The organism is Streptomyces sp. NPDC090083, from assembly GCF_044747445.1.
In the GTDB taxonomy this organism is placed as follows: domain Bacteria; phylum Actinomycetota; class Actinomycetes; order Streptomycetales; family Streptomycetaceae; genus Streptomyces.
The window spans coordinates 1-55609 of sequence record NZ_JBIVED010000015.1 but is presented as its reverse complement, the minus strand read 5'-3'; the positions used below and the strand labels follow the sequence as shown (position 1 = coordinate 55609).

Here is a 55609-nt window from a genome sequence, read left to right as displayed (position 1 = left end):
CGTCGACGACGAACGCCCCTCGCTGGAGGAGCTGCTCTATCTGCTGAACGCCGACCCACGCATCGGCAGCGCGGAGGGCGCGGGCGACGCGACCGAGGCGCTGCGCCGCATCAACAGAGCCCTGGAATCGGGCCCGGACGGCCCCGAGGCGATCGACGTCGTCTTCCTCGACATCCAGATGCCGGGCCTCGACGGCCTCGACATGGCACGGCTGCTCACCGGTTTCGCCAAGCCGCCGCTCGTCGTGTTCGTCACCGCGCACGAGGACTTCGCCGTACAGGCCTTCGACCTCAAGGCGGTCGACTACGTCCTCAAGCCCGTCCGCAAGGAACGGCTCGCGGAGGCGGTGCGCCGGGCGGCCGAACTCGGCGGCGCGGCACCGCGGATACCCGTGCACGAACCCGACCCCGACCACATCGCCGTCGAACTCGGCGGTGTCACACGGTTCGTGGCCGTCGGCGACATCACCCACGTCGAGGCCCAGGGCGACTACGCCCGCCTGCACACCGACCGGGGCAGCCACCTCGTGCGCATACCGGTCTCCACCCTGGAGGACCGCTGGCGCTCCCGCGGCTTCGTCCGCATCCACCGCCGCCATCTCGTCGCCCTGCGCCACATCGGCGAACTCCGCCTGGACGCGGGCACGGTGAGCGTGCTCGTCGGCGGCGAGGAACTCCAGGTAAGCCGCCGCCACACCCGCGAACTGCGGGACCTGCTGATGCGGAGGTCCTGACGATGCCTCAGGACCCCACCGAACGCAGGGTGGTCGTCAGCGCCCCACCGCGCCGCACCCGCCGCGCCTCCGGCTACTCCCGCCCCCGCACCGAGATCGACGAACAGACCACCCTCGGCCACACCTACGTCCGCTCCCTCATGCGCACCCAACTCCGCGCCGCCCTCACGGTGTTCGCGGTCCTCGTCCTGCTGGTCGGCCCGCTGCCCCTGGTCTTCGCGGCGACCCCGGACTCCCACCGCCTCGAATGGCTCGTCCTCGGCTTCTGCCTCTACGCCCCGCTCGTCCTGCTCGCCCTCTGGTACGTGCGCCGCGCCGAACGCAACGAACGCGACTTCGTCCGCCTCGTCGAGGACCGATGAACTCCAGCTATGCCGTACCGGCGGTCGCCCTCGTCGTGGTGGTCACGGTCCTCGTCGGCGCGTTCGGCCTGCGCATCTCCCGCACCACCTCCGACTTCTACGTCGCCTCCCGCACCGTCGGCCCCCGCCTCAACGCCGCCGCCATCAGCGGCGAATACCTCTCCGCGGCCTCCTTCCTGGGCATCGCGGGACTCGTCCTGGTGCAGGGCCCCGACATGCTCTGGTACCCCGTCGGCTACACGGCCGGCTACCTCGTCCTGCTCCTCTTCGTCGCGGCCCCGCTCCGCCGCTCCGGCGCCTACACCCTCCCCGACTTCGCCGAGGCCCGGCTCGCCTCGCACGCCGTCCGACGCCTCGCGGGTGCCTTCGTCGTCGGCGTCGGCTGGCTCTACCTCCTGCCCCAACTCCAGGGCGCCGGACTCACGTTGACCGTGCTGACCGGCGCGCCGGACTCGCTCGGCGGGCTGATCGTGGCGGTCGTCGTGGTCGCCACCGTCGCGGCCGGCGGCATGCGCAGCATCACCTTCGTACAGGCCTTCCAGTACTGGCTGAAGCTCACCGCGCTGCTCGTCCCCGCCCTCTTCCTGGTCCTCGCCTGGCAGAGTGAAGGGGCACCCCGGCACGCCTTCGAGGAACCGGCGACCTTCCGCGAACAACGGACGGTCCGGGTCGACGAGACACTCGACCTGGGACTCGACCACCCCCTCACGGTCACCGTGAACGGCACGGTCGACGGCCGCCACCACACCGCGGCGACACTCCGGCTCCCCGCCGGCACCCACCACATCGAGCGCGGCACCCGGCTCGTCTTCCCCCAGGGCGCCACCGTCCCCGTCGCCGACCGCGGCACCAACGGCGGCATGTCGACCTCGCTCGCCGCCAGCCGAGAGGAACGCCCGCTGTACGCGACCTACGGCCTCATCCTCGCCACCTTCCTCGGCACCATGGGCCTGCCGCACGTCGTCGTCCGCTTCTACACCAGCCCGCACGGTGTCGCCGCCCGCCGCACCACGGTCGCCGTCCTCGGCCTGATCGGCGCCTTCTACCTCCTCCCACCCGTCTACGGCGCCCTCGGCCGCCTGTACACCCCCGAACTGACCATCACCGGCGACGCCGACGCGGCCGTCCTCCTGCTGCCCGACCGCATGATCGGCGGCGTCGGCGGCGACCTGCTCGGCGCACTGGTCGCGGGCGGGGCCTTCGCCGCGTTCCTGTCCACCGCGTCCGGGCTGACCATGGCCGTCGCGGGGGTTCTCACCCAGGACGTCCTTCCGTCGCGCGGGGTACGGCACTTCAGGCTCGGCACGGTCCTCGCCATGGCCGTGCCGCTGGCCGCGAGCGTGCTCGTCGGCGGGCTGCCGGTCGCCGACGCCGTGGGGCTCGCGTTCGCCGTGTCGGCGTCCTCCTTCTGCCCGCTGCTGGTCCTCGGCATCTGGTGGACGCGGCTCACCCCGCCTGGCGCGGCGGCCGGGATGCTGGTGGGCGGCGGATCGGCGTTCGTCGCCGTGGCCGCGACCATGGCCGGCTTCCCCGGCACCGGCCCCCTGCACGCCCTGCTCGCCTGGCCCGCGCTCTGGTCGGTGCCGCTGGGGTTCCTCACCATGGTGCTGGTGTCCCTGGCGACGCCGGGCCGGGTGCCCACGGGAACGGCGGCGATCCTGGCACGGTTCCATCTGCCGGAGGAACTGCGGGCGGAGGTGAAGGCGTGACACCACCCACGCACGGCCGTGCCGCCACCGTGAACGGACCGCCCAACTCCTTTACCGAGGAGGCCGTATGAGCGGATTCCTGGCCGGCCTCTGCGTCGCCGTGCTCCCGCTGCTCGCCGCCGGCTTCTGGCTCGGCCGTCGCACCGCACGCCCCGAGAACCTCGGCGGCCTCGGCACCCCCGTCGAGCACGCCACCTTCCAGACCCTGCACACCGCGTCCCTCGCCGCACCCCCGCTCCGCGCGGGACTCACCGGGGAGACGGCCCGCCGCTCGGCCCGCCGACTGCGCACCCTCCTCGGCACGGACGCCCTGTGCCTCACCGACCAGCAGCAGGTCCTCGCCTGGGACGGTGTCGGCGACCATCACCGGGCCGAGGTCATGGAACGCCTCGCGGGCGCCCTGGAGACCGGCCGGGGCGAGGCGTTCCGGCTCACCTGCGCCGCCCCCGACTGCCCGCTGCGCTGGGCCGTGGTCGCCCCGCTCACCGTCGACGACCGCGTCCACGGCGCGCTGGTCGCCTGCGCACCCCGCGAGTCGGCCGTCCTGGTCCGCGCCGCCGGGGAGGTCGCCCGCTGGGTCTCCGTCCAGCTGGAGCTGGCGGACCTGGACCAGTCCCGCACCCGGCTGATCGAGGCCGAGATCAAGGCACTTCGGGCCCAGATATCCCCGCACTTCATCTTCAACTCGCTCGCCGTGATCGCGTCCTTCGTCCGCACCGACCCCGAGCGCGCCCGTGAACTGCTTCTGGAATTCGCCGACTTCACCCGCTACTCGTTCCGCAGGCACGGCGACTTCACCACCCTCGCCGACGAACTCCACGCCATCGACCACTACTTGGCGCTCGTCCGGGCCCGCTTCGGCGAACGCCTCTCCGTCACCTTGCAGATCGCCCCCGAGGTGCTGCCGGTCACGCTCCCGTTCCTCTGCCTGCAGCCCCTTGTCGAGAACGCCGTCAAACACGGCCTGGAGGGCAAGGCCGACAAGAGCCGGATCAGCATCACCGCGCAGGACGCGGGTGCCGAGGCACTCGTCGTCATCGAGGACGACGGCACCGGCATGGACCCCGACCTGCTCCGCCGCATCCTCGCGGGCGAGGTCAGCCCGTCCGGCGGCATCGGCCTCTCCAACGTCGACGACCGGCTCCGCCAGGTCTACGGCGACGACTACGGCCTCGTCATCGAGACCGCCGTGGGAGCGGGCATGAAGATCACCGCCCGGCTGCCCAAGTACCAGCCGGGCGTGCACTCGGCGAGCAGGCCGAGCGAGGCGTAGCGGGCCTCAGGCGCTGCGTGTGGCGACCATCCCCAGGGTGATCAGCCCGAGCACGACCCAGCCGAACCACAGCCAGCCGTTACTCCCGAGCGCCACCGTGTAGGCCGTCACCACCACCAGACCGGCGACGGTGATCACCCCCATGGTCTTCGTGGAACCGGGCATCGCACCACCCTCCTCATGGCTTGTCCCCCTCCATGGTGCCCCCGTTCTGCCTCCGAACGGAGCACACGACGAAATGTGTGCCCGACTTCCACGGTCCCCGACTCGTCCAGGAGGCCGCTTCGTAGACCGAGGGATCGAAGCCGTGGTCGGCCGGCGGGACGTCCCGCGCACAGGCCGCGTCCGACTCCGTACGCGCCTGGGCGAGCGTGACGTCCGCGCCCAACCGGGTGAACCCGAGCACCAGCTGATCATGCTTCCCGGCGCAGGAGACCAGGCTCGCGGCCCGGTCGGAGGGCACGTCCAGACAGTCCCGCTTCTGCATCGTCGACGTGTCCGCGAACGCCGACCCGAGGGCACGCCGACCGCCGATCGGCCCGTAGACCGGCCCGTGCGCGCCCAGCACCAGACACGCGGTGCGATGCCCGGCGGCCGCGAAACCGGCGTCGGTCGGTACGACCGCGAAGCCCCGCACGTCCGCGAGCCTCTCCCGCACCTCCCGCGTCCGCTCCGCGCACCGGCCGGCCCCGGCGCGCCGCGCCTCGCCCGCGGACGCGGTGGAGACCGACGCCATCACCTGCCCGTCGGGCACGGAGTTCCGGCAGGTGGGATCGACGGCGAGCCGGGGCGTGCCCGTGAACCGCTTCCCGCCGGGCCAGTCGGCGGTCACACAGTCGCCGTCCTTGAGCGGCGCGGAGAGCCCGACGCCCGTGCCGTACGGCGAGGTGCCGTCGCCCGCGTCCGGGCCGTCGCCGGGCGACTGGCGGGCCATCGCGTACCAGACCCCGCCCAGGGCGAGGGCGAGCCCGAGCAGACCGGCGAGGACGGCCCGGAGAAGCCGCGGACGCGGGCGCCGACGCCGGCCGCCGGGGGAGTGCGGGGGAGACGGGGGAAACGGGGGCCCCGCCGCGAACGGCACGTGCGGCCCCTCCCAGGGCGACGGCGAACCCAGGTCGGTGCACGTCCTGGAGTACGCCCCCACCCCCGGGTCCGTCCGCGGCGTCAGGATCGACGCCAGGGCCTCCTCGGCCTCCGCCGCCGGAATCCGTCGTAGCGGATCCTTCTCCAGCATCGCGTGGAGCACCGGGGCCAGAGCGCCCGCGCGGACCGGGGGCAGGGGGTCCTCCGTGACCACTGCGGTGATCTCCGCGAGGGGGGTGTCGCGGACGAAGGGGCCGTGGCCCTCGACGGCGTGGTAGAGCGTGCAGCCCAGCGAGAACAGGTCGGCGGCGGCGGTCGGCGGCCCGCCCGTGGCCCGCTCCGGCGCGAGATAACCCGCCGTACCGACGAGCACGGACGTCAGCGTGTACCGCGTCTCCCCGGCGTCCGGCTGCACCGAGATCCCGTAGTCGGTGAGCAGGACGCGGGCGTACGGCGAGCCGGTGCGGTCCGGCGCCAGCAGGATGTTCGCCGGTTTCACGTCCCGGTGCATCACGCCCCGCCGGTGCCCCGCGGTCAGCGCGTCGAGCACGGCGAGGCCGACGCGGGCGCACTCCGCCGGGGCGAGCGAACCGTGCCGGCCGATCAGGTCGCGCAGGTCCACGGCGTCGGCCACGTACTCCATGACGATCCACGGCAGCCCCTCGTGCTCCAGCACGTCATGGACGGTCACCACATGGGGGTGACCGCGCAACCCGGCCGCGTTCCGCGCCTCGGCCCGGGCCCGCGCGACCCTGGCCTCGCGTTCGGCGTCGGCGTGGGACGGGTTGCTGAACACGATCTCCTTGAGCGCGACGTCACAGGCCAGCCGCTGGTCATGTGCGAGCCACACATGTCCCATCCCGCCACTGCCCAGCCGCCTCAGCAGCAGATAACGTCCGGCGACGACCCGGCCCACGCCCGAGGCCGGCGATCCGTGTGGCATTCGGTGTCCCTCCTTCCCGCTTCCCGGCCCGCGTCACGTCTCGACGGTGGCGGGTGGGCCGGCTGTGCCGGGTGTGGCGGTCAGCGGGGCGCTGCTGGTGATCGGTGCGCTCGTCGTCGGTGGTGGCTCGCTCCCGGGCGAGGACGCGGACGGCGATGTCGACGCGGTGGACGGCGGTGCCGTGGATGTCGGCGGCCCCAGCGTCGGGCCGGACGAGGTCGCCGGATCGGTGGGACTCGTGGAACCGGTCGGAGTGGTCGAAGAGGTCGAAGCGGTCGGGTCCGGGGGAGTGGACGTCACCGCTCCGTCCGTCGTCCCGGCCACGCTCACCGTCACGTACTCCCCGAACCGCAGCCCGGTCCCGGCCGGCGGGTCGCTCGCGATGACCCGGGCGTCGTCGGACGGCGGCGCGCTCCCGTCGTACCCGACCGCCAGGCCACCGCTCACCAGCAGCTGCCGCGCCTCCCCGAAGGTCCGCCCCGCGAGCTCGGGTACGGCGTGCCGCGTCCGGGTGTCGAAGTCCGCGTCACTGCGCCCCGCCGTCCCCACCGGACGCCGGATACCGCGGCCGGGGTCGCCGACGTCGACGAGGACGAGCCGCTCCATCGTCGTGGGCGCCGGACGCACGGCCACGACCGAGGACGCCCGATATCCGCTCCACTTCTTGTTGCCGTCCGCGAACCTGACGGAAATACGGTCCGCGTCTCCCTTGAAAGGCCGCAGTGGATTTCCGCACGAACATTTGGCGGCCGGTTCGCCCCGCGCGTCGACGAGAATCGCGATCCCCGACTGGAGAAGGGAGTCGTAGGGCGTGGCCTTTCCCTTTTTGTAGTCGTGATTCCGTACGAGAGTGTCGTGACGCAGGACCACGGGTGTGAGCCGGTCCAGATAGCCCGGTATCCGATCCGGGCCGATGCCCAGCACGCCCGACCAGGCAACGGCCTTGCGACGGTTGGCGGGATCGGTCAGGAACCTCTTGAGCCGCGCCACGTCACAGACGGTCGGCTTCCTGGTGCCTCCGTAGAGACCTGGTGTGTCGCCCTGCTGGAGGCTGCCCCGCACCGGCGCCGAACGCACCGAGGCGTCCTGCCCCAGCCCCTGCTTCTCGTCGAAGAAGGGCGCGAGCGACGGAACTCCGGCGGCGGCCGCCTGCACGGCCAACGCGTGCACGCCCCCGCCGCAGCCGGCCAGTCCACTCACGGCCAGGAAACAGACCAGCGGTGCGGCGATCCCGCGGAGCACCGCGATTCCCCGACGCCGGCACCTTTGCACACCCACGCGAAATGCCACGACCGCTCCCCCCGGTGGCGGTTCCCCCATCGCGTTTTATGCTACTGAAGAAAATTCCCGGTCAGCTGCCGCGTGTGTTCAGTGAGGCCAAATAGGCGTTGTAGGCCTCGAGTTCCTTGTCGCCGTCCCGGTCGGCGGCCCGGTCCTGACGCTTCGCCTGCCGCTGCTCGGAGCCGTACCACTGGAACAGCAGGGCGATCAGCACCAGCACGGACGGGATCTCGCTGAACGCCCAGGCGATGCCGCCGGCCGCGTTCTGGTCGGAGAGGGCGTCGATGCCGAGCGAGGCGGGCGGGTGCTTGAACGTCGTGACCATCGGCTCGGACGCCATCATCAACGCGATGCCGAAGAACGCGTGGAACGGCATCCCGGCGAACAGCTCCAGCATCCGCATCAGATAGCCGGGCCGGCTGGGCCCCGGGTCGACGCCCATGATCGGCCAGAAGAACACCACACCCACGGCGAGGAAGTGCACCATCATCGCGATGTGCCCGGTCTTGGAGCCCATCAGGAAGTCGAAGATCGGCGTGAAGTACAGCGCGTAGAGGCTGGCGATGAACAGCGGGATCGTGAACGCGGGATGCGTGATGATCTTCATGTACCGGCTGTGCAGGAACATCAGCAGCAGCTCACGCGGCCCCTTGCGGCCCCTGGCCGCCGGCGGCAGCGCCCGCAGCGCGAGCGTCACCGGGGCGCCGAGCAGCAGCAGGATCGGCGACAGCATGCTGATGACCATGTGCTGCACCATGTGCACGCTGAACATGACCATGCCGTAGTCGTTGAGCTTGGTGCACATGACCAGTCCGACGGTCAGCACCCCGACGACGTACGAGATCGTCCGCCCCACGGGCCACGAGTCGCCGCGCCGTGCCAGCCGCACGACCCCCCAGCCGTACAGCCCGAGCCCGACGAGACAGGCGGTCAGGAAGAACGGGTCGGCCGACCACGCGAGCCCCCGTCCCAACGTGAACGGCGGCAGATCCATCGTCATGCCGTGCCCGCCGTGATCCATCGGACGGCTCCTGATTCGTGGGGGTTGTGCAAGTCTGTCCGCACACAGACTAGAACTGCCCCCGGTCACGATCATGACCGGGGGCAGCTTCGCTCACCTGCGGGCTACAGGACGCACTCCGCCTCTTCGTAGCGGTCGGCGGGCACGGTCTTCAGCGTCTCCACCGCGTCCGCCAGCGACACCATCACGATGTCCGTCCCCCGCAGCGCGGTCATCTTCCCGAACTCCCCGCGATGCGCGGCCTCCACCGCGTGCCACCCGAACCGGGTCGCCAGCACGCGGTCGTACGCGGTCGGCGTGCCCCCGCGCTGCACATGCCCGAGGATCACCGGCCGGGCCTCCTTGCCGAGCCGGTCCTCCAGTTCGAGGGACAGCTGCCGGGCGATCCCCGCGAAGCGCTCGTGGCCGTAGACGTCCTTCTTGCCCTCGTCGAAGTCCATGGACCCCTCACGGGGCTTGGCGCCCTCCGCGGCGACGACGATCGCGAACCGCTTGCCCGCCTCGAAGCGTTCGCCGACGCGGGCGGCCAACTCCTCGATGTCGAAGGGCCGTTCGGGTACGACGATGGCGTGCGCGCCGGCCGCCATGCCGGAGTGGAGGGCGATCCAGCCGGTGTGGCGGCCCATGACCTCCACGACCAGGACACGCTGGTGGGACTCGGCGGTGGTCTTGAGCCGGTCGAGCGCCTCGGTCGCGACACCTACGGCGGTGTCGAAGCCGAAGGTGACGTCCGTGACCGCGATGTCGTTGTCGATGGTCTTGGGGACGCCGACGATCGGGAGCCCGGCGTCGTACATCAGCTTGGCCGCCTTGAGCGTGCCCTCGCCGCCGATCGGGATGATCGCGTCGAGGCCGAGCTCCTCGACATGGCCCCGGGCCCGCTCCACGCCGTCCCGCAGATGGGAGGGCTGGACCCGGGAGGAGCCGAGGATGGTGCCGCCGCGAGCAAGGATGCCGCTCACCGCGTCGAGGTCGAGCTTGAGGTAGTCGCACTCCAGGAGGCCCTTCCAGCCGTCCCGGAAGCCGATGACCTCGTCGCCGTGGTCCACGACGGCGCGGTGCACGACGGACCGGATGACGGCGTTCAGGCCGGGGCAGTCGCCGCCGGACGTGAGCACACCAATGCGCATAGCCCGAAAGAACCTTCTCAACGTGGGCGGGACCGGACCACGTCGTCCGGCACGATCCCCGCCACCCTAACGGCAGGAGGGGGCGGGACCGTAGCGTGCGTCCGCCTGCTGGACGACCCCGCTCACCTGCGCGGACCAGCCGTCAGACGGGCTGGTTGCCCACACCCGAAGACCAGGTGTACGCGACGCTTACGCGGGTTGCTGAGCTGCCGCGATGCGCTCGTTGCGGAGCGCCTCGTACCAGCGGTCGTCGATCGGCGGCAGCGCGTTCACATCGAGGGCCAGCTTCAGCAGCAGGTCCGCGATCAGCGGATTGCGGGCGAGCACCGGACCGTGCATGTACGTACCGAACACCGTGTCGTTGTACGCGCCCTCGGTGCCGTCGCCCGTGCCGTTGCCCTTGCCGAGCCGCACCTGCGCGAACGGGCGGGCGGTCGGGCCGAGATGCGTGACGCCCTGGTGGTTCTCGAAGCCGGTCAGCGGGGGCAGGCCCAGGCGCGCGTCGATGTCGCCGAGGACGTCACCGACGCACCGCTCGCCCTCGCCGCGCGTCGACACCACGTCGAGCAGGCCGAGGCCGGGCTCGCGCTGGCCGAGGTCGTTGATGAACTCGTGGCCGAGGATCTGGTAGCCGGCGCACACCGAGAAGACGATCGCGCCGTTGCCGACCGCGCGGTGCAGACCGCCGTCGCGGCGCAGGCGCTCCGCCGCGAGCCGCTGCGGACGGTCCTCTCCGCCGCCGATCAGGTAGATGTCGCCCGAGGTCGGGATGGGCTGGTCGCTGCGCACGTCGAGCCGGGCCACGTCGAGGCCGCGCTGGCGGGCCCGGCGCTCCACGACCAGGGCGTTGCCCTGGTCGCCGTAGGTGCTCAGCAGGTCGGGGTAGATCCACACCAGACGGAGCTGGTTGTCGCTCATGGTCATTCGTCCTCTGGGGGTTCTCGGGTCTCAGTTGCCGACGCGACGGCGCAGGTCCTGGAACGCGGTGTAGTTCGCGATGACCTCGATGCGGCCGGGCGGGGCCATCTGGACGGCCTGGTCGAGGTTGTCGCAGACCTGGAAGTGCTGGTTGGCCACTTCCAGACGGACCGCGAGGTCCAGCTTGCGGTCGCCCACGACGAAGATGGGGTGGCCGGTCAGTCGGGTGTAGTCGACGTCCCACAGCCACGAGGTGTCGGTGCCGTCGGCGCCGCGCGCGTTCACCGAGAGGATCACCGGGGTCGGCGGCGGATCGATCAGGCTGAACGTCTCGAGCCAGCCCGCCGGGTTCTTCGCCAGCAGCAGGCGCAGGTCGCGCTGCATGAACTGGACGACGTCGTAGCGCCCGGCGACGGCCTGCACCCGGTACATCCGCTCCAGGGCGACCTGCGGCGGCACCCCGAACACGGCGGCGACGGCGGCCGAGGACGCGGCGTTGGCCTTGTTGGCGCGGCCGGGCAGCTGGAGGTGGATGGGCCAGGCGGAGCCGTGCGGGTCGAGGACGTGGTCCCCGGAGAGTGCCCAACTCGGCGTCGGCCGCCGGAATCCGCACTCGCCGCAGAACCAGTCGTCACCGGGACGCTGCATCACGCCACCGCAGGACGGGCAGGACCAGGCGTCGTCCTTCCACATCTGCCCGGCGGCGACCCAGATCACGTTCGGGGAGGAGGAAGCGGCCCACACGACCAGCGGGTCGTCGGCGTTGGCGACGATGACGGCCTTGGAACCCGACAGCCCCTCACGCCAGTTCTCCGCGAGCATGCGGGTCTCGGCCGCGCGGTCGAGCTGGTCGCGGGAGAGGTTGAGCAGGGCGATGCACTTGGGGTCGGTGTCGCGGGCGACGCCGGCGAGGTACTTCTCGTCGACCTCGATGACCCCGAACTTGGCCTCCGAGCCGCCGGCCAGCGCCGAGGTGATGCCGGCGGGCATGTTGGCGCCCAGCGCGTTCGAGACGACGGGTCCCGCGGCCCCGAGGGCCTCGGCGATGAGCCGGGTCGTGGTCGTCTTGCCGTTGGTCGCCGAGACGAGCGTCACATCCAGGCTCTGCGCGAGCCTGGCGAGCAGGTCGGGGTCGAGTTTGAGTGCCACTCGGCCGCCGATCACCGATCCGCTGCCCCGCCCCGCGGCACGAGATGCCGCCGCGACCGCCTTGCCCGCCGTCACGGCCAGCTTGGCCCGCGGCGTGAGCGGGTCCGAGTTGCCTGCCATCAGTTCTCGATCCTCCTTGCGTACGCGCCGCGCCTCTGCCTCCGGCAACGTGGTGTGGACCTCAGCCTATCGAGATCCTTATCGGTGCCTGAACCGCGGCACCGCGAACGCCTCGCGGCGGGCGTGCGCCGTAGAGAACCGTACCCTTGCGCCCATGCGATACGGCTCCATCCCGGGCGCCCGCGGGCGAGTCCGTCCCCTCACCCTGCTCGGCGACCCCCTGCTCCATACCCCGTGCGAGGACGTAACAGACTTCGGGCCGGAACTCGCCCGTCTCGTGGAGGACTTGTTCGCCACGATGTACGCGGCCCGGGGCGTCGGCCTCGCCGCGAACCAAGTGGGCGTCCCTTTGCGGGTGTTCGTATACGACTGCCCCGACGACGAGGAGGTCCGCCACCTCGGCCACGTGGTGAACCCGCGTCTCGTGGAGGCGGACGGCCTGGTGCTGCGCGGCCCCGAGGGCTGCCTCTCCCTGCCGGGCCTGGAGGCGGGGACGGAGCGCTACGACCACGCGGTCGTCGAGGGTTTCACGGCGTCCGGCGACCCGATCACCGTGGAGGGCACGGGCTGGTTCGCCCGCTGTCTCCAGCACGAACAGGACCACCTGGAGGGCCGGGTGTACGCCGACCGCGTAACGGGCCGCCGCCACGCGCGCCTGATGCGACAGGCACGCCGAGCCTCCTGGAACCGGCGGGGCGAGGTCCCGTAGGGGTGCGGGGCCGTACCGGCTAGAACCCCGGCCCGCCGACCCTGTCCCCGGCCGCGGCCAGCCGTCCCCACAGCAGATCGGCCAGACTGCGTACCAACTCGGCCCGGGAGCAAGGCCGTTCGCCCAGCCACCAGTCCCCGGCCGCGTGCATCATCCCGACGATCCCGTGCCCCCACACCCGGGCCAGCTGCTGGCTGTTGGGTCCGAGGTCCACCCGCTCCTCGATGACCTGGGCCAGCTCCTCGCCCATGCGCCGCAGCAGCGGAACGGAGTGGTTGCCGGTGTCGAACCCCTGGTCCGCGGTCTGCCCGCCCTCGACGGGGTGCATCAGGAACCGGTACACCTGGGGAAGCGCCTCGATGGCGGCGAGGTACGTGTCGAGCGTCGCCTCGACTCGCTCCCGGCGCTCGGCCGGGGCGTCCAGCGCCGCCCGCAGGGAGGACAGCAGGGCATCCGTATGCCGCTTGGCGAGGGCCGCGTACAGTCCACCCTTGTCCCCGAAGTGCCGGTACAGAATCGGCTTCGTGATACCCGCTTCCGCGGCGATCGCGTTCATAGAGGCCTGCGGACCATCGCGCAGCACCACTCTGTCCGCGGCCTCCAGCAACTCGCGCCGTCGGCGGTCGGCGGACCGCTGCTGATCGGTCCGCTGCGTGGTGTCCATGAGCTCTCCCCACCCGTGCTGAATCGGTGACGCCTGCGCAAAGTAACACCCAACGGCCCCAACACCTCGAACGGGCTGCCGACCGGTCATCGGGAGTTGACTTTTCCTACCCGCCGGTAACAGACTTCGGTTACCGCAAGTAACATGCTAGTGCGCCGCTGGAGGAGTCATGGCCGAGTTCACCATGGAACTCAACGACGAACAGAAGGAGGTGCGGGACTGGCTGCACGGCTTCGCCGCCGACGTCATCCGCCCCGCCGCCGCCGAATGGGACGAGCGTGAGGAGACTCCCTGGCCGGTCATCCAGGAGGCCGCGAAGGTCGGCATCTACTCCCTGGACTTCTACGCCCAGCAGTACTTCGACCCCACCGGCCTCGGCATCCCGATGGCCATGGAGGAACTGTTCTGGGGCGACGCGGGCATCGCCCTCTCCATCGTCGGCACCGGCCTCGCGGCCGTCGGCGTCCTCGCCAACGGCACCGAGGAGCAGATCGGCACCTGGATCCCGCAGATGTACGGCGACGCCAACGACGTGAAGGTCGCCGCCTTCTGCTCCTCCGAGCCCGACGCCGGTTCCGACGTCGCCTCCATGCGCACGCGTGCCGTGTACGACGAGGCCAAGGACGAGTGGGTGCTCAACGGCACCAAGACCTGGGCGACCAACGGTGGTATCGCCAACGTCCACGTCGTCGTCGCGGTCGTCGACGCGGACCTCGGCTCCAAGGGCCACGCCTCCTTCATCGTCCCGGCCGGCACGCCCGGTCTGTCCCAGGGGCAGAAGTTCAAGAAGCACGGCATCCGCGCCTCGCACACCGCCGAGGTCGTCCTGGAGAACGTGCGCGTCCCCGGTTCCTGCCTGCTCGGCGGCAAGGAGAAGCTGGACGAGCGGATCGCCCGCGCCCATGAGCGCGCGAAGGCCGGCGGCGGCGAGCGGGTGAAGAACGCGGCGATGGCGACGTTCGAGGCGTCGCGCCCCGCGGTCGGCGCGATGGCGGTGGGCACGGCCCGCGCCGCGTACGAGGTCGCCCTCGACTACGCGAAGACCCGCGAGCAGTTCGGCCGCCCCATCATCGACAACCAGGGCGTGGCCTTCCAGCTCGCCGACATGCGGACGTCCATCGACGCGGCGCGGCTGCTCGTGTGGCGGGCGTCCTGGATGGCCGTCAACGGCAAGCAGTTCACGGCGGCCGAGGGCTCGATGTCGAAGCTGTTCGCGAGCGAGACGGCGAAGAAGGTGACGGGCCAGGCCATTCAGATCCTGGGCGGCAACGGCTACACCCGTGAGTACCCGGTCGAGCGGATGCACCGGGACGCGGCGATCTACACGATCTTCGAGGGCACGAGCGAGATCCAGCGGCTGGTGATCGCGCGCACGCTGGCGGGCATGCCGATCCGTTGAGTCTCGGGTGCCGGCCCGGTGGGACCGTTCGCGCAGTTCCCCGCGACCCTTGAACGCGGCCCGCGTTTCAGGGGCGCGGGGAACCGCGCGACCAGCCCCCACCGGCAGTCAGACGAACGACTACCGGTGTTTCAAGGGCGTCAGCTGCTCGATGTCGTAACGGCCCCGCAACTCCTCGATGGCCGCGTGATCCGGCGGCCCCCCGCTCCCGAGGATCTCCAACAGCTCCTCGAAATACCGCTCGTGGTCCGGCGGCGGAGACGCCTGGAAGAACATCTTCGCCGACGTCTCCGTCGGGTTGGAGAACGCGTGCGGACAACCGGGCGGTACGACGATCACCGTCCCCGGCGTCGCCCGCACCACCCGGGAACCCGAACCGGACTCCCAGCGCTGCCAGTTGTCGGGGGTCCGGATCCGCGGCTCGAAGGCGAGGACGTCCAGCTCGCCCTCGAGCACGTAGAACAACTCCTCGCTGCGGGTGTGCACATGGGCCCCGACATCGAACCCCGGCGGCACCACCACCTCGAAGGTCGACGCGGTCCGCGAGTGCGAGCCGGTCACCTTGAACGTCACGTGCTGCGCCGGTGTCTGCACGACCCGGCCGTGACCGGGCGGCACCAGCAGCCCCTCCGTGGCCGTCACAGGCGCCTCACCACGTCACGGGCAGTGCCTCGGGCCCGCGGATCAACGCGCCCTTCTTGAACGGGACCTGATCGGCCGGTACCGCCAGCCGCAGCCCCGGCAGCCGGTCCAGCAGGGCGTCCACCAGCAGCTCGGACTCCAGCCGGGCCAGCATGTTGCCGGGGCAGAAGTGCGGGCCGAAGCCGAAGGAGACGTGCGGGTTCGGGCTGCGCGTGAAGTCGATCCTCTCGGGGTCCGGGAACACGTCCGGGTCCCGGTTCGCGGCCAGGTACGACACGTACACCGGGTCGCCCGCCCGCATCCGCACACCGCGGATCTCCACGTCCTCCATGGCGATCCGGGACAGCCCGACCGCGTTGCGGTGCGGGATGTAGCGCAGCAGCTCGTCGATGGCCTGCGGCCTCGACTCCGGTTCGGCACGCAGCCGTTCGACGAGATCCGGGCGGGTCAGCAGCAGGTAGAACATCTGCCCGCTGTTGTTGGTGACCGCCTCGCCGCCGATCTGCAGCAGCACCGCGAGCCCGACCGCCTCCTCCAGCGTGATCTCCTCCCGGCCCACGGCGGCACCGAGCAGCGAGGCCACGTCCTCGCCGTCGCTGCCCTCCCGCAGCCCGATGAGATCGCCGAAGTACGCGCCCATCTCCCGCTTCGCCTGCTCGCTGACCTCGGCGCCGTGCGAGGAGGACAGGATGAGCTGGGTCCAGGTGTGCATGCCGTGCCGGTCGGCGGCCGGCACACCCATCAACTCGCAGATCACCGCGATGGGGAAAGGGCTCAGCACGGTCTCGGTGAGGTCGGCGGGCGGCCCGTGCTCCAGCAGCTCGTCGATCAACTCGTCCAGCAGCAGCCGGGACTGCTCCCGCACCCGCTCCACCCCGCGCGTCGTGAACGCCGGGGCGACCGAGCGCCGCAGCCGCGTGTGGTCCGGCGGGTCGAGGAAGCCGACCGCGCCGCGTGCCGGGACGAAGTGCGGGGCGAGCCGGGTCACCGGCTGGTCCATCACCGCCTCGCGGCTGAACCGGGGGTCGTTGGTGACCATCCGCACGTCGTCGTGCCGGGTGACCAGCCAGGCCCAGCCCTCGCCGTTGGGCAGCTTGATCCGGTTGACCGGACCCTCCCGCATCAGCTGGGTGAGGACCGGGTCGAAGTCCACCCCGGTCAGGTCGAGGGCCGGCCAGGGCCGGACGGGGGGCGGGGTCTCGGTGAGCGTCTCTTCAGTCATGCCGTACTCAAGCCGTCTCTCGGTCGTCGCGGTGCCAGCGGCCCAGGGCCATCTCGGCGGTGATACCGGGTCCGAACCCGGCGAGCAGGCCGCGCGCCGCGTGCTCGGCGCCGCCCTCGTCGAAGAGCCGGCGCAGCGCGTCAAGGACGACGGCGCTGGCGATGTTGCCGTACTCGGTGAGGGTCGCCCGGCTGAACCGGAACGCGTGCGGGTCGACCTGGAGGAACTTGCTCAGGTCGTCGAGTATTCGGGGCCCGCCCGCGTGGACTATGTAGAAGTCCAGGTCGGCCGCGTCCCAGCCGTGCAGTCCCGCGAGGTCCTGGAGCGCTGGTGCGAGGGGCTCCATGGTGGCCGGCACCCGCTTGTCCAGCAGGAAGTGGAACCCGGTGGCCCGGACGTCGTACATGATCCACTCTTCGGTCTTGGGGATCAGGTACGACCCGTTGCGCTCCAGCTGGATGCCCGTGCCGCCGCGCCCGCGCACGACCGCGGCGGCGATGCCGTCGCCGAACAGGCCGTTGGAGAGCAGGGAGCCGATGCCGAGGTCGGTCGGCTGGTAGCACAGCGAGCAGAACTCGCAGGCGACGATGAGCGCGTTGGCGTCCGGGTACGCCGTGCAGAAGTCGTGCGCCCGGTTGATGGCCGCGCCGCCGGCCGCGCAGCCGAGCTGGGCGATCGGGATCTGCCGGGTGGTGGACTCGAAGGCCATCTCGTTGATCAGCCAGGCCGTGAGCGAGGGCATCATGAAGCCCGTGCACGAGACGTAGATGATCACGTCGATGTCGGTGGTGAGGAGCTCCGCCTCGTCGAGCGCGCGCTGCACGACCGCGGGGACGCGGGCCTTCGCCTCGGCGGTGTAGATCTTGTTGCGGTCCTCGAACCCCGGGTGCTTCAGGGTCTCCTCGATGGGCTGCACGATGTGCCGGGTGCGCACGCCGGTGTTCTCGATCAGCCGGAGGGCCAGCGGCAGGTTGGGGTGGTCCGCGTGACGGGAGCGCGCCAGCTCCAGCGTCTCCTCCATCGTGATCACGTGCTCGGGAACCGACACCGAGGGCTTGCACAAAGTCGCCATGAACCGTCCCTGCTTTCGCCTTCCGGAAGGCCTTCGCCCGCCGGTCAGAAGGTGGTTCACCTCAGAGGGTGGTGCACCCACGATCACCCGTGAGGGCGGCGATCTCGCGGTGGACTACTCCAATTCAGGGACACGGCGATAAAGACCGGATCAGTGGTTCCTGTGAAAGCCGAGGGCAGGGCGGCTTGTCCGCGAGGGCCGGGTGCCACCCCCTGAGGGGCGCGGGGACCGCGCGATGAGCCACCACGCACCCGCACGCGCCGAACTACGAGCCGCCCCCACTGCTGTGCGCGATGCACGCGACGTCGATCCGGTCCGCCAGCTTCGCGAGCTCGATGGTCAACGCGGCGACCGTGTCCTCGTCGAGGCCGCCCTCCCCGGCCTCGACGAGGTGCAGCCACCGGCCGCCGACGGTACGCAGGAGCTTGCTGACATCGGCGGCAGCCACCTGAAGGGTTCCGCGGTCGTCGACGATCAGAGGCAGAGTCACTTCGCGGTTCACACAGGGGATCGTAGCCGCGGAACGCTCACGCTCCGTGCCATACCGTGGTGATGTTGCAGAACTCGCGGATTCCGTGGCCCGACAGTTCCCGCCCGTACCCGGACCGTTTCACCCCGCCGAACGGGAACGCCGGATGCGACGCGGTCATCCCGTTGAAGAAGACCCCGCCGGCCTCCAGGTCCCGTACGAACCGCTCGGTCTCCGCCTCGTCCCGCGTCCACACGTTGGAACTCAGCCCGAACGGCGTGTCGTTGGCGAGGAGGACGGCCTCGTCGAGGTCGGCGACCCGGTACAGGGTGGCGACGGGGCCGAACGTCTCCTCGCGGTGGACGCGCATCTCGCGGGTGATGTCGGTGAGGACGGTCGGCGGGTAGAACCAGCCGGGTCCGTCCGGCCGGGCACCGCCGCACAGCACGGTCGCGCCGCTCTCCACGGCGTCGTCGACGAGCTCCTCCAGATCGCCGCGGCCCGCCTCGCTCGCGACCGGTCCGACCTCGGTCCCCTCCTCCAGCGGGTCACCGACCGTGAGCGCCTTCATGCCGGCCACGAACCGTTCGGCGAAATCGTCGAAGACGTCCGCGTGCACGATGAACCGCTTCGCGGCGATGCACGACTGCCCGTTGTTCTGCACGCGCGCGGTCACCGCGGTCCGCGCCGCCCGCTCGATGTCGGCGGACGGCATGACGATGTACGGGTCGCTGCCGCCCAGCTCCAGCACCGTCTTCTTCACCATGTCCCCGGCGACGGACGCGACGGCGCGCCCCGCGGGCTCGCTGCCGGTGAGGGTGGCCGCCCTGACCCGTTCGTCGCGCAGGATCTCCTCGACCGCGCCGGAGCCGACCAGCAGGGTCTGGAAGGCGCCCTCGGGGAAGCCCGCGCGGTGGAACAGGTCCTCCAGGTAGAGGGCGGTCTGCGGGACGTTCGACGCGTGCTTGAGCAGCCCGACGTTGCCCGCCATCAGCGCGGGCGCGGCGAAGCGGATCACCTGCCACAGCGGGAAGTTCCACGGCATGACGGCGAGGACGGGACCCAGCGGGCGGTAGCGGACCAGGGCGCGTGCGCCGCCCGAGTCCTCGACGTCGGCCGCGGCGGGCTGCTCGTCGGCGAGGAGTTCCTCGGCGTGGTCGGCGTACCAGCGCATCGACTTCGCGCACTTGGCCGCCTCCGCGCGGGCCTGCTTGACCGGCTTGCCCATCTCCGTGGTCATGATCCGGCCGATGTCCCGCTGGTCCTCGTCGAGCAGGTCGGCGGCCCGGTGCATGAGCCGGGCGCGCTCGGCGAAGGCGGACGTCCGGTAGGTGCGGAAGGTGGCCTCGGCGAGCTGGAGCCGGCGCTCGATCTCCTCGGCACCCATGGCCTCGTACGTCTTGAGCGTCTCGCCGTTGGCCGGGTTGACCGTCGCGATGGGCATGGCTGACCTCCTGGAGCGGGCTGTGCTTCGACCTTCCCGCGCGGTGCGGGGGACCGCAACGCGTACGCGGCCCGTCAGCCCGAGTGCTCGGCCAGCCGGTCGAGAAACGTGGCCTGTGCCGTGACGACGACCTCCCGCGCCCGTTCGAGACTCAGCCACTCCACGCGGTCCAGCTCGGGGAACTCCTGGATCCGCCCCGACTTCGGCGGCCACTCCATCCGGAAGGTGCCCGGCACCATCGCCGCGGGGTCGAGGTCCGCCTCGATCGCCCACGCGGTGACGAGCTTGCCGTTGGCCTGCCGCACCTCGCCCAGCTCGATCGGCTCGCCCTCGGGCGGCGCGATCCCCAGCTCCTCCCGGAACTCGCGCCGGGCCGCGTCCCAGGCGGGCTCGTCGGGCTGGTACTCGCCCTTGGGCACGCTCCACGCACCCGCGTCCCGGTGCCCCGAGAGCGGGCCGCCCATATGGCCGAGCAACACCTCAAGCCCCCGGTCGGTGTGCCGGAACAACAACAGCCCGGCGCTCCGTTTCCCCCACGCGTCCCCGCTCACGGCTTCACCTCCGGATGCGCCGCCAGCAACGTCTCCACCGAGTCCGCCTCCTCCGCCCGCTTGTCCTCCCGGTACCGCACGACCCGCGCGAACCGTAGCGTGACGCCGGCCGGGTACCGGCTCGACCGCTGCAGACCGTCGTACGCGATCTCCACGACGAGTTCGGGCCGTACGGTCACCACATGGCCGTCGCTCGCCACGGCCAGCTCCTGGAGCCGCTCGGTCTGCCAGGCCAGCAGGGCGTCGGTCAGGCCCTTGAAGGTCTTGCCCAGCATCGCGAAGGAACCGTCCGGACTCCGGGCGCCCAGATGGAGGTTGGAGAGTCTGCCGGTACGGCGGCCGTGGCCCCACTCGGCGGCCAGGACGACCAGGTCCAGGGTGTGGACGGGCTTCACCTTCAGCCAGGAGGCGCCCCGGCGGCCCGCGTGGTACGGGGCGTCGAGCCCTTTCACCACGACCCCCTCGTGACCGCGCTCCAAGGTCTCGGCCAAGAAGGCCTCCGCCGCGGGGATGTCCTGCGGGCCGGACACGAGAGTGCGGCGGACCCGCATCGGCTCGGGCACCAACCGGGCCAGTTCCGCGTGCCGTTGGGCGAACGGGAGGTCCAGCAGGTCGCGGCCGTCGACGGACAGCGCGTCGAAGAACACGGGGGAGACCGGGACCGTCTCGGCGGCCGTGGCCACGTCCACCCGGGAGCCGACCCGGCCGGCCGTCTCCTGGAACGAACGGGGCCGCCCGTCCGCGTCGAAGGAGATCACCTCGCCGTCCAGGATGAACCGCTCACCCCTCAACTCCAGTGCGGCAGACGTCAGTTCGGGCAGCCGCTCGGTGATGTCGTCGAGGGTGCGGGTGTAGATCCGTACGGCCTCGCCGTCGCGGTGGACCTGGACGCGGATGCCGTCGAGCTTCTCCTCGACCGCGCAGTCGCCCAGCTTGCCGACCGCCTCGGCGACGGAGGTGGCGCTGTGCGCGAGCATCGGCAGGACCGGGCGGCCCACGGTCAGCCGGAAACGGCCGAGGGAGGCGGGCCCCTCGGCGAGCAGGGCCTCGGCCACCGCCGGGAGCGAACCGGCCAGCATCACGGCCCGCCGAACGTCCGCCGCCGGCACGTCGGTCGCCTGGGCCAGGCCCTCCACGGCGACCGCGTCGAGCGCCCCCTGCCGGACCTCACCGGTGATGAGCCCGAAGAGGAAGCGCTGTTCGCCGGCGGTGGCCGCGCCCATCAACTCGCCCACCAGACGGGCGCGTTCAGCCTGCGAACCGGCGCCCGACACGGTGCTCAGAGCGGTGAGCCGGGCGTCCGTCTCGCGCACGGTGAGGGTGGGTTCGGCGGCCGGTTCGACCTCCTGGCCCAGCACCTTCCAGCCGATGCCGAGCCGCCCCTGCGGGAGCCGGCCCGCCAGATAGGGGATGACGATCGGGACGTCGTCGGCCTCCGCGTCCCGGAAGAGCTCCGCGAGCAGAGCGATCTTCCGGGACCGCGCCGAGGTGGCGGCGACCTCCTGGGACACCTGCGCGAGCCGGGTCAGCAGCATGCAGCCATCGTGCAACGGAGGCGGCCGGTCCACACCCGGACGGCCGCGATGCCCGTACGGACGCGGGCCCGCCCCGGGTGCGCGCGGTCGCACGTGCACGCCCGTGGTCGTGTCTATGTGCCTACGGTCGCGTCGAGGTCGGCCATCAGCAGGTCGCCGTTGATCGTGGCGCCCGCCCGGTACCCGGCGGAGGCCGCGTTCACGACCTGCTCCGCGAAGCCCATCGCGTTGCCCACCGCCCAGGCGCCGGGCACGGTCGTCAGGCCCGTCGCGTCGACCACCGGGTACGCGCCGAACGGGGTCTCCTGCAGCTCGGCGCCCAGCTTCTCCAACAGGCCGGTCCGCGGGACCGCCCGGGGCGCGACGAACACCGCCTCGCGGGGGTGGGTGGTGCCTCCCTCGGCGGAGGTGCCCCCGGCGACCCGCACGCCGGTGAGGCGGTCGTCCTCGACGACCAGTTCGGTGACCGTGCCGGGCACCACGGCGACCCCGGCGGCGGCCAGCCGGCGCAGGTCGTCGTCGGTCAGCTCGGACTCGGCGACCGTGTGCAGGAACAGGGTCACGTCCTTCGACCACTGCGAGACCATCAGCGCCTGGTGCACGCTCAGCGGAGTCGTCGCGAGCACCCCGAACGCCTGGTCCCGGACCTCCCAGCCATGGCAGTACGGGCAGTGGATCACGTCCCGCCCGAAGCGCTCGGCGACCCCGGGGACGTCCGGCAGCTCGTCCTTGAGCCCGGTGGCGACGACGATCCGCCGCGCGTGCACGGTCTTCCCGCCGGCCAGCACCACGGCGAAGTCGTCGCCCTTCGTGACGTCCACCACCGAGTCGCGGACCAGGTCGACGCCGTAGCGCGCGATCTCCTCGCGGCCCAGGGCCAGGAACTCGGCCGGGGACATGCCATCCCGGGTCAGATAGCCCTGCATGTGCGCGGCGGGCGTGTTGCGCGGTTCGCCCGCGTCGACGACCAGCGTGCGGCGCCGGGACCGGCCCAGCACCAGGGCGGCGGAGAGCCCGGCCGCGCCGCCGCCGATGACGACCACTTCGTAGGTCCCGGTGTGTGTCTCGGTCATGGTGACCACCTCCACCCCCGAAGGTCGCGCGCTCCTGCCGTATTGACAAACGTGTTTGCCGAAACTGCAATGTCGGTCATGAACGACGACACGGACGAGGTACTCGCGGAGGTCGGACCGAGGCTGCGCCGCATCCGCAAGGAGAAGGGCGCGACCCTCGCCGGCCTGTCGGAGACGACCGGCATCTCGGTCAGCACGCTCTCCCGGCTGGAGTCCGGGCTGCGCAGGCCGAGCCTGGAACTGCTCCTCCCGATCGCGCGCGCCCACCAGGTCCCCCTGGACGAACTGGTCGGAGCCCCGGCGGTCCGCGACCCCCGCGTGCGCGCCGAACCGATCGTCCGGGGCGGTCGCACCCACTGGCCGCTGACCCGCCAGCCCGGCGGCCTCCAGGCGTACAAGGTCCTGGAGCCGCAGCGGAAGGACGAGCCCGACCTGCGGACGCACGAGGGCTACGAGTGGCTGTACGTGATGTCCGGACGGCTGAGGCTGAGGCTGGGCGAGCACGACGTGATCCTGGGCCCGGGCGAGGCCGCCGAGTTCGACACCCGGGTTCCCCACTGGTTCGGCTCGACGGGCGAGGGCCCGGTGGAGTTCCTGAGCCTGTTCGGCCCGCAGGGGGAGCGGATGCACGTCAGGGCGCGACCGAAGAGGGAGCAGTGACGTACGCCGCCCCCTGTTCCCCATCGGCAAGCGACCGCTTAGTATGCAGCTGACCCCGGTCAGACAGAGCAGTCCCGTGGAGGCCCCGCATGCAGGCATGGCAAGTGCACGAGAACGGCGAGCCGAGTGAGGCGATGCGCCTGGCGGAGGTGGCACGACCCACGCCGGGCGAGGGCCAGGTCCTGCTGAAGGTACGCGCCGCGAACCTCAACTTCCCGGACGTCCTGATGTGCCGGGGCCAGTACCAGGTCAGGCCGCCCCTCCCGTTCACCCCCGGCGTGGAGATCTGCGCCGAGACCGAGGACGGCCGCCGCGTGATCGCCAACCCCGTGCTGCCCCACGGCGGCCTGGCGGAGTACGCCGTCGCGGACGCCGCGGGCCTGCTGCCCGCCCCCGAGTCGCTGGACGACGCCGAGGTCGCCGCGCTCCATGTCGGTTACCAGACGGGCTGGTTCGCCCTGCACCGCCGCGCCCGCCTGGAGGCCGGCGAGACCCTCCTCGTGCATGCCGCGGCCGGCGGTGTCGGCAGCGCGGCCGTACAGCTCGGCAAGGCGGCCGGTGCCACGGTCATCGGTGTCGTCGGCGGCGCCGACAAGGCCGCCGTGGCACGGGAGTTGGGCTGCGACGTCGTGATCGACCGGCGTACCCAGGACGTCGTCGCGGCCGTCAAGGAGGCCACCGGCGGGCGCGGGGCCGACGTGATCTACGACCCGGTCGGCGGAGACGCCTACACGCAGTCCACGAAGGTCGTCGCCTTCGAGGGCCGGATCGTCGTCGTCGGCTTCGCGAGCGGCACGATCCCCAGCCCCGCGCTCAACCACGCCCTCGTGAAGAACTACTCGATCCTGGGCCTCCACTGGGGCCTGTACGCCACCAAGAACCCGAAGCTGATCCTCGACTGCCACGAGCAGCTCACCGAACTCGCCGCCCGAGGTGTCGTCAAGCCCCTGGTGAGCGAGCGGGTGCCGCTGAGCGGTGGCGCCGCCGCCCTGCAGCGGCTCGCCGACGGCGTCACCACCGGCCGGGTCGTCGTCCTGCCGTCGCTGGACGCGGCACAGGCCGTCGCGCTGGAGAACGGAGCCGCCGCATGAGCGAAGAGACCACCGGAGCGGCCGCGGCCGAACTGCGCCGCCGCACCCAGGAGTTGCTGGCCGCGCACCCGCCGCTGGAGACGGACGGGCAGGACTTCCTCAAGGCCCGCTTCGACGCGGGTCTGGCCTGGGTGCACTACCCCGAGGGACTCGGCGGACTCGGCGCCCCGCGCGCCCTCCAGGCCGTCGTGGACGCCGAGTTGGAGGCGGCCGGGGCTCCCGACAACGACCCGCGCCGGATCGGCATCGGCCTCGGCATGGCCGCGCCGACCATCCTCCGCTTCGGCACCGACGAGCAGAAGAGCCGCTTCCTCAGGCCGCTGTGGATCGGTGACGAGGTCTGGTGCCAGCTCTTCAGCGAGCCGGGCGCCGGGTCGGACCTGGCCGCGCTCGGGACGCGCGCGGTGCGTGAGAGCGGGGGAGACTGGATCGTCAACGGGCAGAAGGTGTGGACGTCGAGCGCGCACCTCGCCCGCTGGGCCATCCTCATCGCGCGGACCGACCCGGACGTGCCCAAGCACGCGGGCATCACCTACTTCATCTGCGACATGACCGACCCGGGCGTCGAGGTCAGGCCGCTGCGCCAGATCACCGGCGAGGCCGAGTTCAACGAGGTCTTCCTCACCGACGTCCGCATCCCCGACGCCCATCGCCTCGGCGAGGTCGGCGACGGCTGGCGGGTCGCGCAGACCACGCTGATGAACGAACGCGTCTCCATCGGCGGCATGCGCATCCCGCGCGAGGGCGGCATGATCGGCCCGATCAGCCGGACCTGGCGCGAGCGACCGGAGCTGCGGACCCTCGACCTCCACCAGCGCCTCCTCAAGCTGTGGGTCGAGGCCGAGGTGGCCCGCCTCTCCGGCGAACGGCTGCGCCAGCAACTCGTCGCCGGCCAGCCCGGCCACGAGGGCTCCGGCATGAAACTCTCCTTCGCCCGCCTCAACCAGGAGATCAGCGGCCTGGAGGTCGAACTCCGCGGCGAGGAAGGCCTGTTGTACGACGACTGGACCATGCGCCGGCCAGAACTGGTGGACTTCACCGGCCGCGACGCCGGCTACCGCTACCTCCGCTCCAAGGGCAACAGCATCGAGGGCGGGACCAGCGAGGTCCTGCTGAACATCGTCGCCGAGCGCGTCCTGGGCCTCCCGGCCGAGCCGCGCACCGACAAGGACGTCGCCTGGAAGGACCTCGCCCGATGACGGATCTGCTGTACTCGGAGGAGGAAGAGGCGCTGCGCGCCGCCGTCCGGGACCTGCTCACCGACCACTGCGACGCGGCGAGCGTGATCGCCCGCACCGAGTCGGACGCCCCGCACGACCTGTCCCTGTGGAAGTCCCTCGCCGACGGCATGGGCCTCGCCGGTCTCCTGGTGCCCGAGGCGAAGGGCGGCCAGGGCGCCACCCACCGCGAAGTCGCCGTCGTCCTGGAGGAGTTGGGCCGCGCGGTCGCCCCCGTCCCGTACCTCACGAGCGCGGTCGTCGCCACCGAGGCCCTTCTCGCGTCCGACGCGGACGACCTCCTCGCCGAGCTCGCCTCGGGCCGGAGGATCGGGGTCCTCGTCGTCTCCCTGAGCGTCGCGCCCGGCGGCGCCCACAAGACGGTACGGCTCGAAAACGGCTCCCTGCATGGTGAGTTGACCGGCATCGCGGACGCGGCCGCCGCCGACGTCCTGCTGGTGCCGGGCGACGACGGCGGGCTGTACGCCGTCGACGCTGGCGCCGTGACCGTCGTACCGCAGGTGTCCCTCGACCTGACCCGGCCGCTGGCCCGCGTCGTGTTCGACGGAGCCGCCGGACGCCGGATCGGGGACGCCGGACCCGCCGTACGGCGTGCGCTGCGGGCCGGGGCCGGGCTGCTCGCGTCCGAACAACTCGGCCTCGCCGACCGGACGTTGACGGAGACCGTGGGGTACCTGAAGGAGCGCAAGCAGTTCAACCGGCCGGTCGGCGGGTTCCAGGCGCTCAAGCACCGGCTGGCGCAGCTGTGGCTGGAGGTGGTCAGCCTGCGGGCCGCCGCGCGCCATGCGGCCGACGCGCTCGCGACCGGCGAGGACACCGATGTGGCGGTCGCCGTCGCACAGGCCTACGCGGCCGCCGTCGCCGTCCACGCGGCCGAGGAGGCCGTCCAGTTGCACGGCGGCATCGGCATGACCTGGGAGCACCCGGCCCACCTCTGCCTGAAGCGGGCCAAGGCCGACTCGATCGCCTACGGCACCGCGGGCGCCCACCGCGAGGCACTGGCGGAACTGGTCGATCTGCGCGCCCCCTGACCGCCGGTCGTCCCCGCGGTGAAGCCCGTCCCACCTGGGGCGGGCTTTTCCGCGCGCTCCCGCCGAAGGAGTGAACAAGCGAGGGCGGTCCGGCCAACTCCTGGCATGTACAGGTTCGTTGGAGTGCTCACGGCCTCATACTCCCTGTGGTTCTGACCCGCCCCACACGGAGGAACACCATGGCCCTCATCACCCGCCGCAGAGCGCTCACCGGGCTCGGCGCCACCCTCGCGGCCGTCCTCGCCCCGCCAGCGGGCAGCGCGTTCGCCGGCGAACAAGGCCACCGCCCGCGGCCGTTGTGGCGCGCCCACGCCCACAACGACTACGAGCACCCCCGCCCCCTCTTCGACGCCCTCGACCACCGCTTCGGCAGCGTCGAGGCCGACATCTTCCTCGTCGGCGACCAACTCCTCATCGGTCACGACGCGTCCGAACTCGACCCGAGCCGCACCCTCGAATCCCTGTACCTCGAACCACTCTCCGCCCTTGTGAAGGCCAACCACGGCTCCGTGTACCGGGGTTGGCACAAGTCGCTGCAACTCCTGATCGACATCAAGACCGAGGGCTCCTCGACGTACCTCGAACTCGACCGCCATCTCCAGCGCTACCAGCACCTGTTCACCACCTACGCCCACGGACGCGTCCACCCCGGCGCCGTCACCAATGTCATCTCCGGCGACCGCGCCGCCCGGATCCCGATGGAGGCGCAGACCGTGCGCCGCGCCTTCTACGACGGCCGGCTCGCCGACCTCGGCGGCCCGGCGCCCGCCTCCTTCATCTCGCTCATCAGCGACGACTGGCAGGCCAACTTCACCTGGCTCGGCACCGGCACCTTCCCCGACGCCGAGCGGCAGAAGCTGCGCTCCGTCGTCCGGCAGGCGCACGCGCACGGGCAGACCGTACGGTTCTGGAACACCCCCGACGCGGCGGGCCCCGCCCGTGACGCGCTGTGGGCCGAACTGTTCACCGCCGGTGTGGACTTCCTCAACACCGACGACCTGGCCGGCCTGGAAGCGTTCCTGGACGCGCGCCGCACGGCGTGAGACCACACGGACGGTCACCACACGTTCGGGGGACACGTCGGTAGCCCGGATGAACCCTCCGCTACGCCACACTTGCGGCCGAACGCCGTGAAACAGACATGGCGGCGTGGCGGAGGAGGGTGACGATGGCCATTTCCATCTCTGTGGTGCTGCTGCTCCTGATCCTTGCGGTGATCTTCACGCGCAGCGGCGGGCTGAAGCTCTCCCACGCGCTGGTCTGCGCGCTGCTCGGATTCTTCATGGCGAGCACCAGCATGGCGCCCACGATCCACAGCGGCCTGACGGCCACCGCGGACCTGGTGAGCGGCCTGCGACCGTGAGCCCGGCCGATCGGTCGGACGGTCAGTCGGCCGGCCGGTCGGTCAATCGGTCGGACGGTCAGTTGGTCGGCCGGCCGGTCAGTTGGTCGAGAAGACCCCGACACCGTTCGGTACGGGGCGTTCGGCGCCGCCGCTGGGGTGGTTCCGGACCGTGACGGCCGGCGCGCCGGCCGCGCGGGCGACCAGGGTCGTCGAGCCGCCGCCGTCCAGACTGAAGGCGTCCACCGAGCCCAACTTTCGCATCTGGGCGGCGACTTCGGCGATCGTGAGGCCGCTGCGGTAGGCGACCGCGCCGTCCGTCGCGAACAGCACCAGACGGTGACCGCCGTCGGCGATGCCCACGGCGGTGCGCACGGCCGAGGTCCTGTCGTCGAGACCGGCCAGCGGCTGACCGTGCCGCAGCACCGGGTAGCCGCCGATGGCGAAGCGGTACGGCACCCGGGACCGCGACGCCACGAGCCGGTGCCACACCTGGACCCGCTCACCCTTGAACAGCTTCCGCAACCGCTGCGCCCCCGCCTCACGGCCGACCAGGACGGTGGTGCCCGCGGCGATGGCACCCCGGCCGGGAGTGTTGGAGACCGACACGACTCGGCCGCCGCGAACCGCGACCTCATAGGTGTCCGTACTACAGCCGGCGGCCCGGTCCGTGTCCGAGCCGCAGGTGGCGCGCATCCGGGAGACAGTGCCCCACTGCGAGGTGAACGCGCCGACGGAGTTCTCCGGCAGCGCGTACTGGTTGAACCCGCCGAGCGCCAGCCCTCCGTGCGGGGTGCGGACCGCCCCGTTCAGGGCGAGGCTGTCCAGCCGGGCGACCCGGTCGACGCCCACACCGAGCACCTCCCGGGTGTTCGTGCCGGGCGGCAGAGCGGGCCCGAAGCGCTGGCCGTCCGGCACCGCCCCCTTCAGCGCGACACCACCGGCGATCGCCGGTCCGTCGGTGGCGCCGGTGGCCTCGACGCCCGGGTGCTGGGTCTCGGTGATGTCGAAGAAGTCACCGTTGACGCCCGCGACGGCGTGGGCCGAGTCGGCGAGCCGGGACACGGGCTCCCGGGCCCCGACCGCTCCCGGGTACAGCAGGTTGACGCGCACATGGGCGTTGCGCAGGTCGACGGCGACCACATGCGCGTGGGTCACACCCTTGGCCGCCGTGATGTCGAACTGCTCGTAGGTGACACCCGGCGCGAGCCGCGTCACCCCCGGCGCGGCGACGGCCGGCGCCGCCCCGACCAGGGCCGCACCGGCCAGCGTGCCGCATGCCGTGAGATACGCGAGTACGGATCTGCCTGCTCTCGAACGTGCTCGACGGTGCGTCACGGAATCCCCTGATGTCTCGTCAACTCTCTCTGGTCTCAGGGGAAGTGCAGCAGATCGTGGTGACCGGTGGGGCTCCTAGGCGCCGACTACACGGGAACGGGTGAGAAAACGCACCCCCTCGGGTGCCTCCAGCGAGAAACCGCTGCCGCGCCCTGCTACGACGTCCACGATCAGCCGGGTGTGGCTCCACGCCTCGTACTGGCTGCGCGACATCCAGAAGCTCACCGGCTCCGGCACGCCGTCGACCTCCAGCTCGGCGAGCAGCACGTCCGAACCGCCGGTGCGGAACTCGCCCTCCGGGTAGCACATGGGCGCGCTGCCGTCGCAGCAGCCGCCGGACTGGTGGAACATCAACGGGCCGTGCGTCGAATGGAGTTGGCGCAGCAGGTCGGCCGCGGCGGGGGTGAGTTCGACGCGCGGGGTGGTCTCGTCCATGTCAGCCGTCCCAGGGAGCCGGTGGGGTGGTCCAGGTGCCCCAGCGCATCACACCCAAGGTTGCGAGAGGGTTGCGCGCCGCCCGGCCGGACGGGGAGAACGGCGGTGGGCCCGTCGCCGCGAGCGCGACAGCCGAGGGTGGGCGCTCCGCGACCGGGCCGGAGGCCGTCGTACGGGAACTCCCGCCGCCGCCGTCTCTCACCCGGCGGTGATCGGGCCGCACATCAGGTTGCCGGGTTCGGTGGGGTCGTCGCTGATCCAGAACTGGGCCCAGAGCGCGGCGAACTCGGGACGGCTGAGGTAGCCGTCGGCGTCCTGGTCGAGGCGGTCGAAGACGCCGTCGGTCTCCACGGGCCGCCCGTGCCAGGTGTCGACGAGGCGCTGGTGCTCGTCGCGCGAGATGCGTCCGTCGGCGTTCTCGTCGACCGCGTCGAAGATGGTGTCGGCGGTCGCGGTGACGGCGTCGGGGATGGTCGGCAGGTGGTCCACCATGGCGAGGATGTCGTCCAGGTCGATCCGGCCGTCCCGGTCCGTGTCCACCGTCTCCGACAGATGCCGCCACCAGCCCTTCAGTACGCCGTCCACGCGGGCCGCCAGTTCCGAGCCCTCCCTCCGCACGCGCGGCAACCGGCCCCAGCGGTCCGCCAGGGCCACGAAGTCCGCCTCCTCCAGATAGCCGTTGCCGTCCGCGTCGAACGCCTCGAACATGGCCCGGAGCTTGGTCCGCTGGAACTCGCTGGACATCACGTGTCTCCTCGCTCGCAGTACTGCGGTGCTGAGGACATGCTTTCCGCGCCCGGCCGCCCCGCAACGGCGCGCACGCTCACTACGGCGGGCGGCCGAGCGTCCGCGCGCCCGGTCGATGCGCTGGGCGCCGGTCATGGGTCGCGGGTCGCACGGGAGCCCAGGTGCCCGGGGCGGACGGGTGCCCGGGGCGAACGGCGGCTCGCGGCGGACGGAAGGCGGAGGGCCGTACCCCGCGACCTTCACGCCCGCCGCGAGCCGCCGCCGATTTCGTACCCTTGCGGCATGCGCATGCGCCCCACCCTGAGCTGGACCCCGACGACGGACCTGCTGCCGGGCACCACCGATCTGGAGCCGGTCGTCGACGCGCTGAGCGCCGGCGGTGTGCTGGTGCTCAGCGGGGCGGGCATCTCCACGGAGTCGGGCATCCCCGACTACCGGGGCGAGGGCGGGAGCCTGAGCCGGCACACCCCGATGACCTACCAGGACTTCACCGCGAGCGCGGACGCCCGGCGCCGCTACTGGGCGCGCAGCCACCTCGGCTGGCGCACCTTCGGGCGGGCCCGCCCGAACGCGGGACACCTCGCGGTGGCCGCCTTCGCCCGGGACGCCCGTGTCTCGGGTGTGATCACCCAGAACGTCGACGGCCTGCACCAGGCCGCCGGCAGCGAGGGCGTCGTGGAGCTCCACGGCAGCCTGGACCGGGTCGTGTGCCTCTCCTGCCGTGCCATGAGCCCGCGCCGTGAACTCGCCCGGCGCCTGGAGGCCGAGAACCCGGGCTTTGACCCGGTCGCCGCCGGGATCAACCCGGACGGCGACGCGGACCTCACCGACGCGCAGGTCGGGGACTTCCGGGTGGTGCCGTGCGCCGTCTGCGGGGGCGTCCTCAAGCCGGACGTGGTGTTCTTCGGCGAGGCGGTTCCGCCGCGGCGCGTCGAGGACTGCCGGCAGCTGGTCCGGGAGTCGGCCGCGCTGCTGGTCCTCGGCTCCTCGCTGACGGTGATGTCCGGCCTGCGGTTCGTCCGCCAGGCGTCGCAGGAGGGCAAGCCGGTCCTGATCGTCAACCGCGACCCCACCCGCGGCGACCCGCACGCCGTCACCCGGATCGCCCTGCCGCTGGGCACGGCCCTGACCGCCGTCGCCGAGCGGCTGGGGATCCCGGTCGGTGGGGCGGCGGACTGAGGCGGGCGGGACGGTGGGGGTGAGGCTGCGGCCCGCCCCCGGAAGGCGCGTTCCACGTCTTCCCCGCTGACGTGACCGGTCAGGCGGTGCGGTACAGCTCCGTGAGGAGTTCCACCGCGGACTGGGTGCGGGGGTGGGGGTCGTCCCGCCACCAGGCCAGCCGTACGGCGATCGGCTCGGCGTCGAGGACCGGGAGGTAGGCGACGCCGGGGCGCGGGTACTGGTGGGCGGTGGACTCGGCCGTCATGCCGATGCACCGGCCGCCGGCGATCACGGTGAGCCAGTCGTCCACGTCATGGGTGTCCTCGGTCGCCGGACGGGAACCGGGCGGCCACAGTTCCGGCGTGGTCGTCCCGGTGCGCCGGTCGACCAGCAGGGTGCGGGAGGCCAGGTCGGCGAGCCGGACGGGGTCGTCGCCGGTGGCGAGCACGTCGTCCGTGGAGACGGCCGCCATCCGCCGTTCCAGGCCGACGATGGCCGTGTCGAACCGGCGGTCGTCCAGGTCCCGGCGTACCACCGCCAGGTCGCAGGCGCCCTCCGCGAGGCCGGCGGTGGCGGAGTTGAGACGGACCAGACGCAGGTCGGTGGCCGGATGCGCCGTCGTCCAACGGCGCTGGAAGGCGGAGGTGTGCCGGCCCAGCGCCGACCAGGCGTAGCCGACCCGCAGGGTGCTGTGTCCCGAGGTGGCCTCCTGGACGAGGTCCGCCGCCTCCGCGAGCACCCGTCTGGCGTGCGCGACCACCCGCAGCCCGGTGGCGGTCGGTGTCACCTCGCGCGAGGTGCGGCGCAACAGCCGTACGCCCAGAGTGCGTTCGAGTGCTGCCAGGGTCCGGGAGACGGCCGCCTGGGAGACACCGAGGGCGATGGCCGCGTCGGTGAAGGTGCCCTCGTCGACGATGGCGACCAGGCAGCGCAGGTGCCGTAGCTCCAGATCCATGACTGAAGTGTATGGATCGTGCCGTGGATGCATTTTGCGCAGCGGTCCGGCCGTCGCACGATCGGTACATGCGAGCCGCCGCCCTCCCCGCCTCCGCTCCCGTGCCGCGCCGTTCCGCCGTCTGCTCGTCCACCGAGCCGTCCCGCGGCCGACTGGCCGGTGTGGCCACGATGGTCGGGAGCGGGCTGTCGAACCAGACCGGAGCTGCGATCGGCTCGCTGGCTTTCCCGGTGCTCGGGCCGGTCGGGGTCGTCGCGGTCCGGCAGTACGTCGCCGCCGCTGTCCTGATGTCCGTGGGACGGCCGAGGCTGCGCAGCCTCACCTGGTGGCAGTGGCGACCGGTGCTGGCGCTGGCCCTGGTGTTCGGCACCATGAACCTCTCCCTCTACACCGCCATCGACCGCGTCGGACTCGGTCTCGCGGTGACCCTGGAGTTCCTCGGTCCGCTCACCATCGCGCTGTGCGGGGCGCGCCGCCGGATCGACGCGGTGTGCGCCGTGGCCGCCGCCGCGGGCGCGGTCACGCTGATGCGCCCGCAGCCGTCCACCGACTACGTCGGCCTCGGGCTCGGGATGCTCGCCGCGTGCTGCTGGGCCTCGTACATCCTGCTCAACCGGACCGTGGGCCAACGGGTTCCCGGCGCGCAGGGATCCGCGGCGGCGGCCCTCGTCTCCGCCGTCACCTTCCTGCCCGTCGGGGTGGCCGTGGCCCTCGCCCACCCCCCGACCGCCGGTGCCGTGGGCTGCGCGGTCGCGGCCGGCGTACTCTCCTCGGCGGTCCCTTATCTCGCCGACCTGTTCACCCTGCGCCGGGTGCCCGCCCAGGCGTTCGGCCTCTTCATGAGCGTCAACCCGCTGCTGGCCGCGCTGGTCGGCTGGATCGGGCTCGGCGAGGGACTGGGCGGACTGGAGTGGGCGGCGATCGGGACCGTCGTGGGGGCCAACGCGGTGAGCATGCTGACCCGGAGCTGAACCGGGCGCTGCCCAGCGGGCGTTGGCCCACGGACGGGGAACGGGCGGGAGAGGAGAGGGAGACGGGAGGGGAATGCGCTGGGTCAGACGACTCCCTGGGCCGCCATGGCCGCCGCCACCCGCAGGAAGCCCGCCACGTTCGAACCGAGCACGTAGTCCTCGGCGTTCCCGCCGTACGTCTCGGCCGTGGCCCGGCACTCGGCGTGGATGCCGCGCATCACGGTCGCCAGCTTCGCCTCGGTGTCGGCGAAGGACCAGGTCGTACGGGAGGCGTTCTGCTGCATCTCCAGTGCCGAGGTGGCCACACCGCCCGCGTTCGCCGCCTTGCCGGGGCCGAAGAGGACCCCGGCCTCCCGGAACACCTCCACCGCCTCCGGCGTGCACGGCATGTTCGCGCCCTCGGCGACGGCCAGGACCCCGTGCTTGACCAGCGCGACGGCGTCGTCGCGGCGCACCTCGTTCTGGGTGGCGCAGGGCAGGGCGACCTCGCACGGGACGTCGTACACCGTGCCCCGGGACGAGAAACGGGCGGTCGGCCGGGCCTCGGCGTAGGCCTGGATCCGCTCCCGGCGGACCTCCTTGACCTCCTTGAGGAGCGCCAGGTCGATGCCGTCCTCGTCGACCAGATAGCCGGAGGAGTCGGAGCAGGCGACGACCGTGCCGCCGAGCGCGTGCACCTTCTCGATGGCGTAGACGGCGACGTTGCCCGAACCGGACACCACCACGCGCCGCCCGTCGAACGAGTGGCCCCGGCCGGCGAGCATCTCCTCCGCGAAGTACACCGTGCCGTAACCGGTCGCCTCCGTACGGACGTTGGAGCCGCCCCAGCCGACGGGCTTGCCGGTGAGGACGCCTGACTCGTAGCGGTTGGTGATCCGCTTGTACTGGCCGAACAGGAAGCCGATCTCGCGGGCGCCGACGCCGATGTCACCGGCCGGCACGTCGGTGTGCTCGCCGAGGTGGCGGTACAGCTCGGTCATGAACGACTGGCAGAACCGCATCACTTCGCCGTCGGAGCGGCCCTTGGGGTCGAAGTCCGAGCCGCCCTTGCCGCCGCCGATGGCCATCCCGGTCAGGGCGTTCTTGAAGATCTGCTCGAAACCGAGGAACTTGACGATGCCCAGGTTCACCGACGGGTGGAAGCGCAGCCCGCCCTTGTACGGGCCCAGCGCGCTGTTGAACTCCACCCGGAAGCCCCGGTTCACCCGGACCCGGCCCGCGTCGTCCACCCACGGCACCCGGAACATCAGCTGCCGCTCCGGCTCCACGAGCCGCTCCAGGATGCCGGAACCGGCGTACTCCGGATGGCGTTCGAGCACGGGCCGCAACGAGGTCAGCACCTCGGTGGCCGCCTGGTGGAACTCCGCCTCTCCGGGGCCGCGCCTGCGGACCTCCTGGTACACGTCCTCGATGTACGCGCTGACATCCATCGCTCTGTCTCGCTCTCCCTGAGGACCCCGGACGACCGGGACCCGACTGCCGGGCGGGTGACTTGCGGCCACCCGCCAGTAGTACGCGATCAGGGCCATCAGAAGCTCAATGAGAGGGTCGGCCGGAAACGCGAACTCCTTCAGCGGGCCGAACTCCCCGACGCGTTACCTGCCTTCGGCGCCGGTCTGCACCCACAGCGGCACGCGGTGGCCCGTGACCAGGGCACAGGCCGCCGCCACTCTGACCAGCTCCCCGCGGCGATAGCCGGCACGCGCAACGCCGGCCGGCCCGGCTCCGTCGTCCGCGCCGGGCGTCTCCAACTGCCCCGCCACCAGGACAGACACCCGGCGAATGAGGAATCCAGGACCGAACCGCACGCGGCTGACGGCTCAGGGGGTCCACTTCCATGCGGCGCCGCTCCACAGGCCGGCGGGCACGGTGAAGCCCCCGCACGGTCCGCATCCGGATCGCGGGCGAGTTCGTGCGCCTCCTGAGTCCGTCGGTTCGTCGGTCCGTCGTCCCCCGGGCGAGCGACATCCGATGTCCCCCCACGGGTGAAGCGCCGTGACGGCGTACCTGGTTGACTCCTCGGCAGTCGCGTCGACGTCGAGTCGATGTCGAGGGGACGTCGAGCGAACACCGGGGCCCGTGGCCCGCCGGTGCCGAGCAGTCAACGAAGCACCAGGGGAGCCCGCACAGGTGTCCGGCGTGAGGAGCGCTTCCCGGGGCCGGTCCGACGGGCCGTGGCCGGGCCGCGATGGAATGCCGGCCCGGGAGCCGGGATCGGGCGGCCGCCGATCGGTGCCGGCCTCTGACTCCGGTTCGTGGCTGCCGCGTGCGGTCACAAGAGGGCGCGGGTACTCATGCGACTGGGCGCGGCCGTCCGGAGCGACCTCGGCCTTCTCTCCGTCACCGTGTCTCCGGCACCGCGTCTCCGCCGCCCGTGTCCGGCGGCCTCCCGTCTCGGCGCACCCGGTCACCCTGAGGCAGGGAACCGACCGTTGTAGTTACCACTCTTCGTCACCGAAACTGGGTTCCGGAAACAGGCTAGGAAGGGCGTGGGCAGCGTGACGGAGGAGCTTCGCTTTGCTGTGCTCGGCGCATTGCGTGTGCACCGCGGCGGTGCGGAACTGCCCATCCGGCAGCCCCAGTTGCGGGCCGTGGTGGCGGTCCTGCTGCTGCGGCCCGGACACGTGGTGTCCAAGGCGCAACTCGTCGACGCGCTGTGGGGACTCACGCCCCCCAGCAGGGCCACGACCACGATCCGCACCTACGCCTGGCAGTTGCGGAGCCTGCTGGAGCCGGACCGTTCCCGGCCGAGCGTCCTGGTGTCGGTCGGGGACGGCTACCGGTTGGTCGTACCGCCGTCCGCGCTCGACGTCGCACAGGCCGAACTGCTCACCCGGGAAGCCGCGTCGGCGCGTACCTCGGGTCGGAACCGGGAGGCGAGCGACCTGCTGGCGCGGGCGCTGGGCATGTGGCACGGAGAGACGCTGGCCGGTGTCCCCGGGCCTTTCGCCACCCGGCAGCGCGACCGGCTGGAGGAGTTAAGGATCTCCATCCTGGAGGAGCGTTTCGATCTCGATCTCGTCCTGGGCCGTCACCGCCAGGTCATTCCCGACCTGGCGGACCTCACGGCCACCTACCCCTTGCGCGAGCGTCCGCACGGCCTGCTGATGCGCGCGCTGTACGGGGCGGGCCGGCAGGCCGACGCGCTCGCGGTGTACAGCGGCGCCAAGAGGCTGCTGCTGGAGGAGCAGGGCATCGATCCGGGGCCCGAGTTGACCACCGTCTACCGGCACGTCCTGGAGAACAGTCCCACGCTCTCCATGGCGACCGCCGAGGAATCCGCGACGCGTGACGAGCCCGGGGCGCGGACGGGGTCCGCGGCCACCGCCGTCCGTGACCGGAACGCCTTGCCGGTGCCGGCGCATCTCCCTCCGGATCTGCCCGACTTCGCCGGACGTACGGACGCCGTGAGCGATATGCGCACCGTGCTGACGACGCCCGGCCGCCAGGCGCTGACCATCGTGGCGATCGCCGGGATGGGCGGGATCGGGAAGACCTCGCTGGCCCTGCACACCGCGCACGGGGTGTGCGACGCCTACCCGGACGGGCAGCTCTACGCCGACCTGCGCGGGAACGACGACAGCCCGGCCGAGCCCGCCATGGTCCTGACGGGCTTCCTCTTGGCGCTGGGTGTCGAGGCCGGGTCCGTGCCCGATGCCCTCGACGACCGGTGCAAGCTGTTCCGCTCGATACTGAACGGCCGCAGGGTACTGATCGTCCTGGACAACGCGCGTGACGTGTCGCAGGTCAAGAACCTGCTGCCCGGTTCGGTCGGCTGCGGGCTCGTCATCACGAGCCGATCGCGGCTCTTCGGCCTGCCGCTCACGAAACAGGTCAGCGTGGACACGTTCCGGCCCGACGAGGGCCTGTTGCTGCTGAGCGCGGTCGTGGGACCCGAGCGGGTCGAGGCGGAACGGACGTCGGCGCTGGAACTGCTGCGGCTGTGCGGGTTCCTGCCGCTGGCCGTCCGGATCGTGGCCGCCAAACTGGCGTCCAGGCCGCAGTGGACCATCGCGACGCTGACCGCCCGGCTCTCCGACGAGCGGCGGCGCATCGAGGAACTGCGCGTGGGGGACGTGTCGATCCACGCGGCCTTCGAGGTCGGATACCGGCAGTTGCCGCCCCAGCAGGCCCGTGCCTTCCGGCTGCTGGCCGTCGCGGGTCCGCCGGATTTCGGTCTCCCCGCCGCCGCGGCGGTGCTCGCCGTGGACGAGGAGACGACGGAGGAGCTGCTGGAGTCCTTGGTGGACGCCGCCATGCTCGAATCCCCGGAACCGGGCCGCTACCGCTATCACGACCTGCTCCGCGTCTTCGCCCAGCGGACGGGGAGCGGTCATGGGGCCGAGGCCGAGGACGCCTTCGGCAGGCTGCTCGACCACCTGCTGGCCACGGCGTGCAACGCGTTCGCGCACGCCGTACCGGGAGACCCCGTCTCCGACGCGCTCGGGCCGCTGCGGACGCAGGGGCTGCGGTTCCACGACGTCCAGGAGGCGCGGTCCTGGATCACCGGCGAGATCGCGGTGGTGACGAGCGCGGTACTGCGCACGCTGAGCCGACCGGCGCGGCCGGACGACGGCCGGCTGCAGACCGCCGTGGACATACTCATCGCGGTCAGTCCCTTCTGCGTCGACGCCCGCTTCGAGGAGCTGGGGTCCGCCGCGTCGGAGCTGGCGCGGGAGGCCGAACTGCGCGGCGACCGACGGGCCTTCGGCCGGGCGCGGTTCCTGTGCAGCGACGTCGCGTTGCAGGCGGCCCGGCCCGTCGACACGGAGGAGCACGCACGCCACGCCGTCGACGCCTCACGCAGCACCGGGGATTCGGTGATCCTCCGCCAGGCGCTGAACAACCTCGGTGTGGCCGTCATGTTCCAGCGCCGGTACGCGGAGGCGGTGGCGTGCTTCGACGAGGCGATCGCGCTCGCCCGGGTACTGGGTCACAGGTCCGGTGAGGCGGCGACCACGATCAACGCGGCGCTCGCCCGTCTGCGCAGTGGCCTGGCGGCCGAGGCGGCAGCCGACTGCGAGGCCACGCTGGCGGTGCTGCGCGACATGGGTGACCTGCCGGGGGTGGCGTACGCGCTCTATGTGCTGGCTCTGGCGTTGCACGAGGAGGAGCGGTTCGACGACGCCGTGGCCCGCTACACCGAGTGCCTCGTCGTGTGCCGGTCGGCGGACATCCGCGGACGCGAGGCGCACGCCCTCTACCGCCTCGCCGAGACTCTCCGCAGGACCGGACGACTTGAGGAGGCGGTGCGGTACGTCACCGAGGCCGTTGCCCTGTGCCAGGACATCGGCGCCGTACGGGACCACGCGTACGCCCTGAAGGTGCTCGGCGAGGTCGAGGCCGATCTCGGCAGGATGGAGAGCGCGCGCGTCCGGCTGGAGGAGGCGAAGACGCTGTTCGCCCGTCTCGGACTTCCGGACGCGAACGAGGTCAGCCAGATCCTGGACCGTTTGGCACCCCAGGGCTGACACCGGCCGGAAACAATTCCTGGGAATTCCCGGCGAAAGGCAAATATACCGGGGGTGGACCGCACGTATGGCCCGACATGGAACAGTGGTCATCAATAGTCGGAATGTGCGTCAGAAGAGCGGCGGAACTCTCTGCAATTCAGTTCCGCGGCGGCACGGACCGAATTCGGCCCATTCTCAGGAGGCGTTGAGATGCCCAAACCTCGCGAACAGAAGGACAACCACCTGATCTACGCCGACGCGGTGGGGTCGCGTGGGAAGTCGGGTGTGTGGTTCGGCGAGCGCGAAGACATCAAGGCCAAGCAGGTCACGGTGATGGAAGCCGTGAAGGAGCGGGTCGAGTGGGTGCCGGTCGAGGACGCCGTCATGGCGATCAGCCTTGACCCGCCCGGCATCGTCCTGATGGCGCCCAACCCCTCGCTGCCGGGCATCATCGTCCTCGCCGACGGCGCCACCGCCGAGAACACCGAGCACCTCAAGAAGCACTACACCGAGATCGTGCAGGACGTCCTGAAGGACGCGAAGATCGCGCAAGAGGACTGACAATCCATTCTGCTGCGGTGTCATCGGCGATCGGCGATGACACCGCAGCAGTCTTCTCGCCGTGCGCGATTCGACGCATGACTGGTTCCGCGTTTTCAGGAGGTCACCCGTGATGAATGACGCCGATCGGCTCTGGAACAAATACCTACTCGTCGCTCAGGGAGCGGAGGGCATCGTCTTCGATCCCGTCTCTCTCGGGAGCGCCAGCCTCACCGCCGACGAGATGCGGCGGATCCGTGCCGAAGAGCCCGGGATCATGGCGGAGATGAAGCAGCTCGGCTTCACTCCGGATCCGGCGACCGCACCGCAGCGCGATCAGATCCTCGACCGGGTCAGCGGGCTGGGGATGACGGGAAAGCCCCCGCGCATCAGCGGCTACCGCATCGTGGTGACCGACCGCTGCAACATGACCTGCACGTACTGCTTCGTCGACACCAACACGGGTGCCGACGACATCACGATCCCCGAACTCCGTGAGGGACTCGAATACCTCTTCGAGCAGAACGCCGGCCAGGAGGAGGTCACGATCCAGTGGTTCGGCGGAGAGCCGACCACACGGTTCGACCTGATGAAGTACGGCGACGAGTACGCCCTCGAACTCGCCGCGAAGCACGGTGTCGGCCGGGTGCAGTTCACCGTCGTCACCAACGGTGTCCTGATCAAGGACGCCATGATCGAGCACTTCAAGGAGTTCAAGTACGGCGTCGGCGTCTCCTTCGACGGCACTCCGGACAACAACAAGCTCGAACGCTTCCTGCTCTCCGGGAAGCCGGCCGACGAGCGGATCCACCGGAACATCCAGCGGCTGATCGCGGCCGGTGTGTACGTGGGCTGCAACCTCACGCCCACGCCGACCAACGTGAGCGACCTCCCGAACACCGTCGAGTACGTGCTGTCGCTCGGCATCAACTTCATCTACGTCAACACGCCGATCCCGATCTCGGGCCGCTGGCACGTCGACGGCGAGGCGCTGTGCCGCGCGGTCTTCCGTTCGCGTCTGCTCGCCCTGTCCCGCGGCGCCATGCTGTTCTCCTCGCTCGACCGGATCTACCAGGCACTCGACACACGCCTGCCGAAGATGTACGAGCACATCCAGCAGGACGGCGGCCTCAACGCGGCGCTGCTGTCCCGGGGGCGCATCTCCGTCCTGGACCTCAACTGGCGTGACGAGTCGTTCGTGTTCCCGATCAGCCGGCTCCGCGAGGAACCGGAACTGCTGGCCGGGGCCGCGAAGAACCTGCTGCCGGCGAAGGAGTGCGGCGACTGCCCCGCCGCCGCCGTCTGCGGTGGGCCCTCCCGCAACGACGTCTCGCTCCGGAACAACCCCGAGCCCGACTCCCAGATGTGCGACTTCTTCCAGGTGGGCCTCGAACTCGCCCTCACCGACCACACGGGACTCCAGTGACCGGCCGTATCGGGGCACTCAGCGGGCTGCTCGTCTCGACAGCCGACAACTGCGAGGTGAACTGCCGGTTCTGCTTCCGGGCCGACGTGGGACGCGACGTCCTGAGCCTCGACGCGTACTCCCGGGCGCTGTCGCGTCTTCGTGAGTTCGGTGTCGACGAACTGTGCCTCTCGGGCGGCGAACCGACCGATCATCCGGAGTTCCGCCAACTCGTTCGCGTGGCCCTGCAGTTCGGCTTTCGCGCCTCGGTGGTCACGGCGGCCAGGACCGGGCCGCGCCTGGACGCGCTGGCCGACGTGGCCGGCATGCTCAGCCATGTCACCGTCTCCGCCGACAGCCGCAGGGCGGACGAACTGGGCCGCACCGGGCGGACGATCCCCTCGACGGCGGCCGTCTTCGAGGCACTGGGGCACCGCCGGGCCAGCCTGCACGTCACCGCGTACGAACTGGACGAGGACGACCTGAAGTCGATCGTCGACGTGGTCGAGACCGCCGATGTCCCCGTCGAGGTCAGTCCACTCCTGCCGTCACCGACCTTCCGGTTCGAGAATCCTGACCTCAAACGCGACCTGGCGCTGATCGAGACGTTCTTCGGCATGTCGGAACAGTTGAGGACGGTGGTGTCGGACTACCACGCGTGGCTGCGCGATCCGGTCCTGCGTCCCTGCGAGTCCGCGCGGCTGTACCTGTCCGCCGACGGATTCCTGCGCCGCTGTCCGTACGACAAGGCCGGCCAGGTGTCGGTCTTCGCGACCCGCCAGGCCATCAACGACGCGCTGGAGCAGTCGTTCTGCGAACCACCGAACACGAGCCTCGCCTGCATGGCGATCTGCCGTTCGGAAAGCCACGAGGGATGAGGTGCCGATGAGTACGACACAGGACCGGCCGACCGTGGTGATCGGCACCATGAGATGTTCGGGATCCTTCAACGGCCTGATGGTGCTGGGCCGTGACACGCACGACGGCCGGGCGTTCGTCGAGGGAGCGATCGCACGGGGCTTCACCACCTTCGACACCTCTCCCGTGTACGCCCGCGGGAACGCGGAGGAGGATCTCGGCGCCGCTCTCCCCGCGGACGCGGCGGTATGGACGAAGGCCGGCATCGACACGACGACCCCGCTGCCCACGCTGGACTACAGCCTCGACGGCCTGACCAGGTCGCTGCGGGGGAGTCTCGGACGGTTGAGGCGCGATCGCGTCGAGGTCGCCTTCGTGCACAATCCGGAACCGAAGCGGATCGGGGACATCGACCTCGCCGGGTTCGCCCGGCACTGCGCGGACACGGGCCGGGCGGACCTCGCGGGGGTCAGTGTGCTCCTGCCGGAGGTGAGCCTGCCCCAGATCGCCGGCAGACTGCCCGTCGGCAGCGTGATCATGTGCGAGGCGGACCAGCTGGATCCCGACGACAGGACCACGATCGGCCTGCTCGCCGACTACCGTCTCGTCGTCCGCAGCCTGTTCTCCGGCGGCGCGCGGCTGCGCGCCGTACAGCCGGACCGCAGGCCGGAGTCGATCGCCGCCAGGATCGCCGAGATCAGCGAGGTCTACGCCCCCGTGGCCGTCGTCGTCGGTCCCCGGACCGCCGAGCAGCTGGACGACTACGCGGCGGTGGCCGGGACGTCGTCGGGCCCGCTGTCGCCGGTCGGGAGGGCGCATGCCGCTCCGTGACGCCGAAGTGGTCAGGCAGCTCCAGGTGTTCGGGTTCGCCCACCTCCCGCAGGTCGCCGCGGACTCCGTCGAGGACTTGCAGCGCGGATTCGGGGACCTGATCGACCTGGCCACGGACGGCACCCCGAGCGAGCGGGTGACCAGGTTCGACATCCTCACCGACCTGCCCGAACTCGGCCGGATCTCCCGGTCGTCGTGGGCCCGCGGCATCTGTGAGGCCTACTTCGGACGACACCACCAGGTCATCACCAGCGACGCGAACGCGCTGGTCGGGGACTCGTACTGGCACTCGGACGGTTTCTACAACACGCCGTTCCTGCGCTTCGTGCTGTACCTCGACGCCGCCACGCACGACACCGGCGCACTGCGCTTCCTGCCCGGGTCGCACCGCGCCGACAACGGCTGGCTCGGTGATCCGACCCGGCACGTCATCAGACACCGGCAGGATCTCGAACTCGAAGGCGACGACGTTCCCTCCGTGGTGGTCGACTCACGGCCCGGGGACGTCATCGTGTTCGACACGAACGTGATGCACGCGGCCTGGAACGGCCACGTACGACGGCAGTTGGCCTTCAACTGCGTCGGCGAACCGGTCACCGAGGCCGAGCAGCTCGACACACGTCGCTACTTCCTCAACCGCTACGTCTCGGGATCGGTGCTGATCGGATGAGCCTCGCCCCTCTGTCGGCGACCGCCGCCGAGATCACCCACTTCAGGACGTTCGGATTCGTCCGCCTGCGGGGAGCACACGACGACGTCCTCACGCCGGTCACGGAAGCCTTCGAAGACGTCCTGAGCCGACCCGCGCAGGACCGGTCCGGCGACAGCGTCTCCCGTGTCGCCGAGCGCAGTGACGTACTCCGGGAGGTACTGCTGGCGGACCACCGGTGCCCGCGGCTGGCACGCCAGTTGCTGGGCACGGACGTCGTCCACGCGGGCGGAGACGCGGTCCGCGGCGAGGCCGCCGCCGGGTGGCACCGGGACGGCGACCACCGCGCGCTCCGGCTGCTCAGGATCGTCCAGTACCTCGATCCGCAGCACGGCCCCACCGGAGCCCTGCGGATCATTCCGGGCACACACCGGCGCGGCGGGAGCTGGGACACGTTCGCCGCGGAGATGGACGACCCGCTCCGCTTGCTCGGCATGGACCCGATCGATGTGCCCGCCTTCACCGTCACATCGTCCCCGGGCGATCTCGTCGCCTTCGACCCCCACTGCTACCACGCGTCGTTCGGTGCCGGCGCCGGGCGGCGGATCACCACCACGTACGCCTCCGCACCGGAGTCGGACGAAGCCCGGCGGGAGCTGAGCGGCCATCTGCTCGCCGCCCGGACGGGACCGCGGGAGTCCGGCGGTCTCCCGGCTCTCACATGACGTACGCACGGACAAAGGGTGGTTGGGGATGGACGACGTGACGGCGGGAACCGGGCTGTCGACGCTCCGGGCCGACCGGGAAGTGACGCCGCTGGAGTGGTTCGACGAGCTGCGCGAGTCGCACGGCATGGGCTGGGACGAGACCACGGGCACGTGGTACGTGACACGGTACGACGACGTGTACGACCTGCTGCGCGATCCCCGTCTGGGCGCACAGGTCGAGACGTACTGCCCGCCCGGTCTGACGGAGGAGCAGCAGAAGACCTACTGGCGGGTGACCGAGTTCATCGACCGCTGGCCGGTGTTCTCCGACCCACCGCGCCACAGCGGGATGCGGCGCCTGCTCCTCCCTCTGTTCACGGCCGCCGCCGTGGCACGGGCAGCCGCCGCGGCGGCCGACACGGTCGCCGTCGCGGGCCCCGCCGCCGCGCCGGACGGTCTCTTCGCCGACGTGGTCAGGCCCGCGCTCGCGGCCGGCCTGTGCAGCCTGCTCGACGAGCCGCCCGAGGCGCTGGCCCAACTCGGCGACTGCGCCACCCGGATTCTCGCCTTCGGATCGATCGAGACGTACGACCCCGCCGCCGGCCTGCGCGCCGAGAAGGCCCTCGACGAGCTGACCGAGCTGGTGCGGCAGCGCTGTGCCGCCCCGGCCGGGGTCCTGGCCACCGCGCTGAGCCGCTCCCTGTCCGACGGGACGCTGGACCTGCTGGACGCCACCGCGGTGTACGCCCAGCTCGTCAGCGGCGCGCTGGAACCCACGGCGGCGGCCGTCGCACACCTCCTGGAGGTGGTGACGGGACCGGAGGGCACCGGACTCGACATCAAGGCGGACGTCGACGGCACCATCGACGAGGCGCTGCGGCTGGTCACCCCTTTCCACCTGGCCATGAGACGCGCCCTGACCGACGTGCACATCCACGGGCACAGGGTGCGGGCCGAGTCGCGCGTGGTCCTCGTCCTCGTGGCGGCGAACCGGGACCCGAGGCAGTTCGCGGAGCCGGACGCGTTCCGCCTCGACAGGGCCGGGGCGCGTCATGTCGCGTTCGGACGCGGCCGGCACGCGTGCCTGGGAGCCGCACTGACCCGTCAGGTCATGCGGGAGATGGTGCTCGAACTCGCGGCGAGCGGAGTACTGGAGAAGCTGCCGCCTCTGCGGGCCGTGTGGAACACGGACTTCGGAGGGCGCTTCGTCCAGGACGTCGTGGTCGCACAGGACGCCTGAGAAAGCCGGACGACAGGCGACGGACGCACACTCACCACCGAGGATATCGATGCCCAAGACCATCACGAGTACCGGCGAGTTCATGGAACTCTGGACGACGCCGCCCAACTTCGCCGTCGGCCACGATTTCTACCGGCCGGAGTTCTCTTTCCCCAGCGCGCTGGAAGTCCTTGACGCCGTCCGGCACGACGAGGAAGCGCGCGTGACGCTTCTCGGCGCGGACAGCCCCGCCGTACGGACGGCCAAGACCATGTCCTTCACACGCGCGCCCGTCGAGGAGGTCGCCACCTGGTCGTTCAGACTGGCGCACTTCAACCTCTCCCGGCTGTACGGCGGTGTCCTGCACGGCTTTCACGAGCAGGTGATGATTCCCTGGCGGATGTTCCTGGCGGCCCAGGGATTCACCTGGCAGCGCTGTGCGCCCGATCTGTTCATCTCCGGCCCCGGCGGGAGTTCCACCTATCACGCAGACCAGTCGCACGGTCTGGTGTGGCAGGTCGAGGGGGTCAAGACCTTCCACAGCTACCTCGACCCCGACAGCGCGGTCCCCGCGGACGCCGCGGTGAGCGGCGACTTCACGGCCGAGGACCCGCCACCGCACGCCGACGAGGAGCGCCAGGACGCGCGGATGGAACCGGGCGATCTGCTGTGGAGCCACTTCCTGACCCCGCACTGGGTCACCGGTGAGTCGCCCCTGAGCATGAGCGTGACCCTTTCCCACGGCGGCCTGTGCCACCAGGGCCGCTATGCCGGACGGGAGACCGCCCTGCGCGGCCACTGGGACCGCCATCCCGAACAGGCGTGGCTGACCGACCTGCGCAACACACGTTTCTGAATCGGGCACGCCGACACCGCATCGCGTTTCCGAGATGCGGTGCCCTTTCCTGCCGTTCGGTGAAACGGGCCGGGAACTCCATGGGTTAGGGGAAACACTAATCTTGTCCGCACCCTCTTCGTGGAGCGGATTTCCATGGGAATGTAGATCGCGAATTGCTTACATCCTCCGCGCTTCTTCATATCGGTCGATCCGGTGACTCCGGTGAATCCGAAGTGGCCATTCCTGTGGCATGAAGAAGTTTCACCGAAAGGGAAAAGTCATGGAAAACTTCGACGACATCGACATTTCTGAGCTGTCCGACGAGGAGCTGGACGACATCGTCGGCGGCCTGTTCGCCATCACCAACGGCTGCGTCATCTGACGCGCGTTCCGCTGACTCCGTGACCCGTCCGCCGGAGGAGCGAAAGTCTCTTCGGCGGACGGGGCACGGCTCACCACGGGAAGGGGACCCATGCCTGGCGAATCGCGTTTCAACGCCGAGGCGCTCGAACACCATCGCAGAGGCGATGGCCTCGGGCCGGTGTTCGGTCACTCTCCTCTCCCGACTCCGTCCAGAGGGCCGGCCGAGCGGATCGCGGCGGTCCGCGAGCGGCTCCGGCGCCGCGGTCGCGCACGGCGCCTTGAGGTCTGCTTCCAGACCCAGGTCAGCGACTGCGGCCCCGCCGCCCTCGTGAGCGTGCTGCGCTACCACGGCGTGGACGTCTCCCTCGACGAGATCCGTGCGCGAGCCGGCTCCGGACGCAACGGCGCGTCCGCCCGCACCCTGCTGGAGATCGCCCGCGAGTACGGCGTCAAGGGCCGTGGGGTGCGCGCCACCACGGAGGCCCTGGCCCGGCTGTCGCCCGGCTCGATCCTGTTCTGGAACTTCAGCCACTTCGTCGTCCTGGAAGCGGCCGGCAAGGACCACGTCGACGTCATCGACCCCGTGCACGGACGCCGCAGGCTCGGCATGGCGTCGGTCGCCGAATCCTTCACCGGCGTGGCCCTGGAGTTCGAGACGCCGCTCGACAACGGCTCCGCCCGGGTCCGGCGCGGCGGCGAACTGCGGGGTCCCTGGCACCGGTTGCGGCAGTTCCTCCCGCGCGGACGGGAACTGGCACTCCTCCTCGCGGCCTCCACCGGGCTCATGGCGTTCGAACTCGCGCTCCCGCTCACCACCGGATTCCTCGTCCAGCGGGTCCTCGGCAGCCGGTCGCCCGGCGGAACATGGACGGTCTGGGGCGTCCTGGCCGGGCTCGTCGTCCTCTACTTCACGCTGTACGCGGCACGGTCGTTCCTGGTGACGCACCGCCAGGCGGTCATCGAGAAGCGGCTCACCCTCGGCATCGTCGGACACATGGCGGACCTGCCGTACGACTTCTTCACCGTGCGCAACTCCGGTGACCTCGCCCTGCGCGTCCGCACCAGCAACGTCCTGGTCCAGGTCCTGAGTCTCACCGCGGTCTCCGCCGTCTTCGACAGCCTGCTCATCGTCTTCTACCTGATCGCGATCGCCGTGGCCAACCCGCTGCTCGCGCTCGTCGTCACCGTGCTCGTCGTGGTCCAGACCGGCATCCTCGCGCTGACCTGGCGGCGCCAGACGGGACTGAGCCAAGAGGTCCTGGAACGCCAGACCAAGGCGCAGGAGGAACTCGTCGAGCTGCTGGAGAGCATCACCACCCTCAAGGCCGGCGGCATGGACGGCAGAGCGGTCGAACGGTGGTCGCACACCCTCGTGCACGAGGTCAACAAGCGTCTGAGCGCCCGCCGCAACCTCGCCCTGTTCGCGTCCCTCAGCCGCACACTCCAGTTCGCCGCCCCCCTCATCGTCCTGGTCGCCGGGATCTGGCTGGTCCTGAGCCGCCACTACCCGCTCGGCGAGGCCATGGGCTTCATGACCCTCACGATCGCCCTGTTCATCCCGCTGGAAGGCCTCTTCGACGCCGGCTCCCAGCTGGCCGCGGTCCGCCCCACCGTCGCCAGACTCGACGACGTGCTGCGCTCGTCCCCCGAACCGCGGGGCGCCTTCGCCGGTACCGGCGTCGCCCGGCCCGGCCGCATCAAGGCCGAAGCGGTCGGCTTCCGCTACCCGGGCGCCCCCCGGCCCACCCTCGACGACATCACCTTCGACATCGAACCGGGCCAGTTCACGGCCATCGTCGGCCGTTCGGGCTCCGGCAAGTCCACCCTCGGCATGCTGCTCGCCGGACTCCACACCCCCACCAGCGGCACGCTCACCGTCGACGGGACCGACCTGGCCGAACTCGACCGGCCCACGCACCGGCGCCGCATCGGCTACGTCAACCAGAACGCCCACCTGTTCGGCGGCTCCATCCGGGACAACATCGTCTTCGGCGCCGACGAGATCACCAAGGAGGAGCTGATCACGGCGGTCGGGCTGGCGCATATCAACGAGGAGATCGACGCCATGCCGATGGGCTACAACACCCTTGTGGCGCCAGGGGGTTACGGCCTGTCGGGCGGACAGCGCCAGCGGATCGTGCTGGCCAGGACACTCGCGAAGAAACCCGAACTCCTCATCCTCGACGAGGCGACCAGCGCCCTGGACCCCGCCCTGGAGGAATCCATCATGCGAGGGCTGCTGGACGCCGGCATCACCGTCGTCGTCATAGCCCACCGCCTGACCGTCCTGGAGGAGGCCGACCAGGTCGTCGTCATGCGCGACGGACGCATCGTGGAGACCGGACCCCCCGCCGTCCTCAAGGAGAGCGGAACGGAGTACCTGTGCCTGGCCTGACGGCCCTCGGGGCCGGAACGCCCTTCCCGCTCACCTACGAACAGGACCGGTTCCACACCAAGACCCGCTCCGACGGCTGGTCCCACAAGAACGTCCAGCTCGGCTTCGAGATCCTCGGCGACCTCGACACCGACGCGCTGACGGACGCGGTGCGGGCCTTCGTGGTCCGGCACGACGCTCTCCACCTCCAGATGGACCCGGTCCCGGGCCCGCACCCCCAGCAGTGGACCCGGCCCATCGCCGCCGACGAGGAAGTCGTCCGGCGCGTGAACGTGAAAGCCGCCTCGCCCGCTCAGTTCTCCCGCTACGCGTCGGTCCTGCTGTCCCGGGACTGCGTCACCCCGTGGTCGTACGGCACACAACGGCCCTTCAGCATCCGGCTGCTGCGCCACGACGCGCACCACCACGCCCTGCTGGCCACCTTCCAGAACCTCGTCTTCGACGGACGCGCCCACCACCTCTTCGGGCACGAGGTCTGGCGCCACTACCAGGCACTCCGCGACGGCGAACCCCTCCCGGACACCGCCCCCTCCTTCGCCGAGGCGGCGGTCCGCCAGCGGGCCGGGACCGGCGTGCGACAGCGCGAGCGGGCCCTGGCGAGCTGGCGGGAACGCCTCACCGCCCTCACCCGCCTCTCCTGGTCCGCTCCCGAGGGAACCGGTCACAGCGAGGCGGGCGGGACGGTGGGCGGCGAACTCTCCGGCGGGACGGTCGCGGCCCTGCGCGACACCTGCGCCGAGTTCCGCTTCACCGTCCTCCAGACCACGGTCAGCTTCTTCGTCGCGGCACTGGCCGCCCGGACCGGCAGGACCGAGGTCGGGCTGTGGACCTCGATGGACTCGCGCTCGTCGCGGGACGCCGACGTGGTGGGCATGTTCGCCGGGTCCTGCCCCCTGGTCGTCCGCGACGCAGCGGCCGACACGCAGTCCGTACGCACCCAGGTGCGCGACCAGTTGCTCACCGCGCTCAGACACCAAGGGCTGACCGCCGGGGACATCGCCACCCTGACCCGGGAGGCGGAGGAGGAGAACGCAGCGCCCGTCAGCCGCGACGTCTACGTCAACCTGCGCCGCTTCGACGGGAACTCCACGGTCGCGGACGACGCCGGCCGCCTGCGGATCACGGACGACGCCTACCCGCTGCACCGGATCACCTTCCAGGACGGCTTCGCGCTCCACCTGCGGTGCACCGAGTTCCGCGATCGCCTCTGCGTCGACCTCCTCTACGACGGCCGCCGCGCCGACCGCCTCCTGGCGCGGTCGATCCTGGACGACGTGCTCGCCGGGATCACGGCGGTCGCGGGCGGCGCCCGCCCCGGAGCAGCCTGACCCGGCCCGGCCCTCGTCCCCTCACTCAGCAGAGAAGGCACCATGCCCGACACACCGATCGACGAAGTACTGGCCGCCGCGAGCCTGGTGTTCGGCCACCCGGTCGCACCCGAGGACGACTTCTTCTCCCTCGGGGGCGATTCCGTCACCGCCGTCGAAATGAGCCTCCGCCTGGAGGAACGCCTGGATGTCGACGTCGACATCCAGCTCATCGTCGACCTCCCGAGCCTCGCCGCCCTCGCCGCCGCCCTCCCGCAGCCTTCTCCCGTCCCCTCGACCGCCGAGCACTGAGGAACCATGAAGCCCTATCTCTGCGACCCGTGGGCCACCGCGCGGACCTACCCGGACCGTGCGGCCGTGATCGCGGACAGCGAGGAGACCACCTACGGCGACCTCACCCGCCGTGCCGACGCCCTGGCCCAGGGCCTGCGGGCCCGCGGGTTTCCCGACGGCGCGACGGTCTCCACCGACATCCCCACCGGGCCGGCCTTCTTCGCCCTGGCCCTCGCCGCCCTGCGGCACGGCTTCGGACTGTTCCCGATCGACCGCGACCTGCTCGACCTGCCCGCGGGATCGGCCCTCCTGGCATCGGTGGCCACGGTCGCGCACATCACCGCGGAACCCTGGACCGACGGCCCGGCCCTGCCCTGCCCCGTACTCACCGACACGGAACTGGTCGACACCGCGGCCGGCCGACCGGCGCCCCCGACCCCCGCGGGCCGCCTGATCTTCGCCACCTCCGGCACCACCGGACTGCCCCAGGCCGTGGCACGCGCCCGCCCGCGCAGACCGTACCGGGGAGTCGCGGTCGTCGAACGCTACGGCGCGGGCGCCGGCAGAGGCCCCTTCCTGATGGCCAACCCCACCTACCATCTCGGCACGCTGGGCCCCGCTCTGTACGCCCTCCAGGCCGGCAGCACGGTCGTCGTCCAGCGTTCCTGGTCCGCCGCCGGCTTCGCCGAACTGGCCGACCGGCACCGTGCGGACAGCGCCATGCTCAGCCCGGACCGGCTGACCGACGTCGTCGAGGCAGGCGTGGCACCGAGGCGCCGTCTGCACGTCGTCTTCCACGGCGGGGCCGCCTGCCCGCCCGCCGTCAAACGCGCGGCCATCGACCTGTTCGGTCCCGTCCTGCACGAGTACTACGGCACGTCGAACGGCGTCGTCACCGAGATCACCACGCCGGAATGGCTGGCCCGGCCCGGCTCGGTGGGCCGGCCACTGCCGGGCATCCGCATCGACATCACCCGGAACGGCCGACCGGTACCCGCGGGGGAGACGGGCGACATCGGCATCCGGCTCCGGGCGGCCGACCAGGACCAGGGCGACGGCGTACTGAACACCGGCGACGTCGGCCATGTCGACGACACGGGCCACCTGTTCGTCCTGGGACGGGCCGCGAGCCCCCGGGAGCTACGGACGGCGCGCCTCGAACACGACATCCGGCTGCTGCCCGGAGTCACCGACGCGGCGGTCCTCGACGGCACCGACGACGCACCGGTGTGCTTCGTGGAACACACCGGCACGAGCACCTTCCGGGACCCGGTGCCCGCCATCGAGGCCACGGCGGACCTGCTCGAACTGCCCTGCCCGCGTGTCGTCCTGGCGGCCTCGGGCTCCCTGCCGCGTACGCCCAGCGGCAAGCTGAGGCGGGCCGACCTCACGGCCCTGGCACGGAGCGCGCCCCATGGCAGGACGTGACCCCGGAGCCGTCCAGGACCGTGACACCGTCCCGGTACGGCACCGGCAGCATGCGCGGCACAGGCCGGACGCCACCGCGTCGACCCGCCGGGGCGCAGGCGGGGCCGGTCACCGTCCGACCTCCGGCGAACTGGACCGCGTCGCGGGCACGGCCGCCCGCGTGCCGCGCCGACTGGACGCGGAACCCGTTGGGCGGGTGCCCCCTGGTGCCCCTGGCGCCGCCGAACGACGAGACCTCCGCCGCCGTCCCGCCGGCCGCGATCGCCCAGGGACTCATCGCGGCACCCGCCCCTGCCACGCGTACGACGCGCACCGAGCAATTCGAGCAATTCGAGCAACGATTGCGCGCCCTCGGCCTGCACGTGTCGGAGGTGGTCCTGATGCCGAAGGGCCTCCTTCCCGTGACTACCGGCGGAAGGGTCCGGATCTTCGAGACGCAACGACGCCGGTTCTAGCAGCGAGCCCCGACCGCACGCCGGCCCCACGGATCTCGGCGGACGCCGTCCAAGTACGCGAAGGAAGACCCCACATGAACATCGCTCACGCCACGACACTGGCCCAATGGGTCGGCGACCCCGCGGCCTTCGCCGCCGATCACTGGCGCCGCCGCCCCGGCATCTTCACGCCCGACGGTCCGCTGGCCAGTCCGTTCACCCTCACCGACGTGGACGACGCCCTCGCCACCGGCTTCCTGCACGAGCCCTACATGGAGATGACAGGCCCCGAAGGTCCGCTTCCCGCCGACGAGTACTTCTCGGCGCGCTCCGTGAACAACACTCCCTACGCGGGGTTCGCGGACCAGGGGAAGATACGGGCGCTGATCGAGCGGGGCTCGACCCTGCTCATGCGCCGGATCGACCAGTGGCACAGCCCCACCCGTGATCTCCTCGCCCGGCTGTCGGCCGAACTCCAGCGACCGGTGGAAGCCTTCTGCTTCGTCACCCCGGCCGGCGCCCAGGGGGCTCCGCTCCACCGCGACGACGCCGACGTGCTCGTCCTTCAACTGGGCGGCAGCAAGGACTGGCGCGTCCGTCAGGGACCGACGGACGGCAACTGGCAGGAAGGACGGCTGCACGACGACGGCAACCTGCCCCCCGAGGTGCTGCGCGGCACCGTGCGCGAGGGGCAGGTCCTCTACATTCCCCGCGGATTCCCGCACGAGGCGGTCGGCAGTGGCGGCCTGTCGGCGCACCTTTCACTGACGATCCGTGAGGTCCACAAAGGCGACCTGTTCCGCAGCCTGCAGAAGCTCTCGGCCAAGGCCCTGGCCGTCGAGGCCCGCCCGCTGGACGAGGACGCCCTCCTCGCCGCCGCCACCGCCATGCTCGACCATGTCGGCAAGACGGTGGCGGGTCTGACCCCGCAGGACCTGGTGGACCACGCCCGGCGGAGCAGGCTCGCGACACTGCCCGCGCCGGGCGTACCGGTCTCGCTCAGCGACCTTGCCGACGAGTACACCGATCGCCGGTGAACGGGCGGCCGGCGCCAGGAGAGCATGTCCCTGCCACCGTCACTGCGCGCTGCACTTCTCGCAGTCGGAACCCGTGCCGTTCCAATCGATCCGAGGGTTTTCCATGGCCAGCGTGCCGTGATTCGTCACGTTCGAGGACAACCGGACCGGCGCCGTGAGCGCCGGCGAGCCGCCGACGGATCCGGTCAGGACGACCGTCAGTGCCAGCGTCGCGAACGAAGGACGAATGAGCGACGATAGTTGGCTTTTGAATGAAGTCACTGATTATGCTCGTTTCTCTGCTGTTTCCGGACTGCGAGCCCGCCGGGTCTCGCAGGGCTTCGTCATGATGGCAGTCCGCGATCAACTGGCGATCAATCCGCAGGTGAGGCAGTGGATTTGGCCCGGCGCGCGTGCGTGAGTGCACAGCGCCGGGGACGATCAGGCAGGGGCGGATAGGCACCCGCTACAGGCACCGGCTCGCGTCGCTCCACAGGCCTTCCGTGTCGTCGGCCAGGACTGCCTGGTGCAGGGCGTGCAGCTGCCGGCCCGGGCTGATTCCCAGCTCGTCGGCCAGGAGCTGGTACGCCTCGCGGTAGGTCGCGAGTGCGGCGTCGCGCTGTCCCGACCGCCACAGGGCCAGCATGAGATCGGCCCGCAGCCGTTCCTGGTGCGGGTGGTCGGCGACGGCGGCGAGGAGCTCAGGGATGATCTCGAAGTGCTGGCCGTTCGCGAGCTGCGCCTGGAAGTAGTTCATCAGCAGACCGAGCCTGAACTGTTCCAGCTTGGCGGCCTCGCCCTGCATGAACAGCGTCTTGGTGAGGCCGCTCAGGGGCTTGCCCCGCCACAACTGGATGGCTTCGCGCAAGAGCCTGCCCGCCTCCTTGGGCGCGCCATGATGGAGACGTTCCTTGCCGAGCCGCCACAGTCGCTGGCACCGCTCCAGGTCCACCTGGTCCGACTCGGCCGACAGCTGGTAGCCGTCGCCGGTCGTGATCAGGTGCACGTCGGTCGCGCGCTTGAACTGCCCGCGCAGCCGGCTGACGTACAGCTGGAGGTTCTTCCTGGCGCTCGACGGCGGCCGCTCGCCCCAGGTGGCCTCTATGAGGCTGCCGACCGAGACGTGCCGGTTGACGTTGAGACACAGGTAGGCGAAGAGGATCTGCGGTTTCGCTCCGCCCGGGGACATCGTGACGCCCGATACGAGGATTTCGAGCGGGCCCAGGAGATTCAGCTGCGTCGGACCGGCCTCGGCGGCTCTGCCCCGGTCGGCACCTGTGAGAAGCATTCCGCCTTCCAGCCATGCGCTGTCGGTGAGCTCCACTCCTACCCCATTCTGTGAAACGGTGACACGTGATCGGCCGACAGACCTACGGGGCCGCGGAGCCTGATCCGTCAGGTCCCCTATTTGATGCGCTCGTCCGCGACGCGCGGCGGCCAGGAATTGGTCCGGAGCATTCCCGTCGAATAGGCGTGGGCGATGAGGGCCACTCGATTCGGTGTCTCGAACTGCCGCAGCATGCGCGAGATGTGGTACTCAACGGTCTGACGGCTGACGAACAGGCGCGCGGCCAGGAATTCCGTGGTCAGGCCGGCCGCGGTGCCCTCCAGCACCCTGGCCGCCATCTCGCTGATGCTCGGGCCGTCGCCCGTCGCCGCCTCGGAGGGCTCGTCCACGGGCCGGGCGAGCTGTACGACCACGGCCCTGTCCGGCGAACTCCCGTAGAGGGCCGTGGCGGTGAGCGCGGCGTCGAGCGGCGAGGCGGAGCGGCGCAGCAGCGCTATGTGCCGACTGAACTGGTCCCGAGTACCGGCCAGCAGCTGATTCAGATGCTGGTTGAGAGTCTCGCGCAGATGCGGTGCTATGAGGTGACGGAACGGCTTTCCGTGCAGCTCCTCGGCCGAACCGCCGAACTGACGGAAGAACTCAGGACTTCCGTACTGCACCTTTTGCCTTCGGTCGAGAAAAACCAGGACCTCTCTGTCCGTGATCAGCGAAGAACGATTCATTCGTGCTCCTGTGACTTTTGACTGCACGTCATACACCAGTGCCGAACCCATGCTGACTCACGATGATCAAATCCTGATCAGTGGGGAATCTATCGACACCGAGCACGACGAAACCCTGACCACGGCGTCTGAACCTCCGAGGTCCGGCGTCCGAGGCGCGCCAGGCCTGCGGCGGCAGCCCAGCCGCGGGAGGAAAGGGAGTGGAGGGGGGTACTTCTCGTAGCCGCCCGAGTGGTCACAGCAAAGGGTGCCTGACGGGAGTCATCCCAGTTCAGGCACCCTTATTTGTGCGAGTTCTAGTAGTGCTTCGTTAGGTTCTGGTTCTGCTGGTGGTGAGGGGGCGGCCGCAGGTGGTGCAGGTGCCGGTCCAGCACATCAGCAGGTTTTGGAG

The 55609-nt window shown here is 71.1% G+C and carries 54 protein-coding genes (1 of these 54 cut by a window edge); 30 read left to right on the top strand and 24 right to left on the bottom strand.

Features of this window, described 5'->3' with window-relative positions:
* From ACIPTO_RS37540 to ACIPTO_RS37525, 4 genes are all read left to right on the top strand, one after another.
* Positions 1 to 733, top strand: partial view of a LytR/AlgR family response regulator transcription factor gene (locus ACIPTO_RS37540; RefSeq protein ID WP_401199554.1) — the 3' portion only. Its footprint begins 17 nt before the window's first position; only the last 733 of its 750 coding nucleotides appear in the window; the start codon falls outside the window, past its left edge; the stop codon is at positions 731 to 733.
* A gap of 2 nt (positions 734 to 735) precedes the next feature.
* Positions 736 to 1095, top strand: a complete 360-nt coding sequence (locus tag ACIPTO_RS37535) for a hypothetical protein (RefSeq protein WP_366321832.1) — start codon at positions 736 to 738, stop codon at positions 1093 to 1095.
* Positions 1092 to 2804, top strand: a complete 1713-nt coding sequence (locus tag ACIPTO_RS37530) for a cation acetate symporter (protein ID WP_401199552.1) — start codon at positions 1092 to 1094, stop codon at positions 2802 to 2804. The genes ACIPTO_RS37535 and ACIPTO_RS37530 overlap by 4 nt, the downstream gene beginning before the upstream one ends.
* A 67-nt stretch (positions 2805 to 2871) precedes the next feature.
* Positions 2872 to 4077 (top strand): histidine kinase, encoded by a 1206-nt coding sequence (locus tag ACIPTO_RS37525; RefSeq protein ID WP_366321828.1) that lies wholly within the window; start codon positions 2872 to 2874, stop codon positions 4075 to 4077.
* Between the two features lie 6 nt (positions 4078 to 4083).
* Here the strand turns inward: ACIPTO_RS37525 and ACIPTO_RS37520 are convergent, their stop codons facing one another.
* From ACIPTO_RS37520 to ACIPTO_RS37490, 7 genes are all read right to left on the bottom strand, one after another.
* The gene (locus ACIPTO_RS37520) at positions 4084 to 4242 is read right to left on the bottom strand and encodes a hypothetical protein (RefSeq protein ID WP_366321826.1); all 159 of its coding nucleotides are present in this window, start codon (positions 4240 to 4242) and stop codon (positions 4084 to 4086) included.
* Between the two features lie 13 nt (positions 4243 to 4255).
* On the bottom strand, positions 4256 to 6103 hold the full coding sequence (locus tag ACIPTO_RS37515; protein ID WP_401199550.1) for a protein kinase: 1848 nt from the start codon (positions 6101 to 6103) through the stop codon (positions 4256 to 4258).
* 33 nt (positions 6104 to 6136) lie between these two features.
* Positions 6137 to 7345 carry a DUF6777 domain-containing protein gene (locus tag ACIPTO_RS37510; protein ID WP_401199548.1) on the bottom strand — a complete coding sequence of 403 codons (1209 nt, stop codon included), beginning with the start codon at positions 7343 to 7345 and terminating at the stop codon, positions 6137 to 6139.
* 109 nt (positions 7346 to 7454) lie between these two features.
* The gene (locus tag ACIPTO_RS37505) at positions 7455 to 8405 is read right to left on the bottom strand and encodes a cytochrome c oxidase assembly protein (protein WP_366321820.1); all 951 of its coding nucleotides are present in this window, start codon (positions 8403 to 8405) and stop codon (positions 7455 to 7457) included.
* Between the two features lie 104 nt (positions 8406 to 8509).
* Positions 8510 to 9535, bottom strand: coding sequence for a 6-phosphofructokinase (locus ACIPTO_RS37500; protein ID WP_366321818.1), 1026 nt, complete (start codon positions 9533 to 9535; stop codon positions 8510 to 8512).
* 189 nt (positions 9536 to 9724) lie between these two features.
* Positions 9725 to 10453: a type 1 glutamine amidotransferase gene (locus tag ACIPTO_RS37495; RefSeq protein ID WP_266766659.1), complete on the bottom strand. Its 729-nt coding sequence runs from the start codon at positions 10451 to 10453 to the stop codon at positions 9725 to 9727.
* 30 nt (positions 10454 to 10483) lie between these two features.
* Positions 10484 to 11722, bottom strand: coding sequence for a MurT ligase domain-containing protein (locus tag ACIPTO_RS37490; RefSeq protein ID WP_352282656.1), 1239 nt, complete (start codon positions 11720 to 11722; stop codon positions 10484 to 10486).
* A 154-nt stretch (positions 11723 to 11876) separates the two neighbouring features.
* Here ACIPTO_RS37490 and def point away from each other — a divergent pair, with 154 nt between their 5' ends.
* On the top strand, positions 11877 to 12431 hold the full coding sequence (gene def, locus ACIPTO_RS37485) for a peptide deformylase (RefSeq protein WP_401199544.1): 555 nt from the start codon (positions 11877 to 11879) through the stop codon (positions 12429 to 12431).
* 19 nt (positions 12432 to 12450) lie between these two features.
* Here the strand turns inward: def and ACIPTO_RS37480 are convergent, their stop codons facing one another.
* On the bottom strand, positions 12451 to 13095 hold the full coding sequence (locus ACIPTO_RS37480) for a TetR family transcriptional regulator (RefSeq protein WP_366321813.1): 645 nt from the start codon (positions 13093 to 13095) through the stop codon (positions 12451 to 12453).
* A gap of 169 nt (positions 13096 to 13264) precedes the next feature.
* On the opposite strand from ACIPTO_RS37480, the gene ACIPTO_RS37475 reads away from it, so the two are divergent.
* Positions 13265 to 14494: an acyl-CoA dehydrogenase family protein gene (locus tag ACIPTO_RS37475; RefSeq protein WP_366321811.1), complete on the top strand. Its 1230-nt coding sequence runs from the start codon at positions 13265 to 13267 to the stop codon at positions 14492 to 14494.
* A 120-nt stretch (positions 14495 to 14614) separates the two neighbouring features.
* On the opposite strand, the gene ACIPTO_RS37470 is transcribed toward ACIPTO_RS37475, so the two are convergent.
* The 8 genes from ACIPTO_RS37470 to ACIPTO_RS37435 all read right to left on the bottom strand — a co-directional run bounded on the left by ACIPTO_RS37470 (position 14615) and on the right by ACIPTO_RS37435 (position 22502).
* On the bottom strand, positions 14615 to 15136 hold the full coding sequence (locus ACIPTO_RS37470) for a cupin domain-containing protein (RefSeq protein ID WP_401199542.1): 522 nt from the start codon (positions 15134 to 15136) through the stop codon (positions 14615 to 14617).
* 7 nt (positions 15137 to 15143) lie between these two features.
* On the bottom strand, positions 15144 to 16358 hold the full coding sequence (locus tag ACIPTO_RS37465; RefSeq protein ID WP_401199540.1) for a cytochrome P450: 1215 nt from the start codon (positions 16356 to 16358) through the stop codon (positions 15144 to 15146).
* A gap of 7 nt (positions 16359 to 16365) precedes the next feature.
* The gene (locus tag ACIPTO_RS37460; protein WP_366321805.1) at positions 16366 to 17430 is read right to left on the bottom strand and encodes a type III polyketide synthase; all 1065 of its coding nucleotides are present in this window, start codon (positions 17428 to 17430) and stop codon (positions 16366 to 16368) included.
* Between the two features lie 265 nt (positions 17431 to 17695).
* On the bottom strand, positions 17696 to 17932 hold the full coding sequence (locus ACIPTO_RS37455) for a DUF6213 family protein (protein ID WP_366321803.1): 237 nt from the start codon (positions 17930 to 17932) through the stop codon (positions 17696 to 17698).
* 25 nt (positions 17933 to 17957) lie between these two features.
* Entirely contained in the window at positions 17958 to 19343 is a 1386-nt protein-coding gene (locus ACIPTO_RS37450; RefSeq protein ID WP_401199538.1) for an NADP-dependent succinic semialdehyde dehydrogenase, read from the bottom strand.
* Positions 19344 to 19417: 74 nt separating this feature from the next.
* Positions 19418 to 19894: an NUDIX domain-containing protein gene (locus ACIPTO_RS37445; protein WP_401199536.1), complete on the bottom strand. Its 477-nt coding sequence runs from the start codon at positions 19892 to 19894 to the stop codon at positions 19418 to 19420.
* A complete protein-coding gene (locus ACIPTO_RS37440) occupies positions 19891 to 21429 on the bottom strand; it encodes an ATP-dependent DNA ligase (protein ID WP_401199534.1) in 1539 nt (512 codons plus the stop codon). The genes ACIPTO_RS37445 and ACIPTO_RS37440 overlap by 4 nt, the downstream gene beginning before the upstream one ends.
* Positions 21430 to 21542: 113 nt before the next feature.
* Positions 21543 to 22502 (bottom strand): NAD(P)/FAD-dependent oxidoreductase, encoded by a 960-nt coding sequence (locus ACIPTO_RS37435; RefSeq protein ID WP_401199532.1) that lies wholly within the window; start codon positions 22500 to 22502, stop codon positions 21543 to 21545.
* Between the two features lie 78 nt (positions 22503 to 22580).
* Between ACIPTO_RS37435 and ACIPTO_RS37430 the strand changes: the two genes are divergently transcribed.
* The 6 genes from ACIPTO_RS37430 (at position 22581) to ACIPTO_RS37405 (ending at position 27885) form a co-directional block, all read left to right on the top strand.
* On the top strand, positions 22581 to 23162 hold the full coding sequence (locus tag ACIPTO_RS37430; protein WP_366321793.1) for an XRE family transcriptional regulator: 582 nt from the start codon (positions 22581 to 22583) through the stop codon (positions 23160 to 23162).
* An 89-nt stretch (positions 23163 to 23251) separates the two neighbouring features.
* On the top strand, positions 23252 to 24253 hold the full coding sequence (locus tag ACIPTO_RS37425; RefSeq protein WP_366321791.1) for an NADPH:quinone oxidoreductase family protein: 1002 nt from the start codon (positions 23252 to 23254) through the stop codon (positions 24251 to 24253).
* Positions 24250 to 25452: an acyl-CoA dehydrogenase family protein gene (locus ACIPTO_RS37420; RefSeq protein WP_401199530.1), complete on the top strand. Its 1203-nt coding sequence runs from the start codon at positions 24250 to 24252 to the stop codon at positions 25450 to 25452. The genes ACIPTO_RS37425 and ACIPTO_RS37420 overlap by 4 nt, the downstream gene beginning before the upstream one ends.
* Positions 25449 to 26522 carry an acyl-CoA dehydrogenase family protein gene (locus ACIPTO_RS37415; protein ID WP_401199528.1) on the top strand — a complete coding sequence of 358 codons (1074 nt, stop codon included), beginning with the start codon at positions 25449 to 25451 and terminating at the stop codon, positions 26520 to 26522. Before ACIPTO_RS37420 ends, ACIPTO_RS37415 begins: the two co-directional genes overlap by 4 nt.
* Before the next feature lie 179 nt (positions 26523 to 26701).
* Entirely contained in the window at positions 26702 to 27565 is an 864-nt protein-coding gene (locus ACIPTO_RS37410; protein WP_401199526.1) for a phosphatidylinositol-specific phospholipase C/glycerophosphodiester phosphodiesterase family protein, read from the top strand.
* 125 nt (positions 27566 to 27690) lie between these two features.
* Positions 27691 to 27885, top strand: a complete 195-nt coding sequence (locus ACIPTO_RS37405) for a hypothetical protein (RefSeq protein WP_366321783.1) — start codon at positions 27691 to 27693, stop codon at positions 27883 to 27885.
* A gap of 78 nt (positions 27886 to 27963) precedes the next feature.
* On the opposite strand, the gene ACIPTO_RS37400 is transcribed toward ACIPTO_RS37405, so the two are convergent.
* From ACIPTO_RS37400 to ACIPTO_RS37390, 3 genes are all read right to left on the bottom strand, one after another.
* Positions 27964 to 29202, bottom strand: a complete 1239-nt coding sequence (locus ACIPTO_RS37400) for a phosphodiester glycosidase family protein (RefSeq protein ID WP_401199524.1) — start codon at positions 29200 to 29202, stop codon at positions 27964 to 27966.
* Between the two features lie 75 nt (positions 29203 to 29277).
* The gene (locus tag ACIPTO_RS37395) at positions 29278 to 29637 is read right to left on the bottom strand and encodes a DUF779 domain-containing protein (RefSeq protein WP_366321780.1); all 360 of its coding nucleotides are present in this window, start codon (positions 29635 to 29637) and stop codon (positions 29278 to 29280) included.
* A gap of 198 nt (positions 29638 to 29835) precedes the next feature.
* The gene (locus tag ACIPTO_RS37390) at positions 29836 to 30381 is read right to left on the bottom strand and encodes an EF-hand domain-containing protein (RefSeq protein ID WP_366321778.1); all 546 of its coding nucleotides are present in this window, start codon (positions 30379 to 30381) and stop codon (positions 29836 to 29838) included.
* 285 nt (positions 30382 to 30666) lie between these two features.
* Here ACIPTO_RS37390 and ACIPTO_RS37385 point away from each other — a divergent pair, with 285 nt between their 5' ends.
* The gene (locus ACIPTO_RS37385; protein ID WP_401199521.1) at positions 30667 to 31563 is read left to right on the top strand and encodes an NAD-dependent protein deacetylase; all 897 of its coding nucleotides are present in this window, start codon (positions 30667 to 30669) and stop codon (positions 31561 to 31563) included.
* Between the two features lie 79 nt (positions 31564 to 31642).
* Here ACIPTO_RS37385 and ACIPTO_RS37380 read toward each other — a convergent pair whose 3' ends face one another.
* On the bottom strand, positions 31643 to 32500 hold the full coding sequence (locus tag ACIPTO_RS37380) for a LysR family transcriptional regulator (RefSeq protein WP_401199519.1): 858 nt from the start codon (positions 32498 to 32500) through the stop codon (positions 31643 to 31645).
* Between the two features lie 68 nt (positions 32501 to 32568).
* Here ACIPTO_RS37380 and ACIPTO_RS37375 point away from each other — a divergent pair, with 68 nt between their 5' ends.
* Positions 32569 to 33471 (top strand): EamA family transporter, encoded by a 903-nt coding sequence (locus tag ACIPTO_RS37375; RefSeq protein ID WP_401199518.1) that lies wholly within the window; start codon positions 32569 to 32571, stop codon positions 33469 to 33471.
* 83 nt (positions 33472 to 33554) lie between these two features.
* Here ACIPTO_RS37375 and gdhA read toward each other — a convergent pair whose 3' ends face one another.
* Positions 33555 to 34901, bottom strand: coding sequence for an NADP-specific glutamate dehydrogenase (gdhA, locus tag ACIPTO_RS37370; RefSeq protein ID WP_401199516.1), 1347 nt, complete (start codon positions 34899 to 34901; stop codon positions 33555 to 33557).
* A 165-nt stretch (positions 34902 to 35066) separates the two neighbouring features.
* The gene (locus ACIPTO_RS37365) at positions 35067 to 35246 is read right to left on the bottom strand and encodes a hypothetical protein (RefSeq protein WP_401199514.1); all 180 of its coding nucleotides are present in this window, start codon (positions 35244 to 35246) and stop codon (positions 35067 to 35069) included.
* Between the two features lie 723 nt (positions 35247 to 35969).
* Between ACIPTO_RS37365 and ACIPTO_RS37360 the strand changes: the two genes are divergently transcribed.
* The 16 genes from ACIPTO_RS37360 (at position 35970) to ACIPTO_RS37285 (ending at position 53629) form a co-directional block, all read left to right on the top strand.
* Positions 35970 to 38942 (top strand): BTAD domain-containing putative transcriptional regulator, encoded by a 2973-nt coding sequence (locus ACIPTO_RS37360; RefSeq protein WP_366321762.1) that lies wholly within the window; start codon positions 35970 to 35972, stop codon positions 38940 to 38942.
* 192 nt (positions 38943 to 39134) lie between these two features.
* Entirely contained in the window at positions 39135 to 39485 is a 351-nt protein-coding gene (locus ACIPTO_RS37355; RefSeq protein WP_366321760.1) for a hypothetical protein, read from the top strand.
* Between the two features lie 112 nt (positions 39486 to 39597).
* Entirely contained in the window at positions 39598 to 40890 is a 1293-nt protein-coding gene (locus tag ACIPTO_RS37350; RefSeq protein ID WP_366321758.1) for a radical SAM protein, read from the top strand.
* The gene (locus tag ACIPTO_RS37345; RefSeq protein WP_366321756.1) at positions 40887 to 41747 is read left to right on the top strand and encodes a radical SAM protein; all 861 of its coding nucleotides are present in this window, start codon (positions 40887 to 40889) and stop codon (positions 41745 to 41747) included. The genes ACIPTO_RS37350 and ACIPTO_RS37345 overlap by 4 nt, the downstream gene beginning before the upstream one ends.
* Positions 41748 to 41754: 7 nt before the next feature.
* Positions 41755 to 42558: an aldo/keto reductase gene (locus ACIPTO_RS37340; protein ID WP_401199511.1), complete on the top strand. Its 804-nt coding sequence runs from the start codon at positions 41755 to 41757 to the stop codon at positions 42556 to 42558.
* Complete coding sequence (locus ACIPTO_RS37335; RefSeq protein ID WP_401199509.1) at positions 42545 to 43228, top strand: phytanoyl-CoA dioxygenase family protein; 684 nt, start codon at positions 42545 to 42547, stop codon at positions 43226 to 43228. The genes ACIPTO_RS37340 and ACIPTO_RS37335 overlap by 14 nt, the downstream gene beginning before the upstream one ends.
* Positions 43225 to 43932: a phytanoyl-CoA dioxygenase family protein gene (locus ACIPTO_RS37330; protein WP_401199507.1), complete on the top strand. Its 708-nt coding sequence runs from the start codon at positions 43225 to 43227 to the stop codon at positions 43930 to 43932. The genes ACIPTO_RS37335 and ACIPTO_RS37330 overlap by 4 nt, the downstream gene beginning before the upstream one ends.
* Positions 43933 to 43960: 28 nt before the next feature.
* Positions 43961 to 45154, top strand: coding sequence for a cytochrome P450 (locus ACIPTO_RS37325; RefSeq protein WP_401199505.1), 1194 nt, complete (start codon positions 43961 to 43963; stop codon positions 45152 to 45154).
* 49 nt (positions 45155 to 45203) lie between these two features.
* Complete coding sequence (locus ACIPTO_RS37320; RefSeq protein WP_401199503.1) at positions 45204 to 45989, top strand: hypothetical protein; 786 nt, start codon at positions 45204 to 45206, stop codon at positions 45987 to 45989.
* A 454-nt stretch (positions 45990 to 46443) separates the two neighbouring features.
* Positions 46444 to 48729: a peptidase domain-containing ABC transporter gene (locus tag ACIPTO_RS37315; protein WP_401199501.1), complete on the top strand. Its 2286-nt coding sequence runs from the start codon at positions 46444 to 46446 to the stop codon at positions 48727 to 48729.
* On the top strand, positions 48717 to 50057 hold the full coding sequence (locus tag ACIPTO_RS37310; RefSeq protein WP_401199499.1) for a condensation domain-containing protein: 1341 nt from the start codon (positions 48717 to 48719) through the stop codon (positions 50055 to 50057). Before ACIPTO_RS37315 ends, ACIPTO_RS37310 begins: the two co-directional genes overlap by 13 nt.
* A gap of 42 nt (positions 50058 to 50099) precedes the next feature.
* The gene (locus ACIPTO_RS37305; protein WP_366321740.1) at positions 50100 to 50348 is read left to right on the top strand and encodes an acyl carrier protein; all 249 of its coding nucleotides are present in this window, start codon (positions 50100 to 50102) and stop codon (positions 50346 to 50348) included.
* Between the two features lie 6 nt (positions 50349 to 50354).
* Positions 50355 to 51758, top strand: coding sequence for a class I adenylate-forming enzyme family protein (locus ACIPTO_RS37300; RefSeq protein ID WP_401199497.1), 1404 nt, complete (start codon positions 50355 to 50357; stop codon positions 51756 to 51758).
* A 206-nt stretch (positions 51759 to 51964) separates the two neighbouring features.
* On the top strand, positions 51965 to 52213 hold the full coding sequence (locus tag ACIPTO_RS37295; RefSeq protein ID WP_401199495.1) for a hypothetical protein: 249 nt from the start codon (positions 51965 to 51967) through the stop codon (positions 52211 to 52213).
* Positions 52214 to 52287: 74 nt separating this feature from the next.
* Positions 52288 to 53229 carry a JmjC domain-containing protein gene (locus ACIPTO_RS37290; RefSeq protein WP_401199493.1) on the top strand — a complete coding sequence of 314 codons (942 nt, stop codon included), beginning with the start codon at positions 52288 to 52290 and terminating at the stop codon, positions 53227 to 53229.
* Positions 53230 to 53383: 154 nt separating this feature from the next.
* Positions 53384 to 53629, top strand: coding sequence for a hypothetical protein (locus ACIPTO_RS37285; RefSeq protein WP_401199491.1), 246 nt, complete (start codon positions 53384 to 53386; stop codon positions 53627 to 53629).
* Between the two features lie 45 nt (positions 53630 to 53674).
* Here ACIPTO_RS37285 and ACIPTO_RS37280 read toward each other — a convergent pair whose 3' ends face one another.
* Positions 53675 to 54496, bottom strand: a complete 822-nt coding sequence (locus tag ACIPTO_RS37280) for a BTAD domain-containing putative transcriptional regulator (protein WP_401199489.1) — start codon at positions 54494 to 54496, stop codon at positions 53675 to 53677.
* A gap of 116 nt (positions 54497 to 54612) precedes the next feature.
* Positions 54613 to 55269 carry a LuxR C-terminal-related transcriptional regulator gene (locus tag ACIPTO_RS37275; RefSeq protein WP_401199487.1) on the bottom strand — a complete coding sequence of 219 codons (657 nt, stop codon included), beginning with the start codon at positions 55267 to 55269 and terminating at the stop codon, positions 54613 to 54615.
* Positions 55270 to 55609 lie beyond the last annotated feature (340 nt).

What these genes read in the sequence shown, in the direction of transcription:
- ACIPTO_RS37395 (WP_366321780.1), bottom strand. Translation starts at nt 29,637, where the DNA reads ATGGACGAGACCACCCCGCGCGTCGAACTCACCCCCGCCGCGGCCGAC.
- ACIPTO_RS37425 (WP_366321791.1), top strand. Translation starts at nt 23,252, where the DNA reads ATGCAGGCATGGCAAGTGCACGAGAACGGCGAGCCGAGTGAGGCGATG.
- ACIPTO_RS37335 (WP_401199509.1), top strand. Translation starts at nt 42,545, where the DNA reads ATGCCGCTCCGTGACGCCGAAGTGGTCAGGCAGCTCCAGGTGTTCGGG.
- ACIPTO_RS37340 (WP_401199511.1), top strand. Translation starts at nt 41,755, where the DNA reads ATGAGTACGACACAGGACCGGCCGACCGTGGTGATCGGCACCATGAGA.
- ACIPTO_RS37415 (WP_401199528.1), top strand. Translation starts at nt 25,449, where the DNA reads ATGACGGATCTGCTGTACTCGGAGGAGGAAGAGGCGCTGCGCGCCGCC.
- ACIPTO_RS37480 (WP_366321813.1), bottom strand. Translation starts at nt 13,095, where the DNA reads ATGGACACCACGCAGCGGACCGATCAGCAGCGGTCCGCCGACCGCCGA.
- ACIPTO_RS37420 (WP_401199530.1), top strand. Translation starts at nt 24,250, where the DNA reads ATGAGCGAAGAGACCACCGGAGCGGCCGCGGCCGAACTGCGCCGCCGC.
- ACIPTO_RS37355 (WP_366321760.1), top strand. Translation starts at nt 39,135, where the DNA reads ATGCCCAAACCTCGCGAACAGAAGGACAACCACCTGATCTACGCCGAC.
- def (WP_401199544.1), top strand. Translation starts at nt 11,877, where the DNA reads ATGCGATACGGCTCCATCCCGGGCGCCCGCGGGCGAGTCCGTCCCCTC.
- ACIPTO_RS37405 (WP_366321783.1), top strand. Translation starts at nt 27,691, where the DNA reads ATGGCCATTTCCATCTCTGTGGTGCTGCTGCTCCTGATCCTTGCGGTG.
- ACIPTO_RS37515 (WP_401199550.1), bottom strand. Translation starts at nt 6,103, where the DNA reads ATGCCACACGGATCGCCGGCCTCGGGCGTGGGCCGGGTCGTCGCCGGA.
- ACIPTO_RS37300 (WP_401199497.1), top strand. Translation starts at nt 50,355, where the DNA reads ATGAAGCCCTATCTCTGCGACCCGTGGGCCACCGCGCGGACCTACCCG.
- ACIPTO_RS37475 (WP_366321811.1), top strand. Translation starts at nt 13,265, where the DNA reads ATGGCCGAGTTCACCATGGAACTCAACGACGAACAGAAGGAGGTGCGG.
- ACIPTO_RS37290 (WP_401199493.1), top strand. Translation starts at nt 52,288, where the DNA reads ATGAACATCGCTCACGCCACGACACTGGCCCAATGGGTCGGCGACCCC.
- ACIPTO_RS37495 (WP_266766659.1), bottom strand. Translation starts at nt 10,453, where the DNA reads ATGAGCGACAACCAGCTCCGTCTGGTGTGGATCTACCCCGACCTGCTG.
- ACIPTO_RS37530 (WP_401199552.1), top strand. Translation starts at nt 1,092, where the DNA reads ATGAACTCCAGCTATGCCGTACCGGCGGTCGCCCTCGTCGTGGTGGTC.
- ACIPTO_RS37490 (WP_352282656.1), bottom strand. Translation starts at nt 11,722, where the DNA reads ATGGCAGGCAACTCGGACCCGCTCACGCCGCGGGCCAAGCTGGCCGTG.
- ACIPTO_RS37520 (WP_366321826.1), bottom strand. Translation starts at nt 4,242, where the DNA reads ATGCCCGGTTCCACGAAGACCATGGGGGTGATCACCGTCGCCGGTCTG.
- ACIPTO_RS37505 (WP_366321820.1), bottom strand. Translation starts at nt 8,405, where the DNA reads ATGGATCACGGCGGGCACGGCATGACGATGGATCTGCCGCCGTTCACG.
- ACIPTO_RS37330 (WP_401199507.1), top strand. Translation starts at nt 43,225, where the DNA reads ATGAGCCTCGCCCCTCTGTCGGCGACCGCCGCCGAGATCACCCACTTC.
- ACIPTO_RS37465 (WP_401199540.1), bottom strand. Translation starts at nt 16,358, where the DNA reads ATGACTGAAGAGACGCTCACCGAGACCCCGCCCCCCGTCCGGCCCTGG.
- ACIPTO_RS37305 (WP_366321740.1), top strand. Translation starts at nt 50,100, where the DNA reads ATGCCCGACACACCGATCGACGAAGTACTGGCCGCCGCGAGCCTGGTG.
- ACIPTO_RS37385 (WP_401199521.1), top strand. Translation starts at nt 30,667, where the DNA reads ATGCGCATGCGCCCCACCCTGAGCTGGACCCCGACGACGGACCTGCTG.
- ACIPTO_RS37275 (WP_401199487.1), bottom strand. Translation starts at nt 55,269, where the DNA reads ATGGGTTCGGCACTGGTGTATGACGTGCAGTCAAAAGTCACAGGAGCA.
- ACIPTO_RS37430 (WP_366321793.1), top strand. Translation starts at nt 22,581, where the DNA reads ATGAACGACGACACGGACGAGGTACTCGCGGAGGTCGGACCGAGGCTG.
- ACIPTO_RS37535 (WP_366321832.1), top strand. Translation starts at nt 736, where the DNA reads ATGCCTCAGGACCCCACCGAACGCAGGGTGGTCGTCAGCGCCCCACCG.
- ACIPTO_RS37280 (WP_401199489.1), bottom strand. Translation starts at nt 54,496, where the DNA reads ATGCTTCTCACAGGTGCCGACCGGGGCAGAGCCGCCGAGGCCGGTCCG.
- ACIPTO_RS37325 (WP_401199505.1), top strand. Translation starts at nt 43,961, where the DNA reads ATGGACGACGTGACGGCGGGAACCGGGCTGTCGACGCTCCGGGCCGAC.
- ACIPTO_RS37500 (WP_366321818.1), bottom strand. Translation starts at nt 9,535, where the DNA reads ATGCGCATTGGTGTGCTCACGTCCGGCGGCGACTGCCCCGGCCTGAAC.
- ACIPTO_RS37375 (WP_401199518.1), top strand. Translation starts at nt 32,569, where the DNA reads ATGCGAGCCGCCGCCCTCCCCGCCTCCGCTCCCGTGCCGCGCCGTTCC.
- ACIPTO_RS37390 (WP_366321778.1), bottom strand. Translation starts at nt 30,381, where the DNA reads ATGTCCAGCGAGTTCCAGCGGACCAAGCTCCGGGCCATGTTCGAGGCG.
- ACIPTO_RS37525 (WP_366321828.1), top strand. Translation starts at nt 2,872, where the DNA reads ATGAGCGGATTCCTGGCCGGCCTCTGCGTCGCCGTGCTCCCGCTGCTC.
- ACIPTO_RS37350 (WP_366321758.1), top strand. Translation starts at nt 39,598, where the DNA reads ATGAATGACGCCGATCGGCTCTGGAACAAATACCTACTCGTCGCTCAG.
- ACIPTO_RS37450 (WP_401199538.1), bottom strand. Translation starts at nt 19,343, where the DNA reads ATGCCCATCGCGACGGTCAACCCGGCCAACGGCGAGACGCTCAAGACG.
- ACIPTO_RS37410 (WP_401199526.1), top strand. Translation starts at nt 26,702, where the DNA reads ATGGCCCTCATCACCCGCCGCAGAGCGCTCACCGGGCTCGGCGCCACC.
- ACIPTO_RS37460 (WP_366321805.1), bottom strand. Translation starts at nt 17,430, where the DNA reads ATGGCGACTTTGTGCAAGCCCTCGGTGTCGGTTCCCGAGCACGTGATC.
- ACIPTO_RS37380 (WP_401199519.1), bottom strand. Translation starts at nt 32,500, where the DNA reads ATGGATCTGGAGCTACGGCACCTGCGCTGCCTGGTCGCCATCGTCGAC.
- ACIPTO_RS37320 (WP_401199503.1), top strand. Translation starts at nt 45,204, where the DNA reads ATGCCCAAGACCATCACGAGTACCGGCGAGTTCATGGAACTCTGGACG.
- gdhA (WP_401199516.1), bottom strand. Translation starts at nt 34,901, where the DNA reads ATGGATGTCAGCGCGTACATCGAGGACGTGTACCAGGAGGTCCGCAGG.
- ACIPTO_RS37315 (WP_401199501.1), top strand. Translation starts at nt 46,444, where the DNA reads ATGCCTGGCGAATCGCGTTTCAACGCCGAGGCGCTCGAACACCATCGC.
- ACIPTO_RS37440 (WP_401199534.1), bottom strand. Translation starts at nt 21,429, where the DNA reads ATGCTGCTGACCCGGCTCGCGCAGGTGTCCCAGGAGGTCGCCGCCACC.
- ACIPTO_RS37435 (WP_401199532.1), bottom strand. Translation starts at nt 22,502, where the DNA reads ATGACCGAGACACACACCGGGACCTACGAAGTGGTCGTCATCGGCGGC.